Annotated in this window: 44 protein-coding genes and 1 tRNA gene (2 of these 45 only partly in view); 17 read left to right on the top strand and 28 right to left on the bottom strand. The window is 71.2% G+C overall.

The window, feature by feature from the left end:
- The 4 genes from WMF19_RS14515 to WMF19_RS14500 all read right to left on the bottom strand — a co-directional run.
- On the bottom strand, positions 1-549 hold the start of the coding sequence (locus tag WMF19_RS14515) for a sigma 54-interacting transcriptional regulator (protein ID WP_437899662.1). The gene continues 2,967 nt to the left of window position 1, outside the view; the window shows 549 of its 3,516 coding nt (coding positions 1-549); it begins with the start codon at positions 547-549; its stop codon lies off the left edge, out of view.
- A 270-nt stretch (positions 550-819) separates the two neighbouring features.
- On the bottom strand, positions 820-1,698 hold the full coding sequence (locus tag WMF19_RS14510) for a DUF2520 domain-containing protein (protein WP_437899661.1): 879 nt from the start codon (positions 1,696-1,698) through the stop codon (positions 820-822).
- On the bottom strand, positions 1,695-2,357 hold the full coding sequence (nadD, locus tag WMF19_RS14505; RefSeq protein WP_437899659.1) for a nicotinate (nicotinamide) nucleotide adenylyltransferase: 663 nt from the start codon (positions 2,355-2,357) through the stop codon (positions 1,695-1,697). Before nadD ends, WMF19_RS14510 begins: the two co-directional genes overlap by 4 nt.
- Positions 2,341-2,958 carry a hypothetical protein gene (locus WMF19_RS14500; RefSeq protein ID WP_437899658.1) on the bottom strand — a complete coding sequence of 206 codons (618 nt, stop codon included), beginning with the start codon at positions 2,956-2,958 and terminating at the stop codon, positions 2,341-2,343. Before WMF19_RS14500 ends, nadD begins: the two co-directional genes overlap by 17 nt.
- A 273-nt stretch (positions 2,959-3,231) precedes the next feature.
- Between WMF19_RS14500 and WMF19_RS14495 the strand changes: the two genes are divergently transcribed.
- Positions 3,232-4,509 (top strand): (2Fe-2S)-binding protein, encoded by a 1,278-nt coding sequence (locus WMF19_RS14495; protein ID WP_437899657.1) that lies wholly within the window; start codon positions 3,232-3,234, stop codon positions 4,507-4,509.
- Positions 4,510-4,539: 30 nt separating this feature from the next.
- Here WMF19_RS14495 and WMF19_RS14490 read toward each other — a convergent pair whose 3' ends face one another.
- The 3 genes from WMF19_RS14490 to WMF19_RS14480 form a co-directional block, all read right to left on the bottom strand.
- Positions 4,540-5,268, bottom strand: a complete 729-nt coding sequence (locus WMF19_RS14490) for a heme exporter protein CcmB (RefSeq protein ID WP_437901630.1) — start codon at positions 5,266-5,268, stop codon at positions 4,540-4,542.
- Positions 5,268-7,211, bottom strand: coding sequence for a biosynthetic arginine decarboxylase (speA, locus tag WMF19_RS14485; RefSeq protein ID WP_437899656.1), 1,944 nt, complete (start codon positions 7,209-7,211; stop codon positions 5,268-5,270). The genes WMF19_RS14490 and speA overlap by 1 nt, the downstream gene beginning before the upstream one ends.
- A gap of 229 nt (positions 7,212-7,440) precedes the next feature.
- On the bottom strand, positions 7,441-7,809 hold the full coding sequence (locus WMF19_RS14480) for a hypothetical protein (RefSeq protein ID WP_012235084.1): 369 nt from the start codon (positions 7,807-7,809) through the stop codon (positions 7,441-7,443).
- Between the two features lie 207 nt (positions 7,810-8,016).
- Between WMF19_RS14480 and WMF19_RS14475 the strand changes: the two genes are divergently transcribed.
- Complete coding sequence (locus WMF19_RS14475; RefSeq protein WP_437329169.1) at positions 8,017-9,030, top strand: CPBP family glutamic-type intramembrane protease; 1,014 nt, start codon at positions 8,017-8,019, stop codon at positions 9,028-9,030.
- A gap of 79 nt (positions 9,031-9,109) precedes the next feature.
- Here WMF19_RS14475 and WMF19_RS14470 read toward each other — a convergent pair whose 3' ends face one another.
- Positions 9,110-9,595, bottom strand: a complete 486-nt coding sequence (locus WMF19_RS14470) for a hypothetical protein (RefSeq protein WP_272103287.1) — start codon at positions 9,593-9,595, stop codon at positions 9,110-9,112.
- 210 nt (positions 9,596-9,805) lie between these two features.
- On the opposite strand from WMF19_RS14470, the gene WMF19_RS14465 reads away from it, so the two are divergent.
- Both WMF19_RS14465 and WMF19_RS14460 read left to right on the top strand, forming a co-directional pair.
- Positions 9,806-10,507, top strand: a complete 702-nt coding sequence (locus WMF19_RS14465; protein WP_437899655.1) for a transglycosylase SLT domain-containing protein — start codon at positions 9,806-9,808, stop codon at positions 10,505-10,507.
- Positions 10,508-10,736: 229 nt separating this feature from the next.
- Positions 10,737-12,122 (top strand): KamA family radical SAM protein, encoded by a 1,386-nt coding sequence (locus WMF19_RS14460; protein ID WP_437899654.1) that lies wholly within the window; start codon positions 10,737-10,739, stop codon positions 12,120-12,122.
- Positions 12,123-12,176: 54 nt separating this feature from the next.
- Here WMF19_RS14460 and WMF19_RS14455 read toward each other — a convergent pair whose 3' ends face one another.
- The 4 genes from WMF19_RS14455 to WMF19_RS14440 form a co-directional block, all read right to left on the bottom strand.
- Positions 12,177-13,328, bottom strand: a complete 1,152-nt coding sequence (locus WMF19_RS14455; protein WP_437899653.1) for a helix-turn-helix transcriptional regulator — start codon at positions 13,326-13,328, stop codon at positions 12,177-12,179.
- A 561-nt stretch (positions 13,329-13,889) separates the two neighbouring features.
- Positions 13,890-14,522 carry a hypothetical protein gene (locus WMF19_RS14450; RefSeq protein ID WP_437899652.1) on the bottom strand — a complete coding sequence of 211 codons (633 nt, stop codon included), beginning with the start codon at positions 14,520-14,522 and terminating at the stop codon, positions 13,890-13,892.
- Between the two features lie 143 nt (positions 14,523-14,665).
- Complete coding sequence (locus WMF19_RS14445; RefSeq protein WP_437899651.1) at positions 14,666-16,726, bottom strand: MopE-related protein; 2,061 nt, start codon at positions 16,724-16,726, stop codon at positions 14,666-14,668.
- Positions 16,727-16,941: 215 nt separating this feature from the next.
- Positions 16,942-18,618, bottom strand: a complete 1,677-nt coding sequence (locus WMF19_RS14440) for a hypothetical protein (protein WP_437899650.1) — start codon at positions 18,616-18,618, stop codon at positions 16,942-16,944.
- Between the two features lie 211 nt (positions 18,619-18,829).
- Between WMF19_RS14440 and WMF19_RS14435 the strand changes: the two genes are divergently transcribed.
- Both WMF19_RS14435 and WMF19_RS14430 read left to right on the top strand, forming a co-directional pair.
- The gene (locus WMF19_RS14435; RefSeq protein ID WP_437899649.1) at positions 18,830-20,167 is read left to right on the top strand and encodes a porin; all 1,338 of its coding nucleotides are present in this window, start codon (positions 18,830-18,832) and stop codon (positions 20,165-20,167) included.
- Positions 20,168-20,178: 11 nt separating this feature from the next.
- Positions 20,179-23,823, top strand: coding sequence for a PHP domain-containing protein (locus tag WMF19_RS14430; protein WP_437899648.1), 3,645 nt, complete (start codon positions 20,179-20,181; stop codon positions 23,821-23,823).
- Between the two features lie 162 nt (positions 23,824-23,985).
- Here WMF19_RS14430 and WMF19_RS14425 read toward each other — a convergent pair whose 3' ends face one another.
- Positions 23,986-25,716 carry an OmpA family protein gene (locus tag WMF19_RS14425; RefSeq protein WP_437901629.1) on the bottom strand — a complete coding sequence of 577 codons (1,731 nt, stop codon included), beginning with the start codon at positions 25,714-25,716 and terminating at the stop codon, positions 23,986-23,988.
- A 713-nt stretch (positions 25,717-26,429) separates the two neighbouring features.
- Between WMF19_RS14425 and WMF19_RS14420 the strand changes: the two genes are divergently transcribed.
- Positions 26,430-27,167, top strand: coding sequence for a formylglycine-generating enzyme family protein (locus WMF19_RS14420; RefSeq protein WP_437899647.1), 738 nt, complete (start codon positions 26,430-26,432; stop codon positions 27,165-27,167).
- A gap of 404 nt (positions 27,168-27,571) precedes the next feature.
- Here WMF19_RS14420 and WMF19_RS14415 read toward each other — a convergent pair whose 3' ends face one another.
- The 4 genes from WMF19_RS14415 to WMF19_RS14400 all read right to left on the bottom strand — a co-directional run bounded on the left by WMF19_RS14415 (position 27,572) and on the right by WMF19_RS14400 (position 34,119).
- A complete protein-coding gene (locus WMF19_RS14415) occupies positions 27,572-29,323 on the bottom strand; it encodes a VCBS repeat-containing protein (RefSeq protein WP_437899646.1) in 1,752 nt (583 codons plus the stop codon).
- A 263-nt stretch (positions 29,324-29,586) separates the two neighbouring features.
- Entirely contained in the window at positions 29,587-31,416 is a 1,830-nt protein-coding gene (locus WMF19_RS14410) for an IgGFc-binding protein (protein WP_437899645.1), read from the bottom strand.
- A 299-nt stretch (positions 31,417-31,715) separates the two neighbouring features.
- Positions 31,716-32,744 carry a cytochrome d ubiquinol oxidase subunit II gene (locus tag WMF19_RS14405; protein WP_437899644.1) on the bottom strand — a complete coding sequence of 343 codons (1,029 nt, stop codon included), beginning with the start codon at positions 32,742-32,744 and terminating at the stop codon, positions 31,716-31,718.
- On the bottom strand, positions 32,734-34,119 hold the full coding sequence (locus WMF19_RS14400; RefSeq protein WP_437899643.1) for a cytochrome ubiquinol oxidase subunit I: 1,386 nt from the start codon (positions 34,117-34,119) through the stop codon (positions 32,734-32,736). Before WMF19_RS14400 ends, WMF19_RS14405 begins: the two co-directional genes overlap by 11 nt.
- A gap of 146 nt (positions 34,120-34,265) precedes the next feature.
- On the opposite strand from WMF19_RS14400, the gene WMF19_RS14395 reads away from it, so the two are divergent.
- Genes WMF19_RS14395 through WMF19_RS14385 form a run of 3 tightly spaced genes read left to right on the top strand, consistent with a single transcriptional unit; the run spans position 34,266 to position 37,415 of the window.
- Entirely contained in the window at positions 34,266-35,576 is a 1,311-nt protein-coding gene (locus tag WMF19_RS14395) for a thymidine phosphorylase (RefSeq protein WP_437899642.1), read from the top strand.
- Between the two features lie 59 nt (positions 35,577-35,635).
- Positions 35,636-36,661, top strand: coding sequence for a sensor histidine kinase (locus WMF19_RS14390; protein WP_437899641.1), 1,026 nt, complete (start codon positions 35,636-35,638; stop codon positions 36,659-36,661).
- A 49-nt stretch (positions 36,662-36,710) separates the two neighbouring features.
- Positions 36,711-37,415, top strand: a complete 705-nt coding sequence (locus tag WMF19_RS14385; RefSeq protein WP_272103262.1) for a response regulator transcription factor — start codon at positions 36,711-36,713, stop codon at positions 37,413-37,415.
- A 32-nt stretch (positions 37,416-37,447) separates the two neighbouring features.
- Here WMF19_RS14385 and WMF19_RS14380 read toward each other — a convergent pair whose 3' ends face one another.
- Positions 37,448-37,888: a hypothetical protein gene (locus tag WMF19_RS14380; RefSeq protein ID WP_272103261.1), complete on the bottom strand. Its 441-nt coding sequence runs from the start codon at positions 37,886-37,888 to the stop codon at positions 37,448-37,450.
- Positions 37,889-38,017: 129 nt separating this feature from the next.
- Positions 38,018-38,485: a DUF3293 domain-containing protein gene (locus WMF19_RS14375; protein WP_012235064.1), complete on the bottom strand. Its 468-nt coding sequence runs from the start codon at positions 38,483-38,485 to the stop codon at positions 38,018-38,020.
- A gap of 297 nt (positions 38,486-38,782) precedes the next feature.
- Between WMF19_RS14375 and WMF19_RS14370 the strand changes: the two genes are divergently transcribed.
- From WMF19_RS14370 to WMF19_RS14340, 7 genes are all read left to right on the top strand, one after another.
- Positions 38,783-39,862 (top strand): ABC transporter ATP-binding protein, encoded by a 1,080-nt coding sequence (locus tag WMF19_RS14370; protein WP_437899640.1) that lies wholly within the window; start codon positions 38,783-38,785, stop codon positions 39,860-39,862.
- The gene (locus tag WMF19_RS14365; protein WP_012235062.1) at positions 39,859-40,605 is read left to right on the top strand and encodes an ABC transporter permease; all 747 of its coding nucleotides are present in this window, start codon (positions 39,859-39,861) and stop codon (positions 40,603-40,605) included. The genes WMF19_RS14370 and WMF19_RS14365 overlap by 4 nt, the downstream gene beginning before the upstream one ends.
- Positions 40,605-42,293 carry a GldG family protein gene (locus WMF19_RS14360; RefSeq protein ID WP_437899639.1) on the top strand — a complete coding sequence of 563 codons (1,689 nt, stop codon included), beginning with the start codon at positions 40,605-40,607 and terminating at the stop codon, positions 42,291-42,293. The genes WMF19_RS14365 and WMF19_RS14360 overlap by 1 nt, the downstream gene beginning before the upstream one ends.
- Positions 42,293-44,632, top strand: coding sequence for a DUF4340 domain-containing protein (locus WMF19_RS14355; protein ID WP_437899637.1), 2,340 nt, complete (start codon positions 42,293-42,295; stop codon positions 44,630-44,632). Before WMF19_RS14360 ends, WMF19_RS14355 begins: the two co-directional genes overlap by 1 nt.
- A 69-nt stretch (positions 44,633-44,701) precedes the next feature.
- The gene (locus WMF19_RS14350) at positions 44,702-45,616 is read left to right on the top strand and encodes an SH3 domain-containing protein (protein ID WP_437899635.1); all 915 of its coding nucleotides are present in this window, start codon (positions 44,702-44,704) and stop codon (positions 45,614-45,616) included.
- Between the two features lie 203 nt (positions 45,617-45,819).
- Positions 45,820-46,311 carry a hypothetical protein gene (locus WMF19_RS14345; protein ID WP_437899634.1) on the top strand — a complete coding sequence of 164 codons (492 nt, stop codon included), beginning with the start codon at positions 45,820-45,822 and terminating at the stop codon, positions 46,309-46,311.
- Between the two features lie 349 nt (positions 46,312-46,660).
- The gene (locus tag WMF19_RS14340) at positions 46,661-47,008 is read left to right on the top strand and encodes a hypothetical protein (RefSeq protein WP_437329148.1); all 348 of its coding nucleotides are present in this window, start codon (positions 46,661-46,663) and stop codon (positions 47,006-47,008) included.
- Positions 47,009-47,125: 117 nt separating this feature from the next.
- On the opposite strand, the gene WMF19_RS14335 is transcribed toward WMF19_RS14340, so the two are convergent.
- The 9 genes from WMF19_RS14335 to WMF19_RS14295 all read right to left on the bottom strand — a co-directional run.
- Entirely contained in the window at positions 47,126-47,611 is a 486-nt protein-coding gene (locus WMF19_RS14335) for a response regulator (RefSeq protein ID WP_272103253.1), read from the bottom strand.
- Between the two features lie 331 nt (positions 47,612-47,942).
- Positions 47,943-48,015: transfer RNA gene (locus WMF19_RS14330), tRNA-Phe, on the bottom strand.
- Positions 48,016-48,100: 85 nt separating this feature from the next.
- On the bottom strand, positions 48,101-49,015 hold the full coding sequence (locus WMF19_RS14325) for a hypothetical protein (protein ID WP_437899633.1): 915 nt from the start codon (positions 49,013-49,015) through the stop codon (positions 48,101-48,103).
- Positions 49,012-51,039, bottom strand: coding sequence for a M1 family metallopeptidase (locus tag WMF19_RS14320; protein ID WP_437899632.1), 2,028 nt, complete (start codon positions 51,037-51,039; stop codon positions 49,012-49,014). Before WMF19_RS14320 ends, WMF19_RS14325 begins: the two co-directional genes overlap by 4 nt.
- A gap of 106 nt (positions 51,040-51,145) precedes the next feature.
- Complete coding sequence (locus WMF19_RS14315; protein WP_437899631.1) at positions 51,146-52,480, bottom strand: hypothetical protein; 1,335 nt, start codon at positions 52,478-52,480, stop codon at positions 51,146-51,148.
- 34 nt (positions 52,481-52,514) lie between these two features.
- Positions 52,515-54,344 carry a molecular chaperone DnaK gene (gene dnaK / locus WMF19_RS14310; protein ID WP_272103249.1) on the bottom strand — a complete coding sequence of 610 codons (1,830 nt, stop codon included), beginning with the start codon at positions 54,342-54,344 and terminating at the stop codon, positions 52,515-52,517.
- 160 nt (positions 54,345-54,504) lie between these two features.
- The gene (locus WMF19_RS14305; protein WP_437899630.1) at positions 54,505-56,313 is read right to left on the bottom strand and encodes a DnaJ domain-containing protein; all 1,809 of its coding nucleotides are present in this window, start codon (positions 56,311-56,313) and stop codon (positions 54,505-54,507) included.
- 84 nt (positions 56,314-56,397) lie between these two features.
- Positions 56,398-57,000: a hypothetical protein gene (locus WMF19_RS14300; protein WP_437899629.1), complete on the bottom strand. Its 603-nt coding sequence runs from the start codon at positions 56,998-57,000 to the stop codon at positions 56,398-56,400.
- A protein-coding gene (locus WMF19_RS14295; protein ID WP_437899628.1) for a hypothetical protein crosses the window boundary here: on the bottom strand, positions 57,000-57,671 show its 3' portion. It continues 183 nt past the right edge of the window; 672 of the gene's 855 nt are visible here — the last part of the coding sequence; its start codon lies off the right edge, out of view; the stop codon is at positions 57,000-57,002. Before WMF19_RS14295 ends, WMF19_RS14300 begins: the two co-directional genes overlap by 1 nt.

Here is a 57,671-nt window from a genome sequence, read left to right as displayed (position 1 = left end):
GGGCGGCGCGCGCCGCGCCGCGAGCTGGCGGAGCTGCGCGGACGGCCAGGGCCGCTGGCTCAGCGCGAGCCGATCCAGCAGGCGCGCGGCCTCGCGGCTCGGCGGCTGCCGCGCGGCGCGCTGCTCGGGCGGCGCGGCCAGCACCGCGGAGCACCAGCCCTCCAGCGCGTCGAGCCGCTCGATCTTCGCGACGACCCGACGCTCCGCGTCCGCCGCGAACGCCTCCCAGAAGCGGTGCAGATCGTCCGGCGACGCGACGCCGTCGATCGTGAGCGCGCTCGTCCAGGGCCGCATCGCGGCGTCGCTGCACACGATGACCAGCGCGGAGCACGACCCCTCCGCGATGAGGCGCGTGACCTCGTCCAGCACGAGGCTCCCCCAGCTGGTGGCCTCTCGCTCGGCGACCAGCAGGATCGCGCCTTGCGCGGCGGCGCTGATGCCCTGCGCGGCCGCGGCCGGATCGGCAGAGGTGACAGCGCAGCGAAGCGCGAGATCGCGCCAGGGATCCCGATCCGCGGCGTGCGCGGCCGAGATCAGCGAGCGTCCCACACCTCGAGCGCGGCGCGCGAGGTGGGAACAAACCGCGTCCAGGACCGGCCGCTGTCCATGGACGTGGAGCACCCCACGCGACGCGGCATCACGGACGCGCTCATCGAGCGCCCGGAACCCCCCGGAGTCGCTCGTGATGACGGAAGGAACGCAGGCTGCGGCAACGGATCCCAAGGCAACAAAAGCGTACCTCTCCGCCGGACCTCGCATCAACGGATCCCGCCGTTATCTATAATGAGGCCATTACCTCACCATAAGAAAATTACACTCTTATTGCTGTATTCCGTCCAGGACCCGCTGGATGGCGTCGAACGCATCCGCAGGTGCTTCGCCCAGGACGCGGGCCAGCGGGAGCTGCGTCGCCGCGGCGGCCACGTAGAACGGCACGAGGTGCGGCGCGAGCCGGCGGAGCGTTTCGAGGTGCCGCGCGACGCCGGCCGCGTCCCCGCGGCGCACCGGCCCCGTCAGGGCTTCGGGCACGCCGAGGACCTCGACGTTGTCCGCGACCGTGCGGAGCAGCGGGCCGAGCATCTCGGCGGCCGTCCTTCGGTCGATGCCCGCGCGCTCGAGCAGGTCGACGCCGGCGGCGGCGAGCGCGGCAGCGCCGTTGGCGACCAGGCCCGCCGCCGCGTGGTAGGCGACGCGGTCGAGACCGGAGAACGTGCGCGGCGTCATGCCGAGGCACACCCCGAGCGAGCGCGCCGCGCGCACGGCGCCGGGATCGCCGTCGATGTGGAGCTGACCACGCTCGAGGAACGGCGCGAACGAGGGCGATGCGAACGAGATCATCGGGTGCATCTGCGCGACCCAGACGCGGTCGCCTCGCACCGCCGCGAGCGCCTCCGGGCCGAGCGCGCCGGCGCAATGCACGACCGCGACGTCCTTGTGGCCGACGAGCCGGCGATCGCGCAGCGCCTCGGCGCAGGGCGCGATGTCCCGATCGCGCACGGCGAGGATCACGAAGTTGGCTTCGATGCGCTCCGACGGCAGGCCATCCCGCGCGGGCCGGAGGGTCACCCGCAGCCCCGCGTCGCGGATCACGCGCGCGAGCCCGCGGCCCACCTTGCCGCCTCCATAGATGAACACCTCGAGGATGGTGTTGTCCTCCGGGTGCACCGGCGACGGGCGCGTGCTGTCCATCTCGGTCATGAGCCGCTCCCGTATAGCCGGTGCGCGAGCACGTACTCCAGCACGGCGCGCGGCACGCGCTGGTGGACGGCCTCGAGATCGCCGGCCGCGAGCGCCCGGCGGATGTCGCTGCTCGAGATCCGAGGGAGCTCCACGTCCGCGGGGCGCAGGTGAGGACGGGCATCGGCCGGCCCCGCATCGAGGCGCTCCGCGGCGGGCGCGACGACGCCGGAGCGGCCGAGGACGATCGGCGGGGCGAGCTGCTCGATGCGGTCGAAGCGGTGCCACCTCGGTAGATCGGGGAGCACGTCGGCGCCCACGAGCAGGCGCATCGCCCAGTCCGGGTGCGCCGCGGCGAGGTGCTCCAGCGTGCGCAGCGTGAGGCTCTCGCCGCCGAGATCGCGCTCGACGGGCGACACCGACACGCGCGGGAGCCACCCGAGCGCGAGGTGGCACATGGCCAGGCGGTGCTCGAACGGCACGAGCTCCTTCGAGAAGGGGTGGCGGTAGACAGGGACGACGAGCACCTCGTCGATCGGCGCGATGGAGAGCGCGTAGGTGGCCGCGAGGACGTGCGCGACGTGGGGCGGGTTGAAGCTGCCCCCGAAGATGGCGACGCGGCGCGCCTCGGGCGCGGGCGCGGCCTGGGCGCGGGCGGGCACCTCAACCGTGCGAGCCACCTTGAACCCTCAGCCTGGGGCCGGCCGCGGGCGGGCCCACGATCTCGCGCGCCGTCACCGCGCCGCTCGCGTTCATCACCTCGATCCGCACGCCGCCCTGCCCATCGTCGAGGAGCGCCGTGCCGCCGTCGGAGCCGATCGGCCCGGGAGAGAAGAACGTCCGAGACCCGACCCTCTTGATGAGCGGCTCCGTGCTCTTGCCGAAGACGAGGAGCGACGCCGCCACGATGTCCTCCTCGTCGAGCGCCGCCTTGTCGAACACGAACAGCGCGACGCGCCCGTCCAGGATCTCGATGGTGCGCCTGCCCGACGGCAGGCTCATCAGCACCCGGAGTCGCAGCCGAGCGCGCTCGGACGCCACGAAGGCGTCGATCTGGTCCGGGGTCGCGGCCGCGCACCGCGCAGCCCGATCGAACAGCCCGCCCTCGGTGGGGTCCGCGCCGACCAGGCGCTGCGCCCAGCCCACGACGACCCGGTCGAGCGCGTCATCCTCGGCGACGTAGATGACCCGCTCGGCGTGGCCTTCGTCGAGCAGGTGCTGCGCGCCGCGAGCGAGCGCGGGCAGATCACCCTGAGCAGGGCCGAGGACGCCGAGGCGCATCGGACACAGCATAGATCACCGCGCGAAGGTGAGGACACCTTCTCCGCTCCGCCCGCTCTGCGCGCTCCCGCGCCTCCGCTGCCTCCCAGGCTTCCCGCGCCTCCCGCGCCCTGCGCGATTGCGCGCCTCGCGCTTCGGGCGCCTGCCGCCGGCGATCGTCTGTCTTTCCCTGCTCCGGCCTCTCTCCGTCTCTCTCCTCCTGCTCGCTCTCTCCTCGTGCTTGCCCCCGCGCCCTCCTCTGCCGGCGCGGCGCGCGTCTGCTAGCGTCCGCCCATGTTTCGGCGAGGTCGCGCGCTCCAGCATCCGGTCACCATCACCCTCGACGGGGCGGCCGTCCCGGCGGAGCTGGGCGAGCCCCTGGCCGTGGCGCTGATCGCCTCGGGGCGCGTGACGCTCGCGCGGAGCCCGAAGCTGCACCGCCCCAGGGCGCCGACCTGCCTGCGTGGAGGCTGCGACGGCTGCCTCGCGCGGGTCGACGGCGTGCCCAACGTGATGACCTGCCTGCGGCCGGCGGCCGGTGGAGAGCGCATCGAGGTGCAGAACGTCGTGGGCTCGCGGCAGGCCGACCTGCTCCAGGTGACCGACTGGTTCTTCCCGCAGGGGATCGATCACCACCACCTGATGGCCGGCGTCCCCGGCCTGTCCGGGGTCATGCAGTCGATCGCGCGCAAGCTGGCGGGGCTCGGGCAGCTGCCGAGCGCGGCGCTCTCACCCGAGCGCGCCGCGCGGCTCGACGTGGACGCGGCCGTGATCGGCGCCGGGCCCGCCGGCGTGGCGGCTGCGTCGAGGCTCTCGGCGCGCGGCCTCCGTGTGGCGCTGGTCGACGACGGCCTCGCCCCCGGCGGGTCGCTCGCCGGCGCGCCGCGCCGCGCCGCGGAGCTCCTCGCGCGATACCCGCTCGACGGCGTCCGCGAGCTCCGCCGTCACGTGGCCGCCGGCGTTTACCTCGGCGAGCTCCTGGTCGCCGGCGACGCGGGCGCGACCGTGATCAGGGCGCCCGCCACGGTCTTCGCCACCGGGGCGCACGACGGCGTCGCGGCGTTCCCGAACAACGATCTGCCAGGGGTCTTCTCGGCGCGCGCGTTCTGCCGGCTCCTCGCGTGCGGCGTCGAGCCGACCGGCCCCGTCGCGCTCGCGGGCGAGGGCCCCTGGGCCGACGAGCTCGCGAGCGCCCTCGGCGACCGCGTCGCGGTCCGGATCCCGCTCGCCGCGCTCGCCGCGGTGAACGGGATCTCGAAGGTGAAGAGCGTGACGGTGCGCGACGCGCCGTTCGCCCCCGACAGCCCGACGAGCGACGTCCGGGTCGTGGCCGTCGCGGTGGACGCGCCGGCAGCGCCCGCGTTCGAGGTCGCCGCGCAGGCGGGCGCGCGCGTCGAGATCGACCCGCGCGCGGGGTACGCGGTGCAGGTCGACGCGCGCGGCAGGGCCGGCGACGGCCTGTGGGCGATCGGCGAGTGCACAGGCGCCTCGCTCGATCTCGCCGGCATCGAGCGGGCGGCGACGATCCTCGCCGACGACGTGCTCGCGGCGCAGTCGCTGACACCCGCGTGAGCCTGCGGGCGTCAGCGACCGCGCCGCGGCTCAGCCCTCGATGATCAGGTCGAAGAGGCCGATCCCGCCCGCGAGGAACACGACGTCGAACACGCCCATGAGCGCCACGTAGTCGGTGAGCTCGCCGATCGCCGCGCCGCCGAAGAGCTCCCGCGTGCCCGCGACCGCGGCGAGCAGGGTGGGCGCGAGCAGCGGGAAGAGCACGCTCGCGAGCACGAGGTCGCGGGCGCGGGTGCGCACGGTCATGGCCCCGAAGAGGGTGCCGCTCGCGGCGATGCCCGGCGTCGCCGCGAGGCAGAAGAGCGCGAGCCCCGCGCCCGTCTTCGCGAGATCCACCGCGAAGAGGAGCGCCGCGACCGGGATGATGATCACCTCGACCGCGATGATGAACGCGCAGAGCCCGAGCGCCTTGCCGGCGAAGAGCGCGCTCCTCGCGATGGGCAGCACGAGCAGGCCCGAGAGCGCGCCGTCCTCGCGCTCCCGCTGCCACGTGCGGCTCAGCGCGAGCACCGACGCGAACGCCACGCTCACCCAGATGACCCCCGGCGCGACCCGCTCGGCCGCGTCCTGGCCCGCGTAGAACGCGAGCGACGCGATCACGGCGACGAGCACCGCGAAGAACCCGCTCGTGGTGACGATCTCGCCCGTGGCGAGCTCGATCGCGAGGTCCTTCCGCGCGACGAGCGCCGCCTGGCGCGCCCACCCGGGCCGGCGCCGGGGGAGCGACGCGCGGACCGCGGGCGCCGTGCTCTCCGACATCACGGCGCGGAGGTGAGGCTCAGGTACGTCTGGTCCTTGAGCCCACGCTCGTAGTCGGCGAGGAGGCGCATCCCCTCCGTCGGCTTGAGGAGGTCCTGCTTGATCGCGCCGTCCACCTGGGCCTTCACCTTCCCCACGAGATCACGGTTGTCGTACTGGGTCAGCGCCAGCACCTCGTGGATCTTGTTCCCGGCGATCGTCTCCTCGATGTAGTACCCGCTCTCCTCGTCCTCATCGAGGAAGACGTGCACCTCGTTGACCCGGCCGAAGAGGTTGTGGATGTCGCCCATGATGTCCTGGTACGCGCCGGTCAGGAAGATGCCGACGTAGTACGGCTGGTCGCCCGAGATCGGGTGCAGCGGGAGCGTGTCCTTCACGTCGTTGAGATCGATGAACTTGCTCACCTTGCCGTCGGAGTCGCAGGTGATGTCGACGAGCGTGCTGTCCGACGAGGGGCGCTCGTTCAGCCGGTGGATCGGCACGATCGGGAAGAGCGCGCCGAGCGCCCAGTGATCGAGCAGCGACTGGAACACCGAGAAGTTGCAGATGTACTGGTCGGCGAGCTGCTTGCGGAGCTCGCCGAGATCGTCCGGCACCTCCTCCGGCTCGAGCGACGACGCGATCTTCTGCATGCTCTCGGCGATCTCCCAGAAGAGGATCTCGACCCTGGCCTTCACGTCGAGGTTGAGGAGGCCGAGCTCGAACATCTTCTGCGCCTCCTCCTTGATCTGGAGGAGGTCATGCCACGACTCACCGAGGTTCGGCCCGGAGATGGTGTCCTTGATGTAGAGGAGGTTCTGGATGAGCTTGTGCTCCTCGGTCTGGATGTCGATCGGCGACATCGGCGTCTTCTCGATCGAGCCGAACGCCTGGACGACCAGCACCGAGTGGTGCGCGACGATCGCTCGCCCGGACTCGGAGACGATGTTGGGGTGAGGCACCCGCTCCTCGTCGCAGATGTCGGCGATGTTGTGCACGATGTCGCGCGCGTACTCCTCGACCGAGTAGTTCATCGAGGAGTGGAAGGTCGAGCGCGAGCCGTCGTAGTCGATGGCGAGCCCGCCGCCGACGTCGATGTACTCGACGCGCTGCCCCATCTTGCGGAGCTTCGCGTAGTAGCGCGCCGCCTCGCGCACGGCGCGCTTGATGATCAGGATGTCCGGCACCTGCGAGCCGATATGGAAGTGGAGGAGCTTGAACGAGGAGCTCATGCCCGCCTCGTCCATGATCCTGATCGCCGCGAGGATCTCGGCGGTGGAGAGCCCGAACTTCGCGTTCTCTCCGCCCGAGGTCTTCCACTTGCCCGCCCCCTCGGTGAGCAGCCGCACCCGGAGCCCGATCATCGGCTCGACGTTCATCTCCTTGGCGACGCGGGTGATCATCCGCACCTCGGAGAGCTTCTCCGCGATGAGGATCACCTTCTTGCCGAGCTTGCGCCCGATCAGCGCCGTCCGGATGAAGTTCTCGTCCTTGTAGCCGTTGCAGACGATCAGCGACTCGGGGTCCGTATGGACCGACAGGCCGGCGAACACCTCGGGCTTGGAGCCGACCTCGACGCCGTAGTGATAGGTCTTTCCCGCGTCGAGGATCTCCTCCACGACCTCCCGGAGCTGGTTCACCTTGATCGGGAACACGCCGCGGTAGGTCCCGCGGAACTTGCTCTCGGCAATCGCCCTGTTGAAGGCCTCGTTGAGCGCCCGCACCCGGTGATGGAGAAGATCCTGAAAGCGGATCAGCAGCGGCGTGCGGAGCCCTTGCTCGAGCGCCGCGTCGACGACGTCGCGGATCGCGATCTTGCTGCCGCGCTCCTGGAGCGGAGCGACGGTGAGGTTGCCGTCCGGGCTCACATCGAAGTAGCCGCGACCCCAGCGGTCGATCATGTAGAGCGACTTGGCGTCTTCGGTCGTCCAGACGTCGGTCTCGGTCTCGTGCGCGCTGCTCACAGTCGTTCTCCTTGGCGGGGGCCGCGGCCGGCGGCGCCCACACCTTCTCTGGGAGGGCCCCCAGGAGGGGGCTTCTGGCTCATCAGGGGGACGTCAGATCGTCGGTCCGACGCAGGACGGCTGGACGCCGCGCGCTGGCGACGCGGCTCATTACGATAGGAACGCGTGACCTTCAAGGGCAGGCAGCCCGGTCACGACCGGCGGGAGGGGGGCTCCGAGCAGCGCGCGCTCAGGCCTGGGCCTTCGAGGCCGCCTTCGCCCGCTTCGAGGCCGACTGGTAGAGATCGTAGAGGCGCGGGACGGGGTACGCCTCGAGGCGCTTCCTGTACCCCTGGTCCTTCGACCGGTTCAGGACGGTCAACGTCTCGTCGATGAGCTTCGCCCGGGTCCCGAACTTTTCCTTTACAACGCTGAACGTCGCGTGCAGACGGAGGAGCTTGGCGTTCGAGACGTGGTCGAGACCCTTCGTGCCGCCCCGATCGGAGCTGACGCGCCCGAGCCAGAGGTCCTCGGTCGCGAACCCTTTCACGGCCTCGACGAGCTTCGCCTTGTCGCCGAAGCGCTCCTTCACGATCGCAAGCGGATTTTTGCTGGCCATTGCTGAGACTCCCACGGGCAGGCGAGGCCTGCGCCGGACATGCGCGAGATGACTCGCGCGGCTTTGAAGAGGGGCGCGATCTAGCAGAGCCGGGCGGGGCGCCGCAAGGCCGCGCTGCGGAGGGGCGGCGCCGGCGGCGGTCGAGACCCCGCGTCGCCCGTGTGTCGCCGCTGTGCTGGGCCGCGGATCGTGGTACACGGCGCGCCGATGCTCAACCTGGGGAGCTGGCTCGTGGCGCACGTCGACCGGCTCCGGCCGCTGCAGCCACCGCTCTCGGACGTCAGCTCCCGCCTCGCCGGGCCCTCGTCGGCCCTGGGGAGCACCGTCCTCAAGGCCCTGTTCCCGGTCATCGCGTACATCGCGCTCGCGCCCGTCCTCTGGCTCTTCTTCCGGCGCACCTGGCGGGAGCTCGACGTCGAGGCCCACGAGCACCAGCGGCGCACCCTGGCCGCCGGCGGCTACGACCGGCGCCCCGCCGTCCTGTTCACCATCACCGCGGTCGTGCTCATGCTGCAGCAGTACTACGGCGGCCGCGCCGTCTACGACGAGCACATCCGGCCGTGGCTGCGGGAGATCGAGCTCGCTCAGACGCTCTCGCCGGCCGGGACGCTGCTGCCCGTCTCGCTCCGCCGCTACGACGAGCTCTACGGCTACGTCTGGTGGTCGTTCACCCGCGTCTTCGGCTACGTCGCCATCCCGATGGTCGCGTGGAAGGCCTGCTTCCCGAAGGACAGCCTGCTCGACATGGGGCTGCGCGTCCGGGGGCTCGCGAAGCACGCGTGGATCTACCTGCTCTGCCTCGCCGTCGTGGTCCCGGCGGTGTTCGTCGTCGCGAGCGCGCCCGACTTCGGGACCTATTACCCGTTCTACAAGCAGTCCTCCCGCTCCTGGTTCGACCTCATCGCGTGGGAGACGATGTATTTCGCCCAGTTCTTCGCGCTGGAGATCTTCTTCCGCGGCTTCTGGCTCGCCGGCCTGCGGCACACGCTGGGCTCCGGCGCGATCTTCGCGATGATCGTCCCCTACTGCATGATCCACTTCGGCAAGCCGTACCTGGAGGCGGCCGGCGCCGTGGTCGCCGGGATCGCGCTCGGCTCGCTCGCGATGCGCACGAAGAGCATCTACTCGGGCTTCCTTGTCCACGTGACGATCGCGCTGCTCATGGACCTCGTCGCGCTGTCGAACCGGGGCGCGCTGCCGCGATCGTTCTGGGGGACGTGACGTCTCCTGACATCTTCGCACGTCTTCTCTTCGCGGCCGGCCGGCTGCGCGCCAGATGACGCGCCCCCGCGCCGCGGGCTCAGCCGAGCGTCCGGGTCAGCTTGCGCATGATCTCCGCCCGGCTGCGGTCACGGATCCCGCGCCGGTAGAGCGCCTCCAGCCCGCCGGCGGCCGCGCGCACCGCGTCGCGGTGCTCGCCGTCCCAGGGGAGCACCGCGAGCCTCCGCCAGAGGATCTTCTCGAGGAGCCGGGGCTTGCGCTTGGCCAGCGCGCCGCTCGCGAGCTCGATGACCCGGGCCGAGGTCGGGTCGGCGCGCATCGCGCGCACGAAGAAGCCCACGGCCGCCGTGACGCGGCGGCCGCCGTGCATCGCCTGTACGCCAGCGTCGCACAGGGCCTCGGCTCGCTCGCGCGGGGTCGCGGCGCGCCGCGCGCGCTCCCGCGCGGCCTGCACCTCGGCGCTCAGCGCGTCCCGGCGCCGCCGGGCAGGGCGCATCTTGACGACGAGGAACAGGATGAAGAGGGCCGCAACCCCCGCGAGCACATGCCGCCAGCCGATCTCCATGGCGCCCGCCTTACTACAGCGCCCGGGACGTGCTCACCAGACCGAGCTTCTACGACTGGGGCGCGGCGCGCCGGATGGCCTCACGACGGGGTCCTCGGAATGACGGCGTGGGCCCGCGGCGTTGCTCTCCAATTCGGCTTCCTCCGATTCCACCGGCACGACGATTTCCGCCGACACGGTGCGGTTTGCGCGAGCGGACGATCGCAACCTATGCTGAACCGAGAGATGCCTGCCCCGCCGACCTCAGGGCCTTCCCTTCGCGTGCCCCTGCGCGCCCTCGCCGCCGCGCTCGGGCTCGCCGTCCTCGCGCTGCACCCGGGCAGCGCGCTCGCGGACATCTTCACGTACACCGACGCGGATGGGACGGTGCACTTCGCGAACCGCCCCACCGGCGACGCGCGGTTCAAGCTGTACATCAAGGGCGACGGGCGCCGCTCCTCGGCGCGCGCCGGCGTGACGCCCGTCGCGCCGAGCGACAAATCGCTCGAGCGCTTCAGCCGCTACGACGCGTGGATCCGGCAGGCCGCGGCGCTCTACCAGATCCCCGAGGAGCTCGTCCGGGCGGTGATCAAGTGCGAGAGCGACTACGATCCACGGGCCGTCTCGCCCGTCGGCGCGCAGGGGCTGATGCAGCTGATGCCAGAGACCGCGCTCCGCATGCAGGTGCGCGACGCGTTCGACGCGCGAGAGAACATCTTCGGGGGAACGCGGTACCTGCGCATCCTGGCCAACCTCTTCAACGGAGATCTCGATCTCACCATCGCCGGCTACAACGCCGGTGAAGGGGCGGTCATGAGGCACGGCGGCATCCCGCCGTACGCGGAGACCCAGGCCTACGTGACGCGCGTTCGGACCTACTACGCGCGCTACCGCACGACCCGGGACACCACGGTCGCATCGATCGAGCCCTGACCGGCTCGCCCGCCGCGCGCGCGTAGACACGCCAACCAACCGCCCGCCCGCCCGCCGGAGACGCCGTCGGCGACGAGCGGCGCACATCGCCCCCGACGGGGTACCGCGATGCTACGCTCCCAGGAACCGCTGCCGCAGCCTCTCCCGGGCAGGCCCCGAGACGCGCAGGCGCAGGCACGCGGCCATCCCTCGACGCTCTCTTTGCTCCGCGCGAGCAAGGGTCCACGACATGACGACCACCTCGAGCCTCATCGAACTCACCAAGCGAAGCCACGACATCGCGCCCCTCAAGCCGCCGGTGGACCCCGCGTCCCTCCATCACGCGAACCTGCTCGAGCTGCCCGATTTCCGGAGGATCCCGGCCTACGCCGACGTGACCGACGAGCAGTTCATGGACCACCGGTGGCAGGCGAAGAAGTCGATCACCCGCCCCGACAAGCTGCTCGACACGCTGCGCGGGATGGTGTCGGACGACTTCATCCGGGACGCGACCGAGGGCTTCGCGCGCGCGCCGATGAGCGTCCGGGTCTCGCCGTACATGCTCTCTCTGATCGACTGGAACGATCCGTACGGCGATCCGCTCCGTACGCAGTTCATCCCGCTGGCCTCGCGCTTCCTGCCGGATCACCCGAAGCTCGGGCTCGACTCGCTGCACGAGCGCGCGGACGCGCCCGTCCCCGGGCTGACGCACCGGTACGCCGACAAGGCGCTCTTCCTGCCGCTCGACACGTGCCCCGTGTACTGCCGCTTCTGTACGCGCAGCTACGCGGTGGGCATCGACACGGAGGAGGTCGAGAAGACCCACTTCAAGGTCGACGAGGAGCGCTGGAAGCGGGCCTACGCGTACATCGCGTCACGCCCCGAGCTGGAGGACATCGTCGTCTCCGGGGGCGACGCGTACAACCTGCGGCCCGAGCAGCTCGGCGCGATCGGCGAGACGCTCCTCAGGATGCCGAACATCCAGCGCATCCGCCTCGCCACGAAGGGCCCGGCCGTGATGCCGCAGAAGATCCTGACCGACGACGAGTGGATCGACGCGGTCACGCGCACGGTCGAGCTCGGCCGGAAGCTGCACAAGGAGGTCGTGATCCACACGCACTTCAACCACCCGAACGAGATCACGGGCATCACCCGCGACGCGATGAACAAGCTCTTCGAGCGGGGGATCACGGTCAGGAACCAGTCCGTGCTGCAGCGCGGGGTGAACGACACGCCCGAGACGATGAAGCTGCTCGTGAAGCGCCTGGGGCACGTGCACGTGCACCCCTATTACGTCTACATCCACGACCTCGTCCGGGGCGTGGAGGACCTCCGGACCACGCTGGCGACAGGGCTCGCGATCGAGAAGCACGTGCGCGGGTCGACCGCCGGGTTCAACACGCCGACGTTCGTCGTCGACGCGCCCGGCGGCGGGGGCAAGCGCGACGCGCACTCGTTCGAGCACTACGACCGCACGACCGGGATCTCGGTGTTCGAGGCGCCGAGCGTGAAGCCGGGGCAGCGGTACACGTACTTCGATCCGATCGATCAGCTCCCGCCCGAGGGGCGCGCCCGCTGGGCGGATCCGGCGGAGCACCAGAAGATGATCGACGAGGCGCTCTACGCCTCGCGCTGAGGCGGGCCGGGTCCGTGGGCCAGCGATCCGCCAGGGGATCGCTGGACCGCGGAGCTAGACCTCGGCCGGCGGCTCCTCGTAGCGGGCGAGCGCGCCGGCGAGCTCTCGCTTCACGCGGTCCACGAGGTCGGGCGGCTCGACCACGCGCGCGGTCTCGCCGAAGCCGAGGACCCACGTCGCGAGCTCCGTCATGTCGCCGATGAGCATCGTGAGCCGCACGCCGCCGCCGGACAGCGGCGTGATCTCCTGAGAGGGATGCACCTTGCGCGTCCGCACGAACTCGGTCACGCGCTCGTCGAAGTCGATCACGACGCGCCGGGGCTCGCCCCCGCGCCAGATGCCGAACTGGCCCTGGAAGTAGTCGTCGATCGAGAAATCCGGGGGCAGCTCGAAGCGCTCGGTGACCGCGCACTCCGTGTCGCGCATGCGATCGAGCAGGAACGTGCGCACCTCGCCGCGACTCACGTGGAGGCCCACGCAGTAGATCGCGTCCTTGTAGAGGACGAGCGCGTACGGGTGGATGAGCACCCGCTCCTCGCGCCCGTCCCGCGAGCGGCGGTAGCGGCACCGCAGGGGTCGCAGGTCGGCGACGGACTGGAACAGGTCGTCGAGCTCCTCGGTGCGCGCGGCGTAGTCCTTCGGGGCGAACGGGAGATAGAGGAAGCGCTCCTCCAGCCGCGCGTCGGCGACGCCGGCGTTCGGGCCGCGCCCAGGCCTGCGCGCGACGCCGAGCAGGCGCTGCGCGGCGAGGTCGATCTCCTCGAACAGGGTCGAGCCGCGCATCGGCTCGAACAGCCGGCGGGCGGCGAGCAGGGCGTACGCCTGCGTCCGCCGCACCTCGACGCGCCGGGGTGCCTCGCTCGGAGACAGCCGCCAGAGACGAGGGCCCCCGGGGCGCGTGGCGACCGACACGAGATCGAGCTCGCGCTTGACCTCGACGAGGTAGCGCCGGAGCGAGCGCGGCGTGACGTTGAGCTCGCGCGCGAGATCGTAGATCGTCAGGCCGGCAGGGTGCTTCTGCAGCAGGCTGCGCAGCGAGTCGAGGCGCCGGTGCTGCGTGAACGGGCCTCGCGGCCGGCCGCGCTGCGCGCCGCCCCGCACGTCATCGTCGTCGTCGTCATCGTCGTCCTCCGGCGGAGGAGGCCGCTTCGAGGCGGCCGCTGGAGCACCCGCGTCCGCCCGCGCAGGGGCCGCTGGAGGGCGCACGCTCGGCGCCGCTGGAGGGCGCACGCTCGGCGCCGCTGGAGGGCGCACGCTCGGCGCGGGCGGGGTCGCCGTGCTCGACCTGACGTCGAGGGCCGTGTCCCCCGTGAGCCGCGGCGCCGCGCCCGCGCGCGGCTTCGAGGGCGGCGTCGCGCCGCTCGAGAACGGGTCGGCGGCCTGGCCGACGCGCGGGCGCGGACCAGCCGATGCACCGCTCGATCTGCCGGCCCCCCGCGCGCGAGTCGACGAGGTGGCAGGCGCATGGGCACCCCCGGGGCCTGTGCGAGCAGCGCGCGCCATCAGATCAGCGCTCTATCGCATCACCCCCGCCCGTCCAAGATGTTTGTCCCGCGCCCTGCCGGCCCAGCAGCGATCGCGGGCCGGGCGCGCGACGGCGACGCTCGCCGCTCGCGGCGCTCCAGGAAGCGGCGCGCAGCGCTCGCGAGGGCGCCGTGAGACCGCGAAATGTCGTTCGGTTACGGGAACTTCGCTGCGTTGAGCCGCGGGGGCGCTGCGGCGAGCGGCGCGAACCGGAGCGGGTCCGCCGCGCCGCCTGCGGGCGGCTCACCAGGGGCGATCGCGCATCGTCTTCTTGTACTGCTCCTTGTAGAGGTCGTGGCACTGCTTGCAGCTCGCCTTCGCGCCGTCGACGTCGCCGGCCTTCGCCTTGGCGATGCCGGCCTTCGAGATGCCCACCCAGCTGCCCATGCCGGGCGGCGGCTTGCTTGCCACGTACTGCAGCGCCGTCGCGATCTTCGCGGCGTCGCCGCTCGAGGTCGCGGAGGCCATCGTGCTCTTCATCCAGGCCTGCATCGGACAGAGCTTCTGGCCCTTCGCGCCGCACTCGAACTTCTTCTCGCCCGCCTGCGCAGCGCCGGTCGATGCTGGTCCCGCGGCCGCGCCGGCAGAGGCAGCGGCCGTCGCCTTCGGCGCGGCCGTCTCCGCCGGCTCGGCGGTCGCCGCGGCCGTCTCCGCCGGCGCGGCCGACGCAGCGGCCGTCGGCTCGGCGGTCGCCACGGCCGGCACGGCCGCCGTCGCCGCCGGCGCGGCCGTCGTCGCCGCAGGGGCGGCGCTCTCGGTCGGCTTGCCCTCGGCCATCGCCCCCGGGGTCGCGTCGCTCCCCTTGCTATCGCAGCCGAGCGTGGCGAAAGACAGGCTCGCGAGCAACAGCGCGAGCGGCGTGATCGTTCTCCTCATGCAGTCTCCTTGGGTGATGAACGGAAGCGCTCCTGACGAGCGCGTGGCCGAGGGATGCGTGCCGCGGTCCTCGGTGCGCCGCGCAGTGTAATCGGGTCGCCGTCCGTCCGCTGCGGTCGCGCGCCCCCGCCCCGCGCGGCGCTTCACTCGCGCGTGCCGGGCGTCGAGGCGAACGTCGACCACTGGAAGTTGTCGAGGAGGGCCACGGAATCGTTCCAGGGATCGCCAGTGTCCCAAAGTGCGAAGCGCAGCTCCATGATCTCACCTGGGGTGACATTGCCGTGCATGACCAGCCATCCGGTCCCGCCGCCCGCGCGCTCGCTCGAGCCGCACCAGCCGGGCTCACCGTCGAACTGGGCGGGCGGCCTCGTGGCATCGAAGCCCGTCCCCCGGAGCTGGGCGATGCTCGTGCAGGTGGTCGTCGTGCCGGGGGTGGCGCCGCCGCCGCACCCTGTCGGTCCGTTCACGCACTGGGTGAAGAGCCCGGTGCCACCGAACGCGAGGTTCGTGCCCAGCGGGTAGACCGGCGCCCCGGCGGGCGGCGGGTCATAGAAGGCGAGGTTCCCGTCCGCCGGGTTCGCCGTCTCGCCTGGAAAGGGCTCGAACGTCGAGTCGAGGAGCGCCAGAAAGAAGTCGTTGAAGCGGCTGCACACCCACTCGGGATACTCGGACGAGAGGAAGAACGTCGAGACGCTGAACGCGCTCGCGTTGGTCGGCACGCGGACGCGCAGCTTCAGCATCACGGGATCGTAGGCTGTCGCGCCGCCCTGCGGGTCAGGGCACCCGGGCGCGTTCGGGAGGTTGTCGCCGTTCGCGTCGAGCCAGTCCGCGGGCACCCTGCTCGACGTCCCCATGTCCTGGCCGCCCTGGAACGGGGCGAAGCTCGGCCTCGTGTTGTTCGGCGCCGCCTCGGCCGCGGCGACGCCGGTCGAGAGCACAGCGAGCCGCGCGCCCCGGAGCGGAGCGATGCCGGAGCCGAAGCCCTGGCGGATCGACCGCTGGGCCGCCGCCGGCGCGCCGGCGCCGTCCGCGCGGTGGAAGCTCGCGGAGAGGACACCCCACGTGCGCTGCGAGCGCGACGGCGGGCTCGCCGTCGTGGTGACGCAGAGGTCGATCGCCTTCGCGTAATCGAGCGCGGTCGCCGAGTCGCTCGTGAGCCCGGCGTCGCAAGGCGCGGTGTTGTCCGCCACGCCGTCGCAGTCGTCGTCGATCCCGTTGCCCGCCACCTCGAACGCGCCGCGGTTCACGAGGGCCGGGGCGCCGCACCCGTCCGACGGGGAGTCGCAGCAATCGCCATCGCAGATCGTCCACCCGTCGCCGTCCTGATCGGGTGTGTTGTCGACGGTACCGTCGCAGTCGTTGTCGACGCCGTCGGCGCATACGTCGAGCGCCGGCAGCACCTGGTGGAGGCACGGCCCCCACGAGAGGCCGCTCGGCCTGCACGTGGAGACCCCGGGGGCACAGGGAGCGACCCCCTCGGTGCCGGGCGGTCCCTCGTAACACGCCCTCGTGTCGCCCGGCGTGCACGAGCAGCGCCCGCGCTCTGCTTCATCGTGCTCGCACCCGTCCGCCGGGTCGTGGTTGCAGTCGAGGAACCCGTCCTCGCAGGCGGTGAGCGCGCACGCGCCCAAGACGCAGCCGATCCCGGCGTGCGAGAGCTCCGGACAGGCGCGACCGCACATGCCGCAGCTCAGCGCGTCCGTTTGGAGGTCCCGACAGACTCCATCGCAGCACGCCGCGCCGCTCTCGCACGGGTGCGCCGCCGAGCAGCCCTGAACGCACTCGCCCTCTCCGGTGCACAGCGCGCCCAGGGGACAGTCGCCGTCGACGACACAGGCAACACAGGCGTGCTTCGCGGGATCGCAGGTGAGCGGAGCAGCGCAGTCGGACTCGGCTTCACAGCCGGCCAGGCAGCGCTTCGCCTCGGGATCGCAATAATGACCGGGCGGGCACGCGACGGGGCCGGGCAGACAGGCCACGCAGGCGCCCGTCTCCCTGTCGCACAGCGGGGCGGTCGGGTCCGCGGCGCAGTCGGCCGGACAATCGGCAGCGCCCTCGCCTCCGCCTCCTCGCGGCATGTCGGGGCCTGCCGCGCCGGCGCAGGACGGCGCCACACCGGACGCCAGCGCGAGCCCGACCACGGCGGCGAGCCCTCCGCTCCAGGCCAGCGGGCGGCGACGGACTGCGCGGGTTCTTGTCGACATCGGCAAGCGGCTCCCCTCCTCGGCGCGACGCACCCGAGGGGTGGCCGACCGCAAGGATCGTAGACTACCCGGTCGCTGCCTGGAACGACCGCAGATCGGCGGGGATGAGGCGCCTGGCCTGGACATCACCGATGCGCGCCGGGTGTTCGGCAACACGCGACACACGACCGCGGCGCTCTCGGCTGCGCCGAGCGGAGGTGCGACCGGGGCGTCGCTCAGCGCGTGTGCTGGTACAGCGTGAAGGCGCCATCGCGCTCGATCCGGCGAAATGAGGGGTGCGCCGCGGTGAACAGCGGTTTATCCGGTCGCTCGTTCCGGAGGATCACGTAATCGTACGCAACGCCATGGACATCCGGCTTGAACCACTCACCGCGGTTCGACGGCGGCGCGGGGAGACGACGCTTCAGCGTGAAGGGGAAACCCACGTTGTGCCAGCCGTCCGCGCTGAAGCCCCCGTGCAGGATCTGCACCCACGACGAGAAGTGGTTCGTGCCCTCGATGATCAGCGATTCATCGGTCCGCGGAGGCAGGGTCAAGAAGAGGACCTCGGCGCCCGGCGGGATCCGCTCCACCATCCAGGCAAACGGCTCGACCCGCTCGTCGAAGCGCGCATATTTCTCCGAGAGGTGGAGCGGCAGCACGAGCGCCGCCGCCACGGCGGGGGCCATCAGGAGGCGCGAGCGGCCCTGGAGCGGCGCCGTGATGGCCAGGAAGCCGAAGAAGCAGATGAACGGCGAGAAACGCCCGCTCACGAACCACCAGTCGAAGGGGCGAGCCAGGTGCAGCGGCACGAGGAAATAGCAGAGCGCCATCGCCGCGCAGAGGGCGAGAGAGCGATGGCGGTGCAGCCGGTCGAGGAACGAGCCGGAAGGCGGGGCCGGCTCGCGCGCGGGAAGGCTCCGGCCAGGGAGGAAGCGCCGGGCGACGCGCGCGACGCCAGAGACGCCCAGCAGCGACGCCACCGCGACGAGCACCCAGAAGAGCCGGGTGTCGAGATCACCCGATACCGAGTCGAGCGTGTACTCGGGGAACGATCGGAGCATCTCGTGCCATGGCACCCAGACGCCCTGGAACCGCGGGCCGCTCCGCAGATCGACCATGGGGCTCTTGAAGGCGACGAGCTGCCACAGGACGAGCGCGACGGCGGGCGCGAAGAGCGGCAGCGCGACGGCGATCCGCGACCACCGGGGCAGGTGGCAGAGCATCAGCACGGCGACGCAGACGTAATAGCCGAAGAGGATGAGCGGATGGCTGAGGCCGCAGCCGACGCTGAGCAGCGCGACGGCGACCCCGCCCCCGGGGCTCGGCCGATCGAGGTAGGCGTCCAGCGCGACGACGCCGACGAGCAGCAGCGCGACCCCGACGAGGAACGGCAGGAAGCCGCACGCCCAGGAGAGGCTGAAGGCCAGCGGGAAGGTGAGGACCGAGAGCCAGGGGCTGCGCCGCGTCCGGCGCGCCCAGCCGAGCGCCGCCGCCGGAATGGCGAGCACATAACCGGAGAGCACGACGCGATTCGCGTTCTCGAGGCCGACGACATAGGCGATCACGTGCGTCAAGATGTGATAGGCGCCGTAGGGGGCCGGACGGAGGCTGAGCTCGTAGAAGTCCCTGAAGCGCGTCCACGGCTCATCGAAGCTGTGCCAGATATGAACGGCCGCGAGGTGGTTCGGCAGATCGAGCAGCGGCAGGAACCGCACCCGCCATATCGGCACGATGGCCGCGACGGCGAGGAGCACGAACGTCGCGACGAACGCCCTGTCGCTCGACCAGCGCTCCTCGCTCTCGACCGCAGGAGGCGCCGCCGCGCCGGGAGGTCGGGGTGGTGGGGCGGCGGACGCGTCGGCCCGCGGCGCGGGATCGCTGTCGGGCGGGCTCGAACCGGGCATTTCCATAAGAAGTGTGGCGCTCCCCTTCCCTCCGCTGCTGCGCGAGGAGCGGGTAGGCCGCGAGCGTTAGCACAGCGCGCCGCGCGGATTGCAGCGCCGCGTGTCTTCCTCTAGTTTCCCGGGCACCTCGCCGCGTGGACACGGCGCGAGGTGACGACCACTGGCCATCCGGAGCGGCACGGGGCGCTCCAGGCAGCCCTCCAGGAGACCTGAATCCATGAGGCACCTCGCTCGCGTCGCAGGCGGCGCCGCAGTCCTGCTCGCCGCCGCGACGCCGCGCGCGCAGGAGCCCGAGCCCGCGGCGGAGGAGCCCGTCGCCGCGGTCGCGAGCCCGGGCGACGCGCAGGCAGGAGGGGTCGAGGCGGCCGGCGAGCCGGAAGGCGCAGCGGCGCCGGCCGCTCGGGCGAGCGCGCCCGCGCGGGAGCCGCGGCCGCGCGAGGCGCCAGCGCCGGCGTCGCCGGCGGCCGCGAGCGGCGACCGCGGCGACCTCTTGCCGCCGGGCTTCCGGGAGCGGGTGCGGGTCGCGCTCGGGCCGCTGGAGCTCGCGCCGATCGCGCTGCTCGCGCTGCAAGCCGCGCCCTACGTGGGCGACGACGCGCTGAGCCAGGCCGGCGACAGCGCCGAGCGGCCCGGCTTCCGGCTGCGCCGGGTCCGCGCCGGGCTGCGCGGCGACGTCGCGGGGCTCGTGCGGTTCGCCATCTCGACAGAGCTCGCCGGGGACGACGAGGGGACGGCGCGAATCCACGAGGCGTGGGCCGGCGTCACGGCGGCGCGCGCGTTCGAGGTGATCGCGGGCGCGCGCACCGTGCCCTTCTCGCGCTCGGCGATGACCGGCGCCGGCGACGGCGCCCTCGCCGAGCGGCCGCTCGCCGTCCGCGCGATCGCCCCGTTCACGCAGGTCGGGATCCAGGCCGAAGGGCACTTCCAGGACCGCGCCTTCAGCTGTCACGCGGGCGTCTACAACGCCTTCCAGCGCTCGGATCAGTTCTACGCAGGTCCCTCCGAGAGCCTCGCTCCCCTCGGCAACCGCTTCGAGGGGATCGCCGTCGCCGGCCGGGTCGCCACCGAGCCTCAGGGATCGCTCGGCCGTACGATCCAGGACGTCGCCCGCTCGCCCTTCCGCCTCGGGGTCGGCGCCGACGGCTTCTTCAGCGACGGCGGCGCGCGCGCGCTCTATGGCGCGAGCGCCGACGTCCTTGTGCACGCCGCGGGGCTGCACGCGCTCGGCGAGGTGCTCTGGACGGGGGCGAGCCCCAAGGCCGTGCCCACCCAGCCGATCGCGCAGATCACCTCGGTCTCGTCGCTCGCGCTCGTCTTCGAGGCAGGCTACATGCTCATCGCCCGGAGGCTCGGTGTCTCGGGTCGGGTGGAGTGGATCGACCCCAACCTGGATATCGACGATGAAGGGGACAACCTCGTGCTCACCGGCGGCGTGAGCTACCACGCATACGACGATCTGGTGAAGGCGCAGCTCGACTACACGCATCGTGAGGAGCTCGGCGGGCTGTCGCTCTCGAACGACGCGCTCCTCCTGCAACTCCAGCTCTCGCTGTAGGGGAGATCTCTGTGCGGCGAACCCACCGCTCGCTCACCAGGGTAGCGCTCGTCCCGCTCGCCGCCGCCGCGCTCGCCGCCCCCGCGCTGCCGAGCTGCGGGGGCGATCGGCTGCTCCGCGCCAAGCGGATAGAGCAGCGCGCCGAGCTCGTCGGCGGCCCGGTGGCGATGGCGGACATCGGCGACTTCCTCCTCGAGAACGACCAGATCCGCGTGGCGATCCTTGGCGGGCGGGACTCGCCTGGGCCGGGAATCTTCGGCGGGGCCATCGTCGACGTCGACCGGCGGCGCGGCCGGATCGGCGAGGAGGGCGGCCAGGGGCGGGACCGGTTCGCGGAGATGTTCTCGCTCGCCAACCTCATCGTGCCCGACCCCACGGCGACCGACGTCTCCGTGCTCGCGGACGGCTCCGACGGCGCAGAGGCCGGGATCCGCGTCGAGGGAGACGGGGAGTTCCTGTTCGAGGCGATAGGCCTGCTCCGGGCGCAGGAGGATCTTCTCGGCCTCTTCTTCCCCGACGTCCGCTCCAGGATCCGCTTCCGGACAGACTACCTCCTTCACCCGGGCGATCGGTTCGTGACGGTGCGCACGGTGCTCCTGCTCGACGACAGGCCGCCGCCCGGCTGCGAGCCCCAGAGGAGCTGCGCGCCGTGCCCGAACGGGGTTCGGCAGGATCCGGGCGGCTGCCTGACCTGCGCGTGCAGCGACGTCCTGCCGCTGGACAACGCCACGGCCCCTGTCTCCGTGTTCGGCGGCATCCTCGGCGATCCGCCGGAGGCCGCGCAGGAGGCGTCGTCGCGCCGCGCCGGCATCGTCGCGGGAGATTTCGTGTTCTTCGGCAACCAGAACGACGTCTTCGCGCCCGGAGCGGGCTTCGACGAGGACACGGCGGTCCAGGACGCGTGGAACGCGGGGCGGAACTCCTTCCAGGCGCCGCTCACCTTCGATTTCGTGGCCGCGGCGGGCGGCGACGTCAGCTACGGCTACTTCACGAAGGCCGAGGAGGGCGCGGCGCCATCGGTGGTCAACGTGCCCCTCTTCGCGAGCGCGGCGACGGCGTTCGTGTCCGCCAGCCGATCGTGCCTGTTCAGCGAGGAGGACGACGCGGCGTGCGACGCCCACCGCGCGTTCAGCTACGAGCGCTACCTCGCCGTGGGCGACGGCGACGTCTCGAGCGTGACGGGCGTGATGCACAGGCTCCGCGGGACCGCGACGGGCGCGGTCAGCGGCCACGTGCTCTGGGAGGACACGCTCGAGGCCGCGCCGAACGCCCGCGTGTTCGTCTTCGCCGATCCCGATCCCGCGCGGCCCTTCGCCTCGCTGGACGAGCTCGTGGCGGCCAACCGCGAGGCGCGCGGCGACGTGGGCCTCATCGACGAGATCGACGCGGATCTCGGCCTCGACCCGTCCGAGGACGGCGATTTCCGCGGCGCCCTGCCGCCCGGCAGCTACCTGCTCGTGGCGAGGAACGCGGCGGGGACTGCGATGTCGGCGCCCGTCCGGGTGAGCCTGCGGGCCGGACAGGAGGTCGCCGTGTCGCCGCGCCTCCCCGCGCCGGCGAGGGTGCGCTACCGCGTCGCGGACGAGGCAGGCCAGCGGGTGCCGGCCAAGCTCGCCTTCGCCTCGCTCGACGAGGCGGGGCGGAGGCTCCCGGGCGACGGCCGGCGCAGGGTCTACCTCGGCGACGGCCGGCTCGGGAACGGCAACCGCGCCGTCGAGGTCACGGCCACCGGCGAGGGAGAGGTCGAGATCGAGCCGGGGCGATACCGGATCACGGTGTCGCGAGGCATCGAGTACGGCATCTACGTGGAGCGCGACGTCACGCTCGCGCCGGGCCGCAAGTTCCAGCTCGACGCAACGCTCGTGCGCGAGGTCGACACGAGCGGGTGGATGTCGGCCGACATGCACCTCCACTCCGAGCCGAGCTTCGACAGCGGCATGGCGCTGCCGCGGCGGGTGGCCACCGTGGCGGCGGAGGGCGTGGAGCTCGCGGTGTCGACCGACCACGACGTCGAGACGGACTACCGGCCTACCGCGCGCGCGCTCGGTCTCGCGCCTCACCTCGCCACGGCGGTCGGGGCGGAGATCACCACGCTGGAGCAGGGGCATTTCATCGGGTTCCCGCTCGAGTACGACGAGCTCGACGTCCCGGGCCACGGGGCGCACGACTGGACGTGCGAGCCCGGCGGGGCGATCCTCGACGCGATCCGGGCCTCCGGCGACGGCACGGTGGCGCCGCTGACCATCGTCGCGCACCCGCGCGACGGCTTCTTCGGCTACATCGACCAGCTCGGCGTCGACACGTACACGATGGGCCGGACGCCGACGTTCCTCGAGGAGAACAACCCCGTCTTCCGGACCGCCAGCTGCGCGTTCGACGCGATGGAGGTCATCAACGGCAAGCGGTTCGATCTGGTGCGCACGCCGAGCGTGGCCGAGGTCGTCGACTGGAACCGCTGCCTCGCGCGGCTGAACGCCGCCGGGAGCGCCGCCGAGATCGAGGCGGCGTGCCCCGAGGTGGCGGGCTGGCTGCGCGCGCCGTGCGCTGCGGCGTCCGCGCCGGGCGGCGCCCCAGGCGCAGGCGCGGCTGGCGTCGCTGTCGCTCTCGCTGTCTCCGACTGCAAGCGCCGCGCCCGCACCGAGCTCGCGTGGGCGCTGATGAAGCGCATCCTCGCCCGGACGCCCGACGAGCAGGCGAAGAACTGGGGCTTCTCCGGAACGACCTCCGACAGCCAGGAGCTCTGCGGGCCCGCGGCGCTCGGCGGCGATCCGGTCCCCGAGGACGCGCGCGACGCGCCGTGCACGTACCGCGCAGGCCAGGTAGACGACTATTTCCGCTACCTCGAGCGGGGCTTCGCGCCGGCGCAGATCGCCAGCAGCGACAGCCACGACGGGTCGAAGGAGCCGGGCTTCCCGCGGACCTATTTCCGGAGCGCGACCGACTCCCCTGCCGCCCTCGAGGCGCCGGCTGCGGTCGAGAGCTTGCGGAACGCGCACGCCTTCGCGACGTATGGCCCCTTCATCCGCGCGACGATCCGCGGCAAGACGTATGGTGAGGTGGCGGCGGCGAGCGCCGGGGAGTCGCTCGAGCTCCTGTTCGACGTCCAGACGGCGAGCTGGTTCGGCGTCGATCGGGTGGAGATCTACCTGAACGGCCGGATGGTCCGCTTGCTGGAGCCGGCCATGCCGCCGAGCGCGATCGTGGACGTGCGCGGCAAGGTCACCTTCACGGCGCCGGATCGCGACTCCTGGGTGGTGATCATCGCCATGGGGCTCGAGGACAGGAACCTCATGAGCCCTGTCTCCCTGGACGTCCCCTTCGGTGAGATCCAGCTGTCCCGGCTGGCCGGCGACGCGTTCGGCAGGATCCCCGCGCTCAGCGCGCTGTTCGCGCCCACGCCGACGGTGCCCGACTGGTCGCCGGTCCCGCCCTATGCAATCACGAACCCGATCTACATCGATGTCGACGGCGACGGCCGCTACGACGCCCCGCTGGCGAGGCCCGATTTCTGCTCTCGCCCCTGCGATCCGGACGTCCTCGATCCGGAGCAGTGCCCCGCCCAGCAGGTTTGCCTGACGGAAGAGGCGGTCTGCGGCTTTCCGATCCCCGGCAAGTGCGACCATCGTCGCCCGGCGCTCGCGCACCGCGACGACTGAACGCCGGTCCCCGGGAGCGCGCTTGCGTGGGACGCGCCCGCGCGGCCGGGCCGAACCCGGCCGGCGCTCAGGAGATGACGTTTGCGTGCACATGACGGGGCACGTGCACGCAAACGTCGCTTGATCTCGGGGGGAGAATAGGCCGGCCGCTCCGGCCGGAGCTTAGCGGCCCTCGATCGACTGCGACTTGATGTGGAACTCGACGCGCCGGTTGCGCTGCCGGCCATCCGGTGTGTCGTTGGACACGAGCGGCCGGCGGGAGCCGTAGCCGACGGAGGTGAGCCGCTCCGACTGAATGCCCTTGTTGATCAGGTAGACCCTGACCGCGATGGCGCGGTTGTGCGCGAGCCGGTCGTTGTAGTCGATGGTGCCCTGGTTGTCGGTGTGCCCCTCGATGCTGAGCAGCTTGATCTCGGGGTTCGCCTTGAGCAGTCGCACCACCTCGTCGAGGATCGGATAGCTCTGCGGGAGGATCCTGGAGCTGTCGAACTCGAACTCGACCTGCTTCATGATCTCGATCTCGGCGGAGCCCGTGATCCTGCGGATGTAGAAGGGGCAGCCGTTCTTCTCCGGGTCTTCGACGACGACCTGCCCCGGCTCCTTCGGGCACTTGTCCTCGGCGTCGGGGATGCCGTCCTGGTCCGCGTCCTCCTCGGGGCAGCCGTCGCGATCGTCGATGCCGTCCTTGTCCTCGGGGTCGTCCGGGCACTTGTCGACGACGTCGGGGATGCCGTCGCCGTCGCGATCGGGCATGTCCGGACATCCGTCGCTCGGCTTGGGCTGCTTGCCGTCCTCGGGGTCCTCCGGGCAGAGGTCGATGACGTCGGGGTAGCCGTCGCCGTCGGTGTCTTTCTCCGCCGTGATCACGTAGTTGAAGCCGGGCGAGCGGGCGTCGGAGTCGGCGATGCCGAACGAGCCGCCGACGAGGGCGACCCCCCGGAAATCGGGCGCGTAGCCGCCGCTCATGCGGGTGCCGACGCCGGCGCCGACGTAGACCGCCTTGTCCTTGGTGAGGAACATCTTGCTGTTGAGCTGCCACTCGATGGGCGAGGCATCGAGCTCGCCCGCGGTCTCCTTGAGGAGGCCGAACGAGCCGAAGATCTCGGCCCCGAGGCGGAGCTTGCCGTCGAGGAGCGGGACGTAGCCGCCGACGCCGTACGTGAGCTCGCTGCCGACGACGAGCTCGTGGAGCTGCACGCGTGGCCGGATGGCGACGCCGGTGTTCAGGGTGACGACGAAATCCTTGAAGTCGTACTCCGCGCCGAGGCCGAACGAGCTGCTGACGCCCCGGTCGCCGGCGAAGGAGTAGTTGTTGCCGATGGGCACGAAGACCGCGCCGGTGAGGCCCAGCCGGAAGCGGCGCTCGTCGAGCTCCAGGGCGACGAAGCGCGCGTCGATCCGGAGGTCCATCGGGGAGGCGGTCTTCAGGTCGACGCTCTGGTTGAGGCCGATCTCGCGGTGGTAGGTCTGGTTGCCGTCCTGGAAGACGACGATGGGGAACGAGACCTGGAGGGCGCCGCGGCCGAGGATCTCGACGCCCGCGTTCAGGTAGGTGATGAGCTGGGAGGTGACGGGTCCGTCGCCCTCGATCCGCTCCTCGACGGCGAGGTTGTCGACGTAGTTGTCGTCGCGGAGCGGGTGGACCGACATCCCCAGCCCGAGCTGCCCGAAGAAGCGCGTCCGTTCCCCCATGTGCGGGCGCCAGACGCCGATCCCGTCGTCGGGGGCGCCGGCCATCCTGAGGCGATCGAGGTAGAAGGTCCGGTCCTGCGCGAGGGCGGCGGAGGGCGCCAGCGCGGCGAGGGCCGGTGCGGCCAGGGCCGCTGCGGTCAGCGCGCAGCGAAGGCGCGACGGGCGTCGCGGCGCACGGCCCGGCAGGTTTCGTCGATCCATCACGGTGAGCTGTCCTCCAAGCAACGCTCGAAAAACGAGGTTGACGCGGGCGTTCCGCCGCATGCGGGCCGGCGTCCGGGCGGGAGACTACTCGGGCCGGGGGAGGATGTCTCCTGGGTCGAACCAGGAGGTGCGAGGACCGCCGCCGAAGCCGGCGGCTGTGTCCGGGGCGCGCGGGGTTGAGGCGGCGGGCTGGTGCGCGGTGCTTCCGCGACCTCGGCACGCTGTGTAGCGTGGGCCGCATGTCGACGGTGAAAAGGCGGCGCACTGGCCACGACGCGGGCGCGCGGATGGCTCCGCTGGCGATTGCGGCCGGGATGACGAGCTGCGGCCTGGTGCTCGGGCTCGACGATTTCAAGGACGCTCCGCGGGCGGGTGATGGCGGAGACGGAGCCGGTGGCCACAGCGACTCGAGCTCCGGCGCAGGAGGTTGCGAGCACGGCAAGCGCGACTGTGTCGGCGATACGCCGCGGCAGTGCGCGGATGGGGAGTGGGTTCCCCAGCGGCCTTGCAGTGGAGAGGCGCCCGTCTGTGCAAAGGGCCGATGTGTCCCATGCACCGAGGGCGAGCGCGGGTGCGCAGGCGACAAGCCGCGGAAATGCGAAGGAGGGGCGTGGGTCGAGGAGGCGCCGTGCGCGCCGCCGTTCCCGGGGTGCCGCGCCGGGGAGTGCGTCCCGACGAGCTGCCAGGGCGGCGACGCGCCTGGTACGGGAGTGAACTGCGGACAAGAGGGAGACGCGGATTGCTGCGCCGCCGACGTCGTGCCGGGAGGCACGTTCTACCGGAGCAATGATGAGAACTATCCAGCCATCGTCAGCGACTTCAAGCTCGACAGATACGAGGTCACGGTAGGACGATTTCGGGCGTTCGTGGAGGCGCTGAAGGGGACACAGAGGGATCCCCCGGCGCTCGGAGCCGGGGAGCGTCCCGGCGTGACCGATAGTGGATGGCGTTTCGATTGGACATCCTCACTCACGGCAAACACCCAGGAACTCAAAGCACAGCTCGAATGTGAGTACTACCCGACATGGACCGCCGAGCCGGGCCCCAACGAACACCGGCCGATCCATTGCGTCACGTGGTATGAGGCATTCGCGTTCTGCGTATGGGACGGGGGCTACCTGCCCACCGAGGCCGAGTGGAACTATGCCGCCGCCGGCGGTGAGGAGCAGCGGGTGTATCCGTGGGGCGCCTCGAGGGAGCGCGGGTTCGCTGCCAACGAGTGCCGAGGAGACGGCTCCTCCAGCGGATGCAGCGTCGCCGCGTTCCTGCCTGTCGGCTCGTTCTCGCCGTCCGGCGATGCGAGGTGGGGCCATGCTGATATGCTAGGAAACGTCTCGGAGTGGACCCTGGATTGCAACGGTGACTATCCGATACCGTGTGAAATTGCTCAAAACAAGGCTGCTCGGGCTCATCGGGATACGTGGTTCGCGGTGGGAATGCCATCGTAACGCTCTATGACACGACGTTCAGAAACAGCGAAGAGCCCACAAACCGGACCCAGGGCGTGCGCTGCGCCAGAAAGTTCCAAGAAGAGTGAGAGAACCGGCCGAGGCCGAAACTTCAGACGTCAGCGCCGACGGCCGCGGATGAGAGCGGTGGACAGAGATTGACACGGGCGTTCCACCGCACGCCGATCGGCCCGCGGAATAAAGTCGCTAGACATCTCGCGCGTCGAACCACGAGGAGCGAGGAGTGCTGTGGGATGGGACCACTGCATCCACGGTGCGCGGCGGTCGGCCGACGGGGGTAGCTGGACACGCGGGCGTCCGCAGCAGGCCGTGTAGGATGAGCCTGTGGTGGCTCATTTGCTGTACCTCCCGACCGATTCCGGCGCTCGATACTGCGCATAGCGCTATCGCCTTGCTACCGCCGAACCGAACGTCAAATCAATCAACGGCTGTATTACAGAGCCGTCCTCTGGATCAGGGTTCTCCGTCTTCGACTTGCCGAAGAACACAAAAACGGCGTCATCCTGCGGCGCAGCGACCGTGAGATCCGAGAAGCCATCGCCATTCACATCCCCCGAAGAACCTAGGATCGGTCCAAATCCGTCACCATTGACCGGTCTATGAAATGCCACGTCCGCGCTGCCATTCAGCATCGTCCCCGAACCGCCCATGTAGATGTATACCGTCCCAGGGTCATTACTGTAGTCGCTCGTCCCGACAGCGACGTCGCTAAACCCGTCCCCATTCATATCCCCGGCGGACGCGACAGCCAGACCGAAATTTGTGCGCGCCTTTCCCTCAAGCGTCAAGTACGGTGCAGGTTTCAATCCATCTGGCCCGCCGATGTATATATAGCTACGACTGAGACCATGTGACCCGACGATCACATCCCCGAATCCATCTCCATTCACATCGCCTGCCCCGGCGATCGCGGAACCGAAATTCGAGTCCTCCATGGGCGCGGCGAGCTCGATATCTGGGACTGCATCGAACCCAAGCCCTGTCCCCCCGAAGTACAGCCCCACCGCTTGATGCCCCAGAGAGTCACGAGGCTGAAACGACACCATCACATCGGAAAAACCGTCGCCATTCACGTCGCCTGCCGATGCCACCGCCGCAACTACGCTCGACGCATTCACATCAAGAGAGAGCGACATCGGATCCACAAGACGCTCTGAGGAGTCCCCGCGATAGAGGTATGCATAAGGTCCTCCCAACTCTCCTACGATGATATCGTCAAATCCATCCCCATCGACGTCTCCAGCCGCGGACAGGGTTCCGCCAAACTCGACCCCCTCTTCCAAACCATGTCGAAGCTCCCATGGCACACCCGAGAAGGTATCGCCGCCATCGCTAAAATAGACCCATGCGTCACCGGTCAAGTGGGCGCTGAAGGGCGCCCCTACCAGGAGGTCAGCGAAGCCGTCACCGTCGACATCGCCCGCGCAGGAAAGCGCCGTGCCAAAGCCGGCAACCGAGTCAGACGGCCTTGTCTTTGTACCGTCGGATGCCGCATCGAACTCTATTCCGGCGGATCCATAGTAGAAGTACACAGCATTAATGTCATTCCTGGTAACCGAGACAGCACCTACGGCCAAATCATCATACCCGTCTGCATTAAAATCACATCTTACCCTACCAATGTTGAACCACCACACAGGAGAGAACGACGAGCAGTCCCCCTGTGAACAGGCCCGCACCCGCCAATAATAACGCTTTCCCACAGGAGGAAGCAGCTCGCCTTGTAGATCTGAATCGATCTGGTACTCGGCTCGCACGGTAGTGATCGTTACGACATCAACCATCGTCGGGTCGGTGCCATACTGGAGTTCGTACTCGACAGGCCGGTCCGTCATCCCCGTCGGCGCCTCCCACGCGAACCTTGGACGTCGCGACCCGCTCTTCCGCATCGTGCCAACATCTGCGCCGTTCATGGGCATCCTGGGGACAGGCACCGTCGGGGCCAGACCAGGGTCTGCACCGCCCGTGGCCGTCGAGGCGCCGCTGCCTGAGTCCGCAGACATCGCCATCGAACCGCTACCCCCAGCGCCTGCAGCATCGGCAAACTCATCGAGGCCGAGAATCAGGCTGCAGCCGGGTGCCCAGCCGAGAAGCGCTGCCGACACCACGACCGATGTCGCATGGGTCTTGTTCATGCGTTCTTCCATTCATGCACTGGCCGTCGGGGCAGACTCAGGCACCGTCGCGCAGACGTCATGATTTCGTCGGCTCCACACCGCATCGCCGCCAGAGCGATGAGCCTTGCGAATCACCAGAATCATAACGACGGCCACCCCAGGCGTGTCTCAAGCTTACTTCCAAAACACCCGAAACACACCCGAGGCCACCCAACAACGTGAAGCGCACTACAAAATCAACTCATCCGCTGGTTGCCACGACGTAACGCACATCCTCTGCATCACAGGGGATCTACAGGAATCGTGATCTGGTTAATTGGCTGGAATCCCGCGCCTGCCGGGTATGCATATGAAACCTCGAGCGAACCTGAAATGGCGCCCCATCCCCAGACAGTGACGCCAAATGGAAGCTCACTCGACATCACGTGGCGCCCATTGATGCAGTCGCCGGTTCCCTCAAAATTCCCGCTCACCAGCTGAACACGTGTATATTCGTAGTCTCCAATCGGCTCCCATCCGGAGAGCTTCCCCATGCAGTCCAGGGTCACATCTGCGAACTTACCATCGCGCTTCGACTTGGTACGCACGACATTCAAGCTGGTCTGCGGGTATGAGGGGTCCGTAAACAGAACATAATAATCCAAGAACTGAGACGGAGGAATGACATTGACCCATTCCGGATCACCTACCCGCTGAAAGCTCTCGCCTCCAGTCATGTAACCACCAAAGTAGAACGGATGCTCCCCGTTCTGACTCCGCACAACGAATGGACCGGCTGCGCTGAATTCGACAACGTCACCGAGTTTAAGCGTGTCAGGAGCCCCCTCTGGCTTCGATGGCTCCCAGTTCAGTTTTGTACCGTCGACCATGCCGACCAGGCGCCACGGAGGCGCTTCTTCGACGCCCTCTTCCCGCCCCTGATAACGCACCGCCACATACTCGCTTCCTGTCGCTCGTACTGGCGCAATCTGCTGATGCGCCGAATCGCAGTCCGCGGCTTCAAGCGGAACATTCATACAGGAAGAAGCCCCAAACACACCAACGGGCTTGTCCGACGAGATCGGGCTGCCTGTAAGCTCAGCATCCTGAGAAATCTGCAAAAACTCACCCTTGTTCAGGGTATATGTTACCGGCATTCCCTTCGTAGCCGGAGCGACCACTGGATTATCGACCGGCCCCGCACCTTTGATATCTTCCCTAGGAAGGAGGGTAACCGATGTATTGTCTTCGCGGGCCACGATCTCCAATGACGGCAGCCCATCGGTGTTCAACGGAGACACCGGATAGGCATTAACGGCGACATAGTTCGTATCCCACGAGCTCGTGGGCAACAGCAGAGTCGCCGAAGTGTAGCTGGTCGGGCCTCCACCATAGGGGGCGATCTGGTACGCAACCGCGGGGTAATCCGTGGTTATATGGAAACCCGAACCGCGCCCTGTACCGGCGACACCAGTCTCAGCCCTCATCGCAGGTTCTTTTGGGCAATCCAGCAGACCGCCGCTACTGCGTGACAAGAACAAGACAGCGACCTCACCAACACCAAGCCCCACATCAGGATTGTATGGCTGGTATACGATCTGGCTCCCTTGCCCCTGTGGGATGAAGGCAAAGTCCTCAACGGGCAACGTCTCGCCGTTTCGTTGCACCGTGAGCTTTACCTCCTTTTCCCACGTATTGGCGATAACCGCCGCGAAGCAGGCTCCCTTCGCCTCCGCCCGCTGCGCGGTCTTCACCGCCCAGAAGTCGCACCCGTACGAGCTCTTCGACTGCTCCGCCGCCTCGCACGGGTTGGGCACGCACTCGGCGTTGACACACCCCTCCTCCGGCTTGCAAGTCGCCAGCGTCACCCCATTGCAGCTGAGGATCTTCTTCAGATCGTTGGAGCAGATCGGATCGCACCGCCCCCCCTCCCCGAAGGTCCCCGTGCTCCCCGCCTCCCCGCCCGCGCCGCCGGTGCCGCTGCTGCCGCCGGTCCCGGTGGGGCCCGAGCCGGAGCCGGTGAGCCCGTGACGGTACGAGTCCGAGCACGCGGCGAACGAGCCCGTCACACCGGCTGTCGCTGCAAGTAACCCCACAATCGCGTGTCGACGGTATCTAGCCATGTTCGCCATCTCTACAGGGCTCCTTCCCCCACAAGCATCCTGAAAACTTCGCGCTGCGAGCGTAACACGGTTCGCCCGCCGTGGGGAGGCCCGCGAAAGCGTTCGCATTTTTTCGAGGGAGCCGCGAGAGCGGGTTGCAGGTCCCAGGAATGCAATGGGCCGCCGGCATCGAGCCATCGCCCCCTAGCGCCGGGACGGACACACAGCCACTGTTCAGCCAGCCGTCCTCACGCCCCTCCTGCGGGTAGGTGAGGTGGTGCATCAAATTTGGCCACCGCGACTTCCACGTACGTCGACCCCACTCCCGCTCAATGCTCGTCGTCGCCGTCCGACGCCGCCCCCGCCCGGCCGCTGCCGAAGACGCGGAAGAGCACGTACAGCGAAGGGAACAGAAGCACGGATCCGACGCCGAGCACCCAGACAAGCAATCGCAACGTCCTCGGGTTCGCCGCCGCGCCCTCGAGCGTCACGTCCGGCACCACAAGGAACGGGTACTGCGACGCCGCCCAGCCGAGCAGGATCAGGGTGACCTGGGCCGCCGCCGCCAAGCGCGCCAGACGGAAACGGCGGGTCCACAGCCCGAAAAACGCCGCCGTGGCCGCGAGGCCCGTCGTGACGTGGAGCGGCCACGTGATCGGATGATCCATCAGCCCCTCTCGAATGAGCGGGGCGCCCCGGAACGACGCCGCGAACGACGCCAGCGCGAGCGCCGCCACCACGCAGCCGGAGGCGAGCGCGCGCCGCCGGAAATCGTCGACGAGCGCAGGCTCCTTCGCCTCGTTCGTCAGGTACACCGCCGCGAGGAACGCAAACAGGGCCAGCGCGAACAGCCCCACCACGAACGGAAACAGCGAGAGCCACGGCGCGAAGAAGCCGCTCGTCACCACCCCCGACGCCACCCGGATCCGCCCGGACGCCACCGCGCCGACGATCATGCCGAGCAGCACCGGCGCGATCACGCTCGCGAGCGAGAAGACGAACCCCCAGCGCTTCTGCTGCCGATCCCCTCGGGAGTCGTAGCTGCGGAAGCTGAACGCCGATCCGCGAAACACGACGCCCACGAGGAACAGCGTGATGGGGACGTGCAGCGCGATCGAGATCGCCGCGAACGCCGGGGGAAACGCTGTGAAGAGCAGCACCACGACCAGGATGAGCCACACGTGGTTGGCCTCCCAGATCGGGCCGATGACCCGCTCGATGAGCGCGCGCTGCTCCCGCTTCCGCGGGCCGGAGGCGAGCAGATCCCACACGCCGCCGCCGAAATCGGCGCCCCCGAGCAGCGCGTACAGCACGAGCGCCGCCATCATCACCCCGCCGAGGAACCACTCAGTGCGCATCGGCCTCGCCTCCGCCGGACGCGCGCGGCGCGCCGCCGCCCGTCACCCCGAGCGGCGCGCCGCCGCCGCCGCCCGCCACCCCGAGCGGCGCCGCGCGGAGCTGGCGCACGAGCAGGTAGACCACCACCACGCCGAGGAAGACATAGAGCGCCGTGAACGTCCAGAAGGGCGCCGCGAGGTGCGGGAACGGGGTCACCGCGTCACGCGTGCGCATCGCGCCCCGCACGATCCACGGCTGGCGACCGAGCTCCGTCACCAGCCAGCCGGCCTCCATCGCCACGATGCCGAGCGGGCTCGCCAGGATCACCGCCCAGAGGAACGGGCGCTGATCCGGGATCCCCCTGCGGCGCCACGCGAGCACCGCCCCGACCACCGCGAGCAGCGCCATCGCGGAGCCCGCGCCCACCATCACCTGAAACGAGAGGTGCGTCGCCGTGACCGGCGGCCACTCGTCCCGAGGGACCGCATCCAGCCCGGGCACCACCGCGTCAGGATCCGCGTGCAGGAACACCGAGAGCCCCGCCGGGATCTCGATCGCGTAGTCGACCTCGCCCCGCTCCACGTCGGGCAGGCCGCCGACGAGGAGCGGCGCGCGCGCCGAGGTCTCGAAGTGCGCCTCCATCGCCGCGAGCTTGGCGGGCTGCCCCGTCCCGACCTCCACCGCCGCGTAGTGACCGACGAGCGGCTGCGCCAGCGCCGTCACCCCGGCGACCGCGAGCGTCACCGCGAACGCCTTGCGGAACAGCGGGCTCGACGGGTGCCGCAGGAGCACCAGCGCGTGGATCCCCGTCATCACGAACGCCGTCGCCTGATAACACGCGAGGATGCCGTGCAGCGTCTCGTGCTTCCACGGCGGGCTGAACATCGCCGCGACCGGGTCGATGTCCGCGGGGCGCCCGTCGACCATCGTGAAGCCGGCAGGGTGGTTCATGCACGCGTTCACCAGGATCACGAAGAACGCCGAGAGCGCGCCGCTCAGCGCGACCAGCGCGCCCGAGAGCAGGTGCAGCCTCGGCGAGAGCTTGCCGCGCCCGTAGAGGTAGATGCCGAGGAAGATCGCCTCCGTGAAGAACGCGAACCCCTCGAGCGAGAACGGGAGCCCTATCACCTCTCCGAACGTCCCCATGAAGCTCGGCCACAGGAGCCCGAGCTCGAACGAGAGCACCGTCCCCGACACGGCGCCCACCGCGAACAGGATCGCCGTCCCCTTCGCCATGCGCTTCGAGAACTCGAGGTAGTCTCGATCGCCCGTCCGGTGCCAGAGCGCGTCCGCGATGACCATGATCAGCGGCAGCGCCACCCCGGCGGCGGCGAAGATCATGTGAAATGCCAGCGACAGGCCCATCTGGGCCCGGGCATAGAGGAGGCTGTTCATGAGGCCCAGTGCGGCTCCCTTCTCCCGCGCGACCGTGACCGGCGCCGTGTCCGCTCTCCTGCGGGGACGGTCCGCGCGCTCCCGCCGACCATAGGGGGGCCCGCGCCAGGGACAAATAGGGGCGAACCCGGCTAAGCTCGACGCCGATGCAGACCCTTGTCGAGCTCGTCGCGAAGAAGCGCGACGGCGGGCGGCTGGCCGAGGACGAGATCGCGCGGATCATCCGCGCCCACAGCGACGGCGAGCTGGCCGATTACCAGATGGCCGCGCTGCTCATGGCGATCTTCTTCCGCGGCATGGACGACGCCGAGACCGTCGCCCTCACGCGCGCGATGCTCCACTCGGGCGACGTCCTCGACCTGTCCAGCGTGCCCGGACGGAAGGTCGACAAGCACTCGACCGGGGGCGTCGGCGACAAGGTCTCGATCTGCCTCGCCCCCCTCGTCGCCGCCTGCGGCGTCCCCGTCCCGATGGTGTCCGGCCGCGGCCTCGGCCACACCGGCGGCACCCTCGACAAGCTCGAGGCGATCCCGGGGTTCGACGTCGCCCTCGACGTCGACGCGTTCGCGCGCATCGTCCGCGAGGTGGGGGCGTGCATGATCGGGCAGACCGCGCGGATCGCGCCCGCGGACAAGCGCATCTACGCGCTGCGCGACGTGACCGCCACGGTCGAGTCGATCCCGCTCATCGTCGCCAGCATCCTCTCGAAGAAGCTCGCGGAGGGCATCGACGCGCTGGTGCTCGACGTCAAGGTGGGGCGCGGCGCGTTCATGAAGACCCTCGACGACGCCCGCGCCCTCGCGACCGCGCTCGTGCGCGTCGGGACCGCGGCCGGCAAGCGCGTCTCCGCGCTGCTCACCGACATGAGCGCCCCGCTCGGGCGCACCGTCGGCAACGCCATCGAGACCCGCGAGGCGATCGAGGTGCTGCACGGCCGCGGGCCGGGCGACCTCGTCGCGTGCACGCTCGCCCTCGGCGAGGAGATGCTGATCGCCGGCGGCGCGGCGGCGAGCGCGGCCGAGGCGCGGCCGAAGCTCGAGGCCGCCATCGCGAGCGGCGCGGCGGCCGAGGTCTTCGCGCGGATGATCGCAGCGCAGAAGGGCGATCCGGCCGTGGTGCACGACGCCGGCCGGCTGCCCCGCGCCCCCGTCGTTGTCGAGGTCGCCGCCCAGGACGAGGGGTACGTCGCCGCCGTCGATCCGCTGGAGATCGGCCTGTCGGCGGTCGCGCTCGGCGCCGGGAGGACGCGCGCCGACCAGCGCGTGGACCCCGCCGTGGGGATCGAGCTCGCCGCGGTGCGCGGCGATCGCGTGGACCGCGGCGCGCCCCTCGCCCGCATCCACGCGCGCCGGGCGGACGACGCGCGGGCCGCGGCCGATCGCGTCCGCGCCGCCTTCCGGCTCGGCCCGGCGCCCGCCGAGGCGCCCGCGCTCGTGCTGGAGCGGATCGAGGCATAGCCGCGCGCGGGCGCTCGCGGACGGTCGCCGGCGGCGCGGGGCCCCATTAAGCTGCCGGCATGCGGACCCCGAGGCGCGACCTCACCACGCTCGGCTACCGGCGGATCATCCAGCTCCTCGTCTACCTGGTCATCATCCCCGGCGTGCTCCTGTCGGGCGTCGGCTTCCTCCTGCTCGTCCTCGGCGAGGCCCAGTACAACCTCATCATGGGGATCATCGTCCTCACGTTCTGCGGGACGCTCGCGACCGGGGTCATCCTCGTGTGGGTCTTCCTCCGGCGCGAGCGCAACCTGTCCGAGCTCCAGGCCGATTTCGTGTCCAAGGTCTCGCACGAGCTGCGCACCCCGCTCACGTCGATCCGGATGTTCACCGAGACCCTCACGCTCCGGCGCGGCGACACGATCAGCGAGGATCGCTGCATCGAGGCGCTCACCAAGGAGAGCGCCCGCCTCCAGCAGCTCATCGATCGGCTGCTCGATTGGGGGCGGATGGAGAGCGGCCGGCGCGTCTACGAGCTCTCGGAGCACCACCTCGGGGAGATCGCCGACGAGGCGATCCACGCCTTCGAGCCGACGCGCGAGAAGCGGAGCGTCGACCTCGACGTCTCCATCGACGCGAACCTCCCGCCCGTGCTCTGCGATCGCAGCGCGCTCGTCGACGCGATCGTGAACCTCCTCTCGAACGCCTACAAGTACGGCGGTCAGCCGAGGAAGATCAGCGTCTCCGCCCATGTCCTCAAACGGTCGGCGCTGCTCACGGTCCGCGACAACGGCAAGGGCATCGCCCGCGCGGAGCACAAGCGGATCTTCGAGAAGTTCTACCGGGTCGACGATCTCCTCGCCCGGCAGCAGGAGGGCTCGGGGCTCGGGCTGTCGATCGTCAAGCATGTCATCCGGGCGCACGGCGGCAAGATCCTCGTCGACAGCGAGCCCGGGAAGGGCAGCACGTTCACCCTCGTGCTCCCGCTCCGGAGCACGCCTAAGGCGAGCGCCGCCGAGCGACGCCCGCAGGTCGCGGCGCCCGCGGTCGCCGCGGCGCACAACGACGCGTCGGATCACGGCGCCGACGCGAGCGCGCCGCCGTAGCGCGGCCGCCGCCGGTCAGGACATGAACATGCTAGAGGACCTCCTCAGCATGACCCGAACCCCTCAGACACCGGCGCGGACCGTCCTGCTCGTGGAGGACGACCCCAGCATCGCGATGGGTCTCGAGATGAACCTGACCGCCGAGGGCTACCGCGTCCTCGTGGCGGAGGACGGTGAGCGCGGGCTCGCGCTCGCCCGCGCCGGCGGGATCGATCTCATCATCATCGACGTCATGCTCCCCCGGCTGAACGGCTTCGAGCTGCTCCGCATGCTCCGGAACGAGCGGCGCACCCTGCCGGTGATCATGCTGTCCGCGCGCGGCGCTGAGATGGACAAGGTGATGGGCCTCGAGCTCGGCGCCGAGGACTACATCACGAAGCCGTTCAGCCTGGCCGAGCTGCTCGCGCGCGTGAAGGCCGTGCTCCGGCGCGACGCGATCGCGCGCGCCGACGGGGCGCAGCTGCGCGCCGGCGACATCGTCATCAACGCGGCGACGCGCGAGGTCCGCCGCGGCGACGCGCTGATCGAGCTCACGGCGACCGAGTTCGACGTGCTGCTCTGCCTCGCCGAGGCGGGCGGCCGGGTCCTGTCGAGGGAGCAGATCCAGGCCAAGGTCTGGGGCCCGACGCACCACGGGACCCCGCGCACCATCGACAATTTCATCCTCCAGCTGCGCAACAAGCTGGAAGAGAACGCGACGACGCCGCGCCACCTGCTGACGGTGCGCGGCGTCGGCTATCGCTTCGTCCCCTGATCGCAGGGCGAGCGCCTCGGGGGCGCGCCCCGTCAGGGCGCCTGACAGAACTTGTTGATGTTGTCGACGAGGGGATCTTCCTGCTTGATCGCCTTCTCGATCGCCGCCTGGGCGGCGTTGCTCTTCTCCGCGTCGTTGGCGTCCGCCGCGGTCGCGAGATCGCGCGCCGCCTTGGCGACGTCCTTCGCCATGGCCTGGTACTCGCCCGAGAACTTCTGCAGCTCCGGGGTGGTCAGCTTCACCTGCGCCGCGTCGGCCGCCACCTTGTCCATCGCGTCGGCCATCGTCTTCAGCTCGCTCGACCCGCCCTGGTCGGTGCCGGCCTTTGTGCCTTTCTCGATGCTCTGAACGCCCTTGTTGATGACCTCGATGAGCGCGTTGCACTCCGAGACCTTGTTCTGGCCGCAGCCGCCAGCGCCGGCGACGAGCCCGAGCGCAGCGACGAGCGCTGCGCGGGTGACCTGGGTGCGCATTCTGCTGTGTCTCCTCATGTGGTGAGCGAGGCCGGTCCGCCCATCCCTAAACGCCTAGGCATGAACCCACATTTTGCGGGTACGTTTCAACATGGAATCGGCGTTCGGCGTCCGCGGCCGCCGCGTGAGTCAGGACCGCACCCGCCAGTTCCCCTGGAAAGTTCGGCCGATGTCGTCTGCTGTCGGATCGGTGATGATGAGCTCCGGCCGGCCGCCTTGCGCGAACACGATCGTGTTCTGCCGGAAGACCCGGCCGAAGGCGATCGCCTCGTCCCGGTCCATGCCGTGGACGAGCCACGCCGGCTCGCGCCAGATGCCCTCCGGCTCCGCCTCGGAGCCGACGCACGGCTCCACCCGGTAACAGCCGAGGATCAAGAGATCGCGGAGGACGTGGTGGCGCTGATCGTTGACCCGGCGAGGGATGAGCATCGAGCGCGGGTTGTAGGCGGTGAGCACCGCGAACTTGCGGGTCAGGAGCTCGGGGAGCCCGGCCTGATCCTGGACGATCTCGCCGTCCAGCGAGACACGCAGCGTCCCCGCCGGGGTGGGGAACTCGTAGATGGTCGAGAAATACGACCGGAGGAGCGTCTGATCCATCGTGCAGCGGTGGGTGTGAGGGGGCCGCGGCGCTCGGCGTACCGGGTGCGTCGCCTTGCAGAGGGGCCCGTGGCGTGAGCGCCCGGGCCGCCGGGCGCGACGGCGCAGGGTTACCAGAGACGCGCGGCTCTGGCTACTCGCCGGCGCCGCTCGTCGCCAGACCACCGCCGGACCACGCCAGAGCCCGGCGCGCGCGCTTCCCCTGACCCGCCCGGTGCGCTAAGCGTTCCGCGCGATCGACCGGCCTGCCCGCGCGCACCGCGCCGGCGGCCCTGACCCCCTGCGCCCGATGCCACGATGATCGAGGTCGAGCACCTCTCCAAGTCCTACGGCCCCCACCTGGCGGTGAGCGACCTCTCGTTCCAGGTGAGCCAGGGGGAGATCGTCGGGTTCCTCGGGCCGAACGGCGCAGGCAAGAGCACGACCCTCCGCATCCTCGCGGGGTTCCTCGGCGCGACGTCCGGCCGGGTGCGGATCGCCGGCCACGACATCGCCGAGGAGCCGATGCGCGCGCGGGCCTCGCTCGGGTACATGCCCGAGACCTCGCCGCTCTACCCGGAGATGCGCGTCTCGGAGTACCTCGCGTTCCGCGCCGAGCTGAAGCTCGTGCCGCGGCGCGCGCGCGGCGAGGCGGTCGCGCGCGCCCTCCGCGACGCGCGCGTCGAGGACGTCGCGAGCGTCCTGATCGGCCACCTCTCGAAGGGCTACCGCCAGCGGGTCGGCCTCGCGGACGCGCTCGTCGGCGATCCGCCGCTGCTCATCCTGGACGAGCCGACGGCGGGCCTCGATCCGAACCAGATCCGCGAGGTGCGCGCGCTCGTGCGCCGGCTCGGCCGCGACCGCACGGTGCTCCTCTCGACGCACATCCTCTCCGAGGTCGAGACGACGTGCACGCGGGCGCTCGTGATCGCCCGCGGGAGGCTCGTCGCGGAGGGCTCGATCGACGAGATCCGCGCGATGCGTCGGTCGTCCGGCGCGCGCGTCGTCGTGCGCGGGGCGGCGGACGCGGCGCTCGCGGTGGCGCGCGGCGCGGCGCAGGTCCGCTCGGCCGAGGCGGAGGACGCCGGCGAGGCGGCGCGGCTCACCGTCGAGTTCGACGCCGGGGCCGACGCGGGCGAGGCCGCCGAGCGCCTCGTCGCCGCGCTGGTCGCCGCGGGCTTCGGGGTGCGCGAGCTCGTCCCCTGCGCCCCTTCGCTGGAGCAGGTCTTCTCCGAGCTGACCGCGGCCGACGACGCTGATTCGCGGGGCGCCGCCGGAGAGCCGGCCGAGCCCGGGGCGGAGGGCGGCGAGGCGCCTCGGCCGGCGGCCGGGAGCCGGAAGAAGAAGGGCAGCGCGGCTCGGCGCGGCGAGGGCGGCGCGGCGAAGGAGCGGCGGTGAGGGGCTTCTGGCCGATCTTCAAGCGAGAGCTCTTCTCGCTCTTCGTGACGCCGCTCGCGTGGGTGCTGATCACCACGTTCCTGCTGGTGCAGGGCGTGCACTTCTTCCTGATCGCGACGCAGTTCGCCGGCGAGGTGGAGCTCTCCGCCGACACGGGGCCGGTGCAGGTCTTCTTCGGCCAGACGATCCTGATCTACCTGCCGCTGCTCTTCGTCTGCCCGCTGCTCACGATGCGCCTCTTCGCGGAGGAGCGCAGGAGCGGCACCATCGAGGCGCTCCTCACGGCGCCGGTCGGCTCCGCCGGCGTGGTGCTGGCGAAGTACGCCGCGGCGCTCGTGACGTACGTCGCGATGTGGGCGCCGACGCTGCTCTACGTCGTCCTCATCGGCAGGACCGGCGAGCTCGACTGGCGGGTCGTGGGGTCGAGCTACCTCGCCGTCTTCGCGGTCGGCGCCGGCTACCTCGCGATCGGGACGATGACCAGCGCGCTCACGAAGAGCCAGCTGATGGCCGCGGTGCTCAGCACGATGGCGGTGATGGGCATGTTCATCCTCGGCATCGGAGAGTTCATCTTCCCGGACGGCCCGGCGCACGACCTCTGCGCCTACGTCTCGGTGTGGACGCAGATGAACGACTTCTCCCGCGGGATCGTCGATCTGCGCCGCCTCGTGTTCGACGGGACGGTGGTCGCGCTGCCGCTGTTCGTGACCGTGCGCGCGGTGGACGCGTGGAGGTGGGGCTGATGTCCGGAGAGCGGCCCGCGCAAGCCGGAGCTCCGCCGCCGGGCACCTCGCTCGGCGAGAAGCTCTCGACGAGCGTCGGGATCATCGCGGCGATGGTGCTCGCGGTGCTCGTCAACTTGCTCGTCGCCCGCCACTACAGGCGCTGGGACTGGACGCAGGGCGGGCTGTACACGCTGAGCGACGCGACCGTCTCGACGCTGCGCTCGATCGAGGAGCCGATCCGCGTCTACGTCCTGCTCTCGGAGGGCGACCCCCTGACGCTCTCGGTGCGGCACCTGCTCGACGCGTACCGGGCCGAGAACCCGCGGATCGAGGTCGAGGTGACCGATCCCGACCGGCGCCCGGCGGAGTTCCTGGCGGTGCAGCAGCGCTACGGCGTCGTCGCGGGCAAGACGGACGACGGGCGCATCGTCACGGACGCGGCGATCATCGTCGCGCGCGGCGATCGGCCCCATTTCCTGACCGCGAGCGACCTGGTCGAGGTCGAGGACGAGGACGACCTGCGGTCGCGCCCGCGGCTCGAGCAGGCGCTGACCGGCGCGATCCGGAGCGTCCTGCGCAGCGAGCGGCCGATGGTCTGCTTCGCGGCCGGGCACGGCGAGAGGTCGATCGAGGCCGGCGGCGCCGGCGGGCTCGCGGCGCTCAAGGACAGGCTCAACAAGAACAACTACGAGGTCGTGGAGCTCGGCGGCGGCCGCGGCGCGGACGGCCACGGCGACGAGGAGGAGGCCGGCGCCGCGCCGTCGGAGCCCGCGCCGGAGGTCGATCTCGACCGGTGCCGGGTGCTCGTCCTCGCCGGGCCGAGCCAGCCGGTGCCGGCCAGCGACGTGGCCCGCTACCGCGCGTTCATCGAGAAGGGCGGCAGCGCGCTGATCGCGCTCGGCCCCGTTCCGGACGAGAGCGATCAGCGGTACGTCGACCTCGGGCTCTCGGGCCTGCTCGCCGTGGCGGGGGTCGAGCTCCGGTCGGACTTCGTGTTCGAGCTCGACCCGAAGCTCCGGTCGACGCAGGGCTTCGGCGAGACCTTCGCGCCGATCGTCAGGCCGCATCCGATCACCGAAGGGCTCATCAAGGCGGCCGATCAGGGGCTCGGCCCGGTGCTCACGGTGGCGAGCTCGCTCGCGCCCACGGCGAGCGGGCCGGTGGCCCCGGCGCCCCTGCTCGTGACGAGCGACCAGGCCTTCGGCATGGTCGATTTCTTCGGCTGGGCCCGGGACCCGTCCGAGCCGAAGCCGCGCGACGGCGATCACCCGGGGCCGCTCACGGTCGCCTGCGCCTCGGAGCTGCCGAAGCCCGCGGGCTCCAGCGCCGCGCACGGGCCGCGCGTCGTGGTGGTCGGCTCGCCCGGCGTGCTCTACGGCGCGAACTGGCAGAGCCCCGAGCTCCGCGGGACAGCCGTGTTCGTCGAGAGCGCGCTGTCCTGGCTCGCCGCGAGCCCGCCCATGCTCGACATCCCGGACAAGCCGGCGTTCACGGCGGGCCTCCGGATCAGCGAGGACTCGCTCGCCGGGATCTTCCGCTACGTCATCGTGTACATGCCGCTCGCCGCGGCCCTCCTCGGCCTCGCCGTGTACCTGGCCCGGCGCGGCTCCGAGCGCCGCCCCGGCGACAAGGGGGGCCCCGGCGCGTCGGCCGGACGCGACGCGCGCGGCGCGTCGGCCGAGGCCGAGCGCGAAGGATCGCCGTGATGCGGCCTCTGCGCCGGCACGCGACGACGTTGCTCCTGGTCGCGCTCGCCGCCGCGGCGGCCGTCGCGCTGCTCGTCCTCGACCGGGGCTCGGTGTCCACCGACGAGGCCGAGCGCCGCAAGAAGCACCTCTTCGAGGCGTGGCGGCCCGACGAGATCACCGAGCTCACCGTGACGATGGCCTCGCCCGGCGCGCCGCAGACCGCGCGGCTCACCCGCGGCGAGGTCGACGACGCCGGCCAGCGCCCCTGGAACGTCGAGATCGACGGGCAGCGCTACCCGGCCGACGAGCCCACGGTCGACCAGCTCCTCGGCACGCTGGAGTTCGCGACCGCGGAGCGGCGCGTCTCCGCGGAGGCGAGCGACCCTGCCGCCCTCGGCCTGGCCTCGCCCAGGCTCTCGATCGCGCTCGCGATGGGCCCGCGCCGCGAGCGCCTGCTGCTAGGCGGCGCCGCCCCGACGCCGCCCGGCGCGGTCTACACCGAGGTCGCGGGCCGAGGCGTCTTCGTCATCACGAAGCAGCTCGCCTCGGCCCTCGATGTGCCGCCGGATCGCTTCCGCTCGCGGAGCTTCGTCCCCTACGTCGCCGCGGAGCTCTCGGGCCTCACGCTCGACGGCGACGGCGGATCGCGGCGGTTCTCGCGCGCCCCCTGGGGCGGCGGCCGCGGGGCCGGCTTCCGCTTCGCGGCGGGCTCGCCCGAGGGCAGCGGCGTCCGGGTCAGCGCGCCGGCGCTCGACCTCGTGCTCTCGGCGCTCGGCCGCATGCAGGCCAACGCGTTCCTCTCCGAGGAGGAAGCGAGGCAGGCCGCGGCGTCCGGTGGCCCCCGGGTCACGCTGACGCTGGAGCCGAGCGATCCCGCGGCGAAGCGCGGCGTGATCGACGTGGGCGGCGCCTGCCCGGGCCGGCCCGACCACGTCGTCGCGGTGCGGCGCGAGCCCACGCGCGCGGCCGCCTGCGTGCCCGAGAGCGTTCTCGATCCGCTCACCGAGGAGGCGCCGCGCTTCGTCGATCTCGCGCTCGTCGCCGCGCCGCTCGACGAGGTCGCCGAGGTGAAGCTCGCCGCCGGCGAGCGTTCGCTGGAGCTCGCGCGCGCCGGCAGCGAGTGGCACCTGCGGGCCCCGCAGGACCGTCCTGTCCCGACGGAGACGGGCCGCGCCCTGGTCCAGTCGATCCTGGACGTCCGCGCCACGCGCCTCCTGCCCGGGGCGAGCGATCTCGCGGCGCTCGGCCTCGCCTCACCTCGGGCCACCCTCCGCGTCGTCTCGACGCCGCCGGGCGCGGCAACCGAGGGCGAGCCGCAGGAGCGGATCGAGACGCTCGAGATCGGCGCCGAGCAGGCCGGTGTGGTGCACGTCCGGCGGCTCGAGGACGGAGCGATCGCCGAGATCCCTGCCCTGGCCGCCGGCGCGCTCCTCCCTTCCGAGGTGTCGCTGCGCTCCATGAAGGTGTTCGATTTCACCCCCGATCAGGTCAGCGCGCTGCGGATCGAGCGCCCCGGCATGGTCCAGCGGCTCCGCCGGACGGACGAGGGCGCCTGGCGGCTCATCGAGCCGAGCGGCGACGGCCTCGAGGCCGACGGCGGGCTGGCCGACGAGCTCGCCGAGCTGCTCGCCGGCCTCCAGGCCGAGCGCTGGATCGCCGCGGACGCTGACCAGAGCTACGGGCTCGGCGCGCCCCGGCTCACGGTCGAGGCCGAGCTCGACCCCGCGACGGAGTCCGGCGCTGGAAGCACCGGCGCGGCGACGCGCGCGGCCCGGGTGGAGCTCGGCGCGCGCGCCGGCGCGGGCTCCTTCGCTCACGCCGGGGACGGCGCTGCGGTGTTCGTCGCGCCGCCGTCGCTGGAGGCCGCGGCCGGTCGCCTGCTGCTCCGCCGCGACGTCTTCCTCGTCCCGCCTCACGAGATCGCGCGGGTGACGCTGGCCCCTCGGGGCGCGAAGCCGGTCGTGATCGAGCGCACGCCGGAGGGCTTCACGATCGCGGGAGCGGCCGATCGGGCGCGCGCCACCGCGCTGGCCGCGGGCGTCCGGGACGCGCTCGCCGATCTTCGGGCCGAGGGCGCCGTCGCGCTGGGCGAGCCGGAGCGGCACCATGGCCTCAGCCCGCCGCGCCTCCGGATCACCGTCGAGCTTTCCCGGCCGCAGGCCGCCCCGGCGGAGGACAGCGACGCGGTCCCACCGCGGGCGCCCGCGGGATCGTTCACGATCGCGATCGGCGCGGGCGACGCCTTCCGCGGTACGAACGTCGTCTATGCCCGGCGCGACGGCGTGCGCGCGGTCTACGCCATCGCGCAGTCCCGGGTGCGGCCGCTCCTCGAGGCGGCGGGCATCGCGGGCGACTGAGCGGCCGCGGCCCGATCGAACGGACTATTTCGTTCCGATGGCTCACCTGTGCTAGGCGACGTGCTGGACATGGCGAAGGCGGACATGGCGAAGAGGCAGCGCCCGCTGACGGTCGACATCCCCCGTCCCGGCGATGAGCAGCCGGTCTGGTCACGGGTCGGCGTGATCGCGCTGGTGGGGTTTGTCGTCGGCGTCGCGTGGCCCAAGCTCGCCGGCGTCCGCATCGGCCCGAGCGTGCCCTCCGACGTCAAGGCGACGGCCGAGGCCACGGCGGCGCCCGCGTCCCCTCCCCCCGCGGCGGCCGCGCCCGGGACCGCGGAGCCCGAGGCCAAGCCTCCTGAGGCCGCCGCGAAGAACCAGCAGCAGGTCGTGGTCGGCCCCGGCAGGATCACGCGCTGCTCCGACAAGAAGAACAAGAAGGTCGAGGACTGCGGAGAGCTCCAGTTCGATCCGATCGCGCTCCCCCGGCTGAAGGAGCTCGCCCAGTGTCCGGCGGCGCTCGGCGTGGACGGCAAGCTCCCGATCGGCTTCGAGCTCAACTTCGAGAAGAAGGAGGTCCAGGTCGTCAAGGGGAAGAAGACGAGCCTGCCCGCCTCGACCGTCAGCGGCATTCTCCAGTGCGCAGCCCGCGAGTTCTCGAACGTGTCCCTCGAGGAAGTCCCGCACAAGTACCGCCGATACTCCCTGGTTTACACTGCCACCTTCTATCCCCCCGGCGCGCAGGCCGACACCGCGAAGGCAGAGGCCGGCGGCGGCGAACAGGAGCAGACCGCCGGCACGACCACGAGCGAGACCGCCGCCAGCGGCCTGGCCACGGTGAGCTGGGATACTGCGCTCGTCCGCGGTGCGCCCAAGGAGGGAGATGTGGTGATGCGGCTGGTGCGTGGCACTCGGGTCAAGCTCGTTGGCCGGCAGAACGACTGGTACAAGGTCGAGCACCGCGGCAAGACGGGGTGGATGTACCGCGGCGCCATCGGCATGTAACCGACGGTTACCGAGGGCCGCGAGCGCCGGCCTGCCTGGAAACACGCAGGCGGCTTCAGGCGCGGATTCCAGGGCTGCATCCGAGCGAGGGCGCGTCGGTTCGCGTAGAATGGTTGGGGCCGATGACACGCAAGTTTTCGCTCCCCCTGCTCCACCGGGGCCGCGCCGATCGCGCCACGGCGCCTGCATCGACCACGCCCACGGTGGACGCGGTGCGTGAGCGCCTGGGCGGGCGCGCGTCGACCGAGCCCGGCGTGGGCGAGCTGGTCCTGCTGACCACCGCCGCGGGCGAGGCGCTCCCCGGGGTGGTCCTGTACAGGCGTGGCACCACCGTCGATGTGTGGATTGACACCACAACAACCACATCATCCACCGAGGACGAAGCTCGAGGCTCGGCCCGTGCTCAGGCCGTGACCGGTCGGGGCGTTGTTCACCGAGCGCGCCCTGCCAACCTCGCGCCGTTGCGCGCCGGCGCGCCGGACTCGCTCGTTGCCGTCGCGGCCGACGCGCGCGTCTTTGCGGCCCTGAGCGAGGGCCAGCGCATCCGGTTTCAGGACGGCGGAGATCTCGCCGAAGGTACGCTGGTGGAGAAGTGCCGCTTCGGCGGCCTGGTGCAGCGCGACGACGGCGCGCTCCTCGGCGTCGGCTTCCGCCGGCTCTGGCCAGCGCAGGCCGATGGTGCCGTGAGGAACTGAACGGAGCTGAACGGAGCCGCGCGGGCGTCGAGCAGAACGAAGCGAGGGACGGCGGCTCCGGAAATACCCGCGTGAGAAGGGGCCCGTGGCCAACACCGCTGGTTTTCGGCGCGAGCTCGGCCGTAGACAGACGCCCGGGTCGGGCTCATGATGCCTGGCAGCAACCGAGTCGCGCGACGCGCCCCCGGCGTGGCACGCCGAGGACTGCAAAGGCGCCAGGAGGCGCCCGGCTTGACGCGCCGCCACGCGCGTCCAGGACGCCGAACGTGCGGCTTGTACCCCCTCCGCGGACGCGATAGACAGGCCACAACATCGTAGCTCGCGCGACGCGCGACCAGTCGGAGGTACAATGTTGAAGCTCGCTTGCTCGTTCACGGTCGTCCTCGCGCTCGCCATGCTTCCCGGCTGCGGGCCCTCCATCTCGGGTCTGTGCGAGGACAGGTGCGATTGCACCGGAGACTGCAGCCCGGACGACGAAGATGACTGCGTGGACAACCTCGAAGACGCCGAGCGCGAGGCGGCTTCGCAGGGCTGCGAGGAGCAGTTCGACGAGGCCCTCTCCTGCGTGGATGACGAGTTCGCGTGCCGCAGCGGCGCGGTCGACGTCGATGGGTGCCGCGAACAGGTCGACAACCTGAGCGGCTGCGCCGATCTGGCGACCGGGCTCAAGTTCTGGGCCGCCTTCAATCTTAACTGAGGGTTGACCGCGTGACGGGCGCCGGGCGCCTGTGTGGGCGGAGGCTCGGCTCGGCTCCCGGAGCCCAGCCTCTGGCGGCCCGCGCGCCCCGCGCACGCGCCGAGGGGGCGAGATCGCTTATTCGCCTAGGTGGGTGCGGACCTTCGTGAGCAGCGTATTGCTGTCGAAAGGCTTGATGAGGTAGTCGGTACACCCGTTCGCGAAGCCGATCTTGATGCTCGTCTGATCGCTCCTCGTCGTCATCATGATGATCGGGACGGTCTTCGTCGCATCGAACGCGCGGAGCCATCTGCAGGCCTGGAAGCCGTCCATCGCCGGCATGACGACATCCATCAGGATGAGATCGGGGCGCTCCGCAATCGCCTTCGCGATGGCCTCCTTGCCGTTGCGCGCGATGACAATGTCGTAGTCGTCCACGCCGAGCGTCAGCTGCTGTGACAGCAGCGAAGTCAGCGAGTCGTCGACGACGAGGATCTTCTTCTTTCGAGCGGTCTCGCTGGGCTGGCTACTTGGCGCGGACGGCCGGCTCCGCGGCGCCGAGTCGGAAGCGGAGGCCGTTTCCGGAGAGCTCTTTCGCGAGGAGTCGACACGACGATCGGCCATGAGGGAGCCTCCATGAGGAGGCGCGTTCCCTGGGGCGCCTCCGGAGTGTTCAGGTTGCAACGAGTGATCCCCCCGTCACCTTATCAGGATCGCTACCGCACCGGAACCAAGTTCCACTGTCACCCGATGTGGCCAAACCCGCGAAAGTACTCCTGAACAGACCGCTGCGCCCTGCCCTCTTCCGCAGCGAGCCGACGAGGCCAGCTGGCGAGAGGCGGAGTTACCCGCGAACCCACGACAAGCGGCTGCGCCGTGCGGAACGGCTGCTCACGCTAGCGTGTGAAGACGGTGCGGCGGCGCTTGCTCGCCGGTCCAAGAAAGAGAACAGTAGTGCCCAGGGACGGAATCGAACCGCCCACACGAGGATTTTCAATCCTCTGCTCTACCAACTGAGCTACCTGGGCTTGCTGCGGGCCCCGCGCTTACGCCGGAAGCGTCGCTCACGGGCGGGCTACGTTACGTGGATGTGGCCGAATGTCAAGGAATTCTTCAGGGGGCGGAGCGATCGAGCAGCCGGAGGGCGGCCGCGAGCCACGAGGCGCGCAGGTAGGCCGCGACGGCGAACGCCGCGAGCTGCACGGCGAGCGCGGCCGCGACGCGCAGGCCCGTGCTGACCCCGGCGAGGTGCATGACCCACGCCCCGCCGGCGAGCGCGACGGCAGCGAGGACGCCCCTTGACGCATAGGCCCAGGCGGCCGCGAGCGGAGCAGCACGCAGCGCGTCGAGCCCTCTGGAGACGGCGGTGTAGAAGCCGCGCTGCTCGCCGACCACAGCGACCCGCGCGACATCGTGAAGCAGGCCGATGGCCGCGACAGGTACCAGCGCGGCCGCGGCGACGGCGATCGCCGCGAGGTCGCGGCCGCGCGGCAGGACCGGGAGCTCCGCGCAGAGCTTCGTCCCGGGGAGCAGGACGAGCGCCGCGGCGGCGACCTGCGCCGCGAGCGCGACGCCCCAGAGCAGCGCGAGCGGACCCAGGGCGCGCGCCGCGCGGCCTCCCAGGTCCTGCGCGGAGAGCGGTCCCTCCTGGCTCAGCGCGGCGAGGAGCACCGCGAGCGGGAGCAGGCCGAGCGCGGCTGCCAGCAGGGTGCCCAGGCCGAGCTGCGTGGCGAGGGCAGCGGCGACATGCGCCGAGAGACGCGTGAGCTCGCCGAGCATCAGGCCGCCGGGATCGAAGAGGATCGCGTCGCCGCGCGGGTACTCGCCGACGACCTGGGCCACGAAGACGGACAGCGGCGCCGCGACGAGGAACGAGGCGAACGCCCGGTAGCCGAAGTACAGCGCGACAGCGGCTGGCCGCTCGTGCGCGGCGGGGCGCCCCACCGCACGCCGCGCGCCCCCTGGCTCGGCCACCGCGGCCCCCTGCGAGCCCGGATCGCTCGCGCCCTGCTCCGCCGGCGCGCTCATGGCCCGAGGAGCGTGAGCGCGAGCCCCACGGCGAAGCTCGCGCGCGAGAGCACGCCAGGCGCGAGCAGGTCGGGGCGCGATCGGCGCGCGTTGTTCGCAAGGTCCTCGTCGAGCAGCACCCGGTGGTCGGGGTCGATCACCACGGCGACGAGCGGGGAGGCGCCGGCGTAAGGGATCTCGGCGACGCTCTCGCGCGCATCCCACCGCGCCCGCTGCACGCTCCCATCCTCGCCGTGCAGCGCGACGTCGACGGGGAGCACGAGCGAGCCGCGGCGCCGCACGACGGCGCGGCCGCGGTAACCCGCCGCGTCGATCCCGGCCTCGCCTGGCGCGGGCGCCGCGCCGTCCGCGGGCCACGCGTCGAACGCCCCGACCGCGTAGTCGACCCAGGCGCGCTCGAAGAGCCCGGCGCGGAGCGCCGCGGCCGCCTCGTCGCCCACCTCCCGCCGCACCGCGTCGAGCAGCGCCTCGGGGCCGGGGTGCCGGAACCGGTTCTCGCGCGCGTAGCGGCCGACGGCCCGCCGCACGAGATCCTCGCCGTACACGCCGGCGAGGGTCGCGAGGAGCACCGCGGGCCTCCCGTACACCAGCCCGAGGTAGTCCGTCCCGTCGACGAAGCCGGCGGCCGACTGGGCGACGGCGCCGTTGTGGCCCGACCTGAGCGCGTCGGCGCGGTACTGCGTGCGGAGGTCGATCTCGAGCCCGAGGAGGCGCGCCGCCGAGCCGTCGCCGTAACGCGCGCGCAGCGCGTCCGCTTCCGCGTAGGTGGTGAGGCCCTCGTCGAGGAACGGGTAGCGGTGCTCGTTCGTCGCGACGAGGCCGTAGAACCACTGGTGCGCGAGCTCGTGCACCGTGACCGCCTCGACGTAGCGCACGCCCACGACGGGCCAGAGCCAGCTGCCGCCGGTCGTGATGAGCGTCGGATACTCCATGCCGCCCGCCTCCTCGGCGCCCTCCGGCGGGTGCACGATCGTGAGCGTGCCGTACGGGTAGCGTCCGAACGCCGCGCCGAAGCGCTCGAGGCCGAACCGGACAAGGTCGATCTCCAGCGCCGCCTCGCGCTCGCTTCCTTCGGGGAAGAGGCACCGGATCGCGACGCCGTCATCGGTCGTGGCGCGCAGCTCGCGGAAGCGGTCCCACGCGGCGAAGGCGAAGTCGTGCACGTCCTCCTGCACGAACCGGCGGAGCGCTCGCCCGTCCGCCCGCCGCTCCTCCACGAGCCGGCCGGTCGCCCCGACCGCGAAGCGCTCCGGGACGTCGACCGTCACGTCGTACGCCCCGAAGTCGGCGTAGAACTCCGAGAGCCGGTGGTGTGGGAAGTGCGCCCAGCTCCCGTCGGGCTCGAGGCGCGCGATCTTCGGAAACCACTGCGCCACCATGTGGAAGCTCCCGTAGTGACCCGTCCTGAGCGCGAGCGACGGGAGGTCCGCGTCCCACGCGAGATCGATCGTGATCGCCTCGCCCGGAGCGACGGCCCGCGGCAGCTCCACCCGGATGTCGGTCTCGTCGTCGCGATCGCCAGGCGTCGTGGGCTTCCCCCGAGGCCAGACGTCCGCGCCATCCATCTCGCGAACCGCGAAGCGGGTCACCTGGATATGCCCGTAATCGTACAGCATTTCGCCGCCGCGAAAGCCGTCGATGGACGAGCGGAGGAACACGGTGCGCTGGTCCTTGAAGGCGTTCAGGTAGAGGTGGACGAACAGCTCGCGCTGCGGCTCGCGCGACGCGTTCCGCCAGACCAGCGTGCCCTCGCCGTGCATCGTGTGCTGCGCCGGATCGAGGCTCGCGCGCAGCGTGTAGCTCGCGACAGGATCGGCGTGCGCCGCGAGCTCGGCGTCCGGCGGAGGCGCGGGCGCCGGAGCTGCCAGCGCCGGCGCGGCGCTGGCGCCGGAGGGAGCGGACGGGGACCGCCGCGCCGGAGCGTCGGGCTCGATCGGCTGGATCGTCGAGAGGAGCGACGCGCCCATGCGGCCGGCGAGCAGCGCGAGGAGGAGACCGACAGCGGCCTGGAGAGCCGTGCGCACCGGTGCAACCTAGCGAGCTTGCGCCGTCGCGGAAAGGCGGCTCTGGGGACGCGGCGGCCCGCTCGGAACGATGAGGCGACGCCGCGACGTCAGGCGAGGCCGGCGCCTAGACGCTGCAGACGATCCCCTCCTGCACAAGCTCGTACAGGAGCCGCAAGGCCTCGAGCGTCTGCATGCCCGACACGTCGAGGATCTCGTCGATCGAGCTGTAGCCGTCGATGCACGAGAGCAGGAAGCCCGCGCGGTGATCGAGGTTCAGCGAGCGGAGCTGATCCGGGGGCACCGCGAGCCGCAGCACGCGCGAGCCGTCTCCGAGGCGCGACTGGTACATCTGCCGGAGCGTCTCGACGCAGCTGTCCGCGTACTGCCGCGCCATCCAGTCCTTCGGGTTCTCCTCGAGCAGGCCCTCCGCGAGGACGAGCGCTCCGCCGAAATCGCCCTGATCGAACCGGTGCTGCATCTGCTCCCGCGGCCCCTGGGCGCTCAGCTGGGGCTCGGTCGCGCGTGAATGAACCCCCTTGTCGGCCTTCGCGACGGCCGCAGGCGCGCGCTCGGTCTCGGATCGGCGCGGAGCGCGCGCCGCGCCCTGCGCCTCGCCCGAGACCCTGTACGAGGTCGAACCGGCGAGCGCCCCCGTCCCGCCGCGGAACGCGGACTCGTCATCCTCCACGAGCAGGCCGTAACGGAGCGTGCCGGGCGGCGGCGTGATCGGCGGCTCGTCCATCGGCGGGCCCGGCTCCTCGAACCCGAGATCGAGGCGGAAATCGATGCCCAGCGGCCCGCCGTCGTCCGGACGAGGGACGCGCCCCTTCGCGGCCGGGGGGACGTGGACGTCCCGCGCGTCGACCGGCGGGCCGCCGAAGACGTCGATCTCGCCAAAGCTGCGCGGGTACGGCTGGCTCGGCTCGCGCAGGAGATCGTCGTCGAGCTCCGCGCCGAAGTCGCGCTCGGCGTCGAGCGATCCGAACCCCATCCGCCCGCCCGGCCGCGACGGGACCCCGGGCTCGTCGCACTCCAGGCCGAGCCTCGCCCCCTCTCGGCCGGGAGCGCCGTGTTTGCTCGAGAACGAGGAGCCGGGCGGCGGCTCCCACGGGATCGTCCTGCGCGGCGGCGGGACGGGCGGGTACCCCTCCGGGGGAAAGGCCTCCGGAGGGCGCTGCCGCTGGGCGGTGATCTCGGAGCTCGAGTGAGAGCGGCGGGTCATCATCTTTGCCACGTAGTCGCTGACCGGGATCGGCGGCGGGAGCGTGATCTTGCCCTCGCCGTCCGGCAGCAGGGGCGTGCCGGCGGGCGGGGTTTCCATGCGCGGTGAGCCATTCTCCTCGCGGGCGAGCGCGGCGAGCGCGAGGAGCTCCTCCGAGGCGACCGGTTGGGTGTCCTCGAGCTCGTCCACCTCGTCGAGCCCCCAGGAGGAGTCCAGGGTCTTGGAGTCAGGCGGCACCGACCGCATCGTCTTCCCTCATCGCGGCCACCCATCACCCCTGTGGCCTGGCTACGACGCCCTTGAACATCCGGTGGGTGCGCGAGAGCGCCTCCATCTGCTCCTTGACCGCGGCGGCGTCGCGCCGGCCGATGGCCTGACGCGAGCGATCCACGATCCCGCGCGCCTTGCCGATGGCGTCGCGGCCGAAGTCGCTGGACGCCACGATCTGCTCGACCTGCGGGAACATCCGCTCGATCTCGGCGATGAGCTTCTCGGCCTCCTGCCGGACGCCCTCGAACTGGTCGCTCGCGCGGCGATCGACGAGGTACTCCTTCGCCGCCTCCATCATCTCGCCGACCTCCTCCTTCGTGAGGCCGCTCGACGCGGTCACCTGGATCGACTGCTGCTGGCCCGTCTCCAGATCCTTCGCGCTCACCGAGACGATGCCGTCGCTGTTGATCTCGAACGTGACCTCGATCTCGACCTGCCCCTTCGGCGCGCGGCGCAGGCCCGTGAGGATGAACTCGCCGAGCAGCTCGTTGTCCGTCGCCTTCTGGTGCTCGCCTTGCATGACGAGGATCTTCACGGCGGTCTGGTTGTCGCGGCTCGTCGTGAAGATCTTCGACCGGCTCGTGGGCACCGTGGTGTTCTGCGGAATGAGCTCCTCGAAGTTCGACCCGAACGTCATGATGCCGAGCGCGTGCGGCGTGACGTCGAGCAGGATCATCTGCTTCGTCTCGTCCACGAGCGCCGCGCCCTGCACCGCCGCGCCGAGCGCGACCACCTCGTCGGGGTGCACCCCCTTGCACGGCTCGCGCTCGAAGAAGTCGCGCACCGCCTCCTGCACCCTCGGCATGCGCGTCATGCCGCCGACGAGCACGACGTCCTCGATCTCGTCGCGATCGAGCCGCGCGTCCTCGAGCGTCTGGCTGCAGATCTCGATGCACCGCTCGACGAGGTCCTCGCACAGCTCCTGCAGCGTGGCCCGCGAGAGCGTCCGCTGGAGGTGCAACGCCTCGTTCCGCGCGCTCGAGATGATGAACGGAAGGTTGATCTCGGTCTCCAGGACGCTGGACAGCTCGCACTTCGCCTTCTCGGCAGCGTCCTTGAGCCGCTGGAGCGCCATCCGGTCCTGCCGCAGATCGACGTCGTGCTGCTCCTTGAAGCCCTGCACCAGCCAGTCGATGACGCGGGCGTCGAAGTCCTCGCCGCCGAGGAACGTGTCCCCCGCCGTGGCGATGACCTTGAAGACCCCGCCCGCGCCGATCTCGAGCACGGAGATGTCGAACGTGCCGCCGCCGAGGTCGAAGACGGCGATCGTCTTCTCGACGTTCTTGCCGAACCCGTACGCGAGCGCCGCCGCCGTCGGCTCGTTGACGATGCGGATGACGTCGAGCCCCGCGATCTGGCCCGCGTCCTTCGTCGCCTGCCGCTGGTTGTCGTTGAAGTAGGCGGGGACGGTGATCACCGCCTTCGAGACCGGCTCGTTGAGGTAGTCCTCGGCGAACAGCTTCATCTCCTGGAGGACCATCGCGCTGATCTCGGGGACCGAGTACGTCTTGTCGCGCAGCTGGATGCGGACGTCGCCGTGCGGCCCCTCGACGATCTTGTACGAGGCGGTCAGGATCGCGTTCTTCACCTGCGGGGACGACCACTTGCGGCCGATCAGCCGCTTCGCGGCGTAGACCGTGTTCTCGGCGTTGGTGATCGCCTGCCGCTTCGCGATGTGCCCGCAGAGCCGCTTGCCGGCCTCGGTGATCGCGACCATGGACGGCGTCGTCTTGTACCCACCGCGATTCGGGATGACGGTCGGGACGCCCTCCTCGACGATGGCAACGCACGAGTTCGTGGTGCCAAGGTCAATGCCGATGACACGCTCCATCGATGCCGCTGCTCCTCTTGTGATCTTCGGCCCGAACGGCCGCTGAGGCCACGATGCTAGACCGTTTCGCGGAGCCGAGCGGGCCAATCGTGCGCCGTCCCTGCGGAAGGCGCCGCCCCGGGCCTGCCCGAGGCCGGCGCGCCTTCTGTAAGGGCCGGCGCTAGACTTGCTTCCCCTGCTGTTTGGCCTGTTCGCGCGCCTGCGCGACGAGGCCGCGCAGCCTACCATCGTTCCCTGCGAGCTCGGCGGCGCGTTCGAGCTCGCCGGCCGCGCTCTTCGCGAGCCCCGCGGCCGCGTACGACAGCGCGAGCGTGAGCCGGTACTCCACGGAGGCGGGCACGAGCTCCACCGCCCGCCGCGCAAACTCCACCGCCCGCCGCGTGCTCTCCCCGGCCTGGAGCGTCGCGTACGCGACCCGCTCGTGCGCGCCGGCGTCGTCCGGGCGGCCGTTGCACACCTTCACATAGCTCAGCGCCGCATCGACCCAGCGGCCGTTCTGTGCCTCGTACTCGGCCTGCTTGAGGTAGCCGTCCGCCAGCGCCACCGCCGCGAGGCGCTCCACCTCGGCCGACGCCCTCTGGAGCTCGGCGTCCTCCGGAGCCAGCGACGCGGCGATCCGGTAGGCGTTGGCCGCGCTCGCGAACTCGCTCCGCTCGAGCGCGGCCCGAGCCACCTCGGAGTACCGCGCGATCTGGCTCCGGAGCGCATCGTTGCGGGCGTTCTCGTAACGCGCCTTGAGCGCCTCGACCGCCCGTATCGACTCCGGCGAACGCACGCCGGAAGGGGTCTTCGGCGGCGCTGCAGGGGCGCCTGCCGAGGCAGCTGGCGCGACGGCCGTTCCAGGCGCAACGGTCGACGCAGCCGGCGGGGTGGCCGCCCGAGGCGCAGCGGTCGCAGCGGCCGGCGCTGGAGCCGCCCCGGACGCAGCGGTCGCCGAGGCAGAGGGCGCCCCCGGCGGATGGCGCCTCAGGCCTCCGGTGAGCTTGCGCGCGAACGTCTCACGCCGGTCCTTGGCGGTGGGAGCAGGCGCGACAGGCGAGGGCGGCGCTGCGCTCCGCGCCGGCGCGCCTCCGTTGTCGGGCGAGCCTCCTGCGGGCGGCGCAGGCGACGGCTGAACCGGCGCGGCGGCGCCGGAGGACGCAGCGGACGCGCCCTGCTCTGCGGGCGCGCGCTCGGAGGAATAACGCCCGGGCGACGCGCCCATGTCGCGGGGATCGGCGAACGCGGCGCGCACCGTGGCGTCGACGGCGGTCGTGATCGTGGCGATGTCGCGCGGCGTCTGCTCGATCAGCGCCGCCATCGTCCGGTTCTTGTGGGTCTGCTCGAGGTACGCGTCGTACTCGGCGCGCCGCTGCTTCGACGTCAGCGTGTCGTGCGCCAGCGTGATGCGCGTGAAGATGGCCTCGATCTTCGGCTTGTAGGAGCCGAGCTGCTTCCGGAAGTAGGTGTCCGGATGGAACTCCGGCGCGAGCTGGTAGTAGGCGCTCTTGATCTGCTTCTTGTCCGCTTGATCCGCGACGCCGAGCAGCGCGTAATAGCTGAGATCCTCGAGGCGGTAGTAGAGGTCGAGGATGCGCCGCTTCCGGTCGGGGGCGAGCTCGACCGGCTCGTCGAGCTCGGCGGGATCGTAGAGCGGCAGGGACTCCATGTGCTGCAGCGCGTCCCGGCCGAGCGGGGCGGCCTCGGACCCGGACGGCATCGTCTTCTCCGGATCCACCGCGGCCGCGCGCCGCGCGGCGTCCCGCGGCGGAGGCTGTCCGGAGGGCTCCCCGTCCAGGAGGATCGCGCCGAGGTCCCGCAGGCGGCGCAGCGCCTCGACGGTATCGCCGTGCGACATTCCCGTGATCAAGGACAGATCCCGATCCGTCAGGACGCCGTCGATCCGGGACAGGAGGAACGCCTCCGCGGGTTTCAGCGGGAGCGATTTGAGATCGTACCCGGGCTTCGGCCTTGGAACACGCAACGTCATCGGGTCGAGCAGCGGCCCCCTCCCGCTCGAGTCTAACGACGAACGCGCGCCCGTCGCAATTGCAGACCACGGTGAGCGCGCCCTTCAGCGCGGCTTTTCCCCGGGGCCCTTCAGGGCCTCGGTGATCACCTGGTCCTGGATCGAGATCGCCCGCTCCAGCAGCCCGACCGCCCGCGCGCGGGCCTGCGTCGCCGCCTCGCGATCCCCCTTCGCCTCGAGCGCCTTCGCGCGGCGCTCCTCGACAACCCCCGCGACCTCGTAGAGGTGGCCCTGATAATGAGAAGGCGCCGGCGCCAACCGGAGGCCCGCGTCGATGTCGCGCGCCGCGGCGTCGAACTCGCCGGCCTCGCTCCGGAGCTCCGCCAGCCGGGCGTACGTATCCGCCGTCACCTCGGCGACCTCCGGCGGCGCCCCCGGCGGCCTCGGCGCGGCGATGATCCCCTCCAGGGCGCGGAGCGCAGCGGCGCGATCGCCCGCGCCGAGCGCGACGTCGGCGGCATGGTGCGCTGCGCGCGCCCTCGAGAGGAAGGCGAGGAGCGTGGGATCGACGACCTGGGCCGGGGCGCACGCGCACGCCGGATCGCCCGGGTCCCCGGCAGCGCGCGCCCGCTCGTCGTTCGGGGAGCACCCGAAGTGCGCCGCTGCGAGGAGCCCCAGGCAGATGGCGACGAGGTGCGAGCCCCGCATCAGCGCACCCCCCAGGCCGCGTAGCGGTTCTGGCGTAGATCCGACGCGCGCGCGGCGGCGATGCGGTCGATCCGCTCCGTCTGACCGCCCTCCCGAGGAAAGGGCGCGGCCGGATCGAAGAGCGCGGCGGTCGAGCGCGCCTCGATCAGCAGGGGCCGCGCGGCGACCGCCGCGGCCGGAGCGGCGGCCGCGGGCGCGCGCGCGACGGAGGCGCGCTCCTCCCTGCTCTGGCCGAAGATCAGCGCCACGGCCGCCGCGGCCGCGGCGAGGGTCGAGAGCGCCGCCATCGTCACAGGCGCGATGCGCCGGGAGCCGCGCGCGGGCGAGGCGCGGAAGGCCTGGTCGATGAGCGCGCGCCCCCGGAGCTCCGGGAGCGCCGCCGGACGCCACGCGGCCCGGAGCGCAACAGCGAGCTCCGCGAGCTCCGCGAGCTCGTCAGGCGCACCGAGCGCCCCCTCGCCCCCGGAGCCTCCGCCATGCCCCGGCCGACCGCCGAGAGCGGCGCGGGGCTCGATCGCCTCCCGCAGGCGCTCGGCGGCGCGCAGCTCGGCCTTGGTCGGCGGCGCGCCCTCGTCACCGAGCGCGCGCGCGAGCAGCGCCTCGTGGTCCGCCCTGTCGAGCCCGGCGGGGCGGGCCGCCGCCCTGAGCGCGTCCGCGAGCGGCACCTCGCC

Source organism: Sorangium sp. So ce124 (genome assembly GCF_051525235.1).
Lineage (GTDB): Bacteria > Myxococcota_A > Polyangia > Polyangiales > Polyangiaceae > Sorangium > Sorangium atrum.
This window is presented reverse-complemented; position numbering and strand designations above follow the sequence as displayed.

Bases quoted from the DNA above. Each gene is read 5' to 3' on its own strand.
- dnaK (WP_272103249.1), bottom strand. From the start codon at position 54,344: ATGGAGCGTGTCATCGGCATTGACCTTGGCACCACGAACTCGTGCGTT.
- WMF19_RS14405 (WP_437899644.1), bottom strand. From the start codon at position 32,744: ATGCGCACTGAGTGGTTCCTCGGCGGGGTGATGATGGCGGCGCTCGTG.
- WMF19_RS14300 (WP_437899629.1), bottom strand. From the start codon at position 57,000: ATGCGGGGCTCGCACCTCGTCGCCATCTGCCTGGGGCTCCTCGCAGCG.
- WMF19_RS14380 (WP_272103261.1), bottom strand. From the start codon at position 37,888: ATGCGCACCCAGGTCACCCGCGCAGCGCTCGTCGCTGCGCTCGGGCTC.
- WMF19_RS14450 (WP_437899652.1), bottom strand. From the start codon at position 14,522: ATGAGGAGAACGATCACGCCGCTCGCGCTGTTGCTCGCGAGCCTGTCT.
- WMF19_RS14410 (WP_437899645.1), bottom strand. From the start codon at position 31,416: ATGGCGAACATGGCTAGATACCGTCGACACGCGATTGTGGGGTTACTT.
- WMF19_RS14360 (WP_437899639.1), top strand. From the start codon at position 40,605: ATGTCCGGAGAGCGGCCCGCGCAAGCCGGAGCTCCGCCGCCGGGCACC.
- WMF19_RS14460 (WP_437899654.1), top strand. From the start codon at position 10,737: ATGACGACCACCTCGAGCCTCATCGAACTCACCAAGCGAAGCCACGAC.
- WMF19_RS14355 (WP_437899637.1), top strand. From the start codon at position 42,293: ATGCGGCCTCTGCGCCGGCACGCGACGACGTTGCTCCTGGTCGCGCTC.
- WMF19_RS14335 (WP_272103253.1), bottom strand. From the start codon at position 47,611: ATGGCCGATCGTCGTGTCGACTCCTCGCGAAAGAGCTCTCCGGAAACG.
- WMF19_RS14435 (WP_437899649.1), top strand. From the start codon at position 18,830: ATGAGGCACCTCGCTCGCGTCGCAGGCGGCGCCGCAGTCCTGCTCGCC.
- WMF19_RS14370 (WP_437899640.1), top strand. From the start codon at position 38,783: ATGATCGAGGTCGAGCACCTCTCCAAGTCCTACGGCCCCCACCTGGCG.
- WMF19_RS14500 (WP_437899658.1), bottom strand. From the start codon at position 2,958: ATGCGCCTCGGCGTCCTCGGCCCTGCTCAGGGTGATCTGCCCGCGCTC.
- WMF19_RS14400 (WP_437899643.1), bottom strand. From the start codon at position 34,119: ATGAACAGCCTCCTCTATGCCCGGGCCCAGATGGGCCTGTCGCTGGCA.
- WMF19_RS14395 (WP_437899642.1), top strand. From the start codon at position 34,266: ATGCAGACCCTTGTCGAGCTCGTCGCGAAGAAGCGCGACGGCGGGCGG.
- WMF19_RS14465 (WP_437899655.1), top strand. From the start codon at position 9,806: ATGCTGAACCGAGAGATGCCTGCCCCGCCGACCTCAGGGCCTTCCCTT.
- WMF19_RS14440 (WP_437899650.1), bottom strand. From the start codon at position 18,618: ATGGAAATGCCCGGTTCGAGCCCGCCCGACAGCGATCCCGCGCCGCGG.
- WMF19_RS14350 (WP_437899635.1), top strand. From the start codon at position 44,702: ATGGCGAAGGCGGACATGGCGAAGAGGCAGCGCCCGCTGACGGTCGAC.
- WMF19_RS14390 (WP_437899641.1), top strand. From the start codon at position 35,636: ATGCGGACCCCGAGGCGCGACCTCACCACGCTCGGCTACCGGCGGATC.
- WMF19_RS14490 (WP_437901630.1), bottom strand. From the start codon at position 5,268: ATGTCGGAGAGCACGGCGCCCGCGGTCCGCGCGTCGCTCCCCCGGCGC.
- WMF19_RS14305 (WP_437899630.1), bottom strand. From the start codon at position 56,313: ATGACGTTGCGTGTTCCAAGGCCGAAGCCCGGGTACGATCTCAAATCG.
- WMF19_RS14475 (WP_437329169.1), top strand. From the start codon at position 8,017: ATGCTCAACCTGGGGAGCTGGCTCGTGGCGCACGTCGACCGGCTCCGG.
- WMF19_RS14415 (WP_437899646.1), bottom strand. From the start codon at position 29,323: ATGAACAAGACCCATGCGACATCGGTCGTGGTGTCGGCAGCGCTTCTC.
- WMF19_RS14495 (WP_437899657.1), top strand. From the start codon at position 3,232: ATGTTTCGGCGAGGTCGCGCGCTCCAGCATCCGGTCACCATCACCCTC.
- WMF19_RS14480 (WP_012235084.1), bottom strand. From the start codon at position 7,809: ATGGCCAGCAAAAATCCGCTTGCGATCGTGAAGGAGCGCTTCGGCGAC.
- WMF19_RS14470 (WP_272103287.1), bottom strand. From the start codon at position 9,595: ATGGAGATCGGCTGGCGGCATGTGCTCGCGGGGGTTGCGGCCCTCTTC.
- WMF19_RS14510 (WP_437899661.1), bottom strand. From the start codon at position 1,698: ATGACCGAGATGGACAGCACGCGCCCGTCGCCGGTGCACCCGGAGGAC.
- WMF19_RS14375 (WP_012235064.1), bottom strand. From the start codon at position 38,485: ATGGATCAGACGCTCCTCCGGTCGTATTTCTCGACCATCTACGAGTTC.
- WMF19_RS14445 (WP_437899651.1), bottom strand. From the start codon at position 16,726: ATGTCGACAAGAACCCGCGCAGTCCGTCGCCGCCCGCTGGCCTGGAGC.
- WMF19_RS14425 (WP_437901629.1), bottom strand. From the start codon at position 25,716: ATGGATCGACGAAACCTGCCGGGCCGTGCGCCGCGACGCCCGTCGCGC.
- WMF19_RS14385 (WP_272103262.1), top strand. From the start codon at position 36,711: ATGACCCGAACCCCTCAGACACCGGCGCGGACCGTCCTGCTCGTGGAG.
- WMF19_RS14340 (WP_437329148.1), top strand. From the start codon at position 46,661: ATGTTGAAGCTCGCTTGCTCGTTCACGGTCGTCCTCGCGCTCGCCATG.
- WMF19_RS14325 (WP_437899633.1), bottom strand. From the start codon at position 49,015: ATGAGCGCGCCGGCGGAGCAGGGCGCGAGCGATCCGGGCTCGCAGGGG.